This is a genomic window from Burkholderia sp. AU27893 (assembly GCF_002223205.1).
In the GTDB taxonomy this organism is placed as follows: domain Bacteria; phylum Pseudomonadota; class Gammaproteobacteria; order Burkholderiales; family Burkholderiaceae; genus Burkholderia.
Genome location: NZ_NKFD01000001.1, coordinates 57,672 through 112,622 on the forward strand (window position 1 = coordinate 57,672; position 54,951 = coordinate 112,622).

The window sequence follows — 54,951 nt, forward strand, 5'->3', positions numbered from 1 at the left end:
CGGACCAGAGCTGCAGCAGCTCGTCCTGCATCAGCGTGCGCGTCTGCATGTCGAGCGCGGAGAACGGCTCGTCCATCAGCAGGATTTCCGGCTGGTTGATGAAGGTCTGCGCGAGCGCGACGCGCTTCCTCATCCCGCCGGACAGCTGGTGCGGGTAGTGCTTCGTGAACTTGTCGAGGCCGACCTTGCGGATCCATTCCTCGGCCTGCGTGTACGCGACGTCCTTCGAGCGGCCGCGAAACAGCGGGCCCGCCGCGACGTTGTCGATCACGTTGCGCCACGGGAATACGGCGTCGGCCTGGAACACGAAGCCGATGCGCGGGTCGATCCCGTCGACCGGACGGCCCATCACGCGCACTTCGCCCGTTGCGGGCTTGAGCAGCCCGGTGATCAGGTTCAGCGTGGTCGACTTGCCGCAGCCGGTCGGGCCGACGATCGCGATGAACTCGCCGCGCGCGACGCTCATGCTGAAGTCGCGCAGCGCGACGGTGGCCTTGCCTTCCGGCGAAATGAAGCGGCACGACACGTTGCGAAACTCGATCGCCGGTGTGCTTGGGGAAACTGCCTGGTTCATCGCATTGATCCTGCGGGTGAGGAGGGCGTCGCATCGTGGCGACGCCGGGCCGGTCAACCGGGCCGGAACGGGGCACGCACGGCGGCGGGATCGCCGCCGCCGGCGCCGCTGCCGGGTTCGCTTACTTCGCGTTCACGAAATCGTTCGTGTAGGTGCGCGCCAGGTCGATGTGCTTGCCTTTCACCGACGGGTTGAACGCCGACAGTACCTTCAGCACGGTCGCCGGGCCGTCGGCCGGCATCTTGCCGTCGGCCGTGTACATCGGCAGCGACGCCTTCAGCGCGCTCACGTACAGCGCCTTGTCCTTCTGGTAGTCGGCCGGCATCTTCGCGGCGATCTCCTCGGCGCTGTGCGTGTGGATGAACTGCATCGTCTTCGCGAACGCATGCGCGAGCTTGGTCGCCTGATCCTTGTGCGCATCGGCCCAGGCCGACTGCACGTACAGGCTCGCGGCCGGATAGGTGCCGCCGAGCGCGGCGCGCGTGCCTTCCAGCGTGCGCAGGTCGACCAGCACCTTCGCGTCGCCCATCTTCTCGAGCGCGGACACCGTCGGCTCGGTCGTCATCCCGGCATCGATGCGGCCCTGCTTGATCGCGGCGATGAAGCTCGCGTCGGCGCCGACCGGCAGCATCGTGTACTGGGTCGACTGCACGCCATGCTGCAGCGCGAGGTATTGCGTGAGGAAGCTCGTCGACGAGCCGAGGCCCGTCACGCCGAGCGTCTTGCCCTTCGAGTCGGCCATCGACTTGAAGGTCGGCGCGGCCTTGGTCGACACCATCTCGACTTCGCCCGGCACCTGGCAGAGCACGGCGATCGCCTTCACGTCCTTGCCCTTGCTCTGCAGGTCGACCGTGTGGTCGTAGAAGCCGACCACGCCCTGCACGGCGCCTGCCAGCAGTTCGTTCTCGGCGTCGACGCCGGCCGGCTGCGACAGCAGCTCGACGTCGAGCCCTTCGGCCTTGAAGTTGCCGAGTTCCTGCGTGAGCCGTGCGGGCAGGTAGATGAGCTTCGCGATCCCGCCGACCATGATCGTGATCTTGCCGCCGTCGTCGGCGAAAGCGGGTTGAGCGGCAAGCGCGCAGCTCAGGCTGGCTGCAACGGCGAGGGTGCGCAGGATGGGTCGCATCGGGTCGTCTCCGTTCGTTGTATTCATGTGGCGCGATGCTTGCTGCATCGTCACGACGAGTATAGGGAGGCGAAACCTTCTGCAACCTTTCGCGGGTTGGCGGTTCCTTTAGGGGTTTTCCAGCAACGCAGGGCCGGAACAGGCGGGAATCGGGGGCGGCAGGCGCTCAGCGCCACCCGGTCAGCACGCGGCCCATCGCGTCGAGCCCCATGTCGAACAGGTGCGCCACGAACGGCACGAGGTTCGGGATCATCAGTTGCACGAGCAACAGCCCGACGAGCATCGTCACGGGAAAGCCGACCTGGAACACGCCGATCTGCGGCGCCGCGCGGTTCAGGATGCCGAGCGCGAGGTTCGCGATCAGGAGCGCCGCGATCACCGGCAGCGCGAGCAGCAGCCCCATCTCGAACACCGTCGTGCCGAACCCGGCGAGCGTGCGCCAGCCGGGCGCGTGCAGCAGGTCGGCCGACACCGGCAGCGACTGGAACGACGCGGCGAGCGCGGCGAACACCTGCAGGTGGCCGTCCACCGCGAGGAACGCGAGCATCGCGACCGCGTTCAGGAAGCGGCCCATCGCGGGCGTCGCGCCGCTCGTGTGCGGATCGAAGAAGGTGGCGAAGCCGAGCCCCATCGACAGCCCGATGAAGTCGCCGGCCGCCTGGACGGCCGCGAACACGATCTGCATCGTGAAGCCCATCGCGACGCCGATCAGGAACTGCATGACGACGATCCAGATGCCCTGCGCGGAGAACACGGTGACGTCCGGCATCGCGCCGAGCGTAGGCGCCACGACGAGCGCCATGAACGCGGCGAGGCCGATCTTCACGCGGATGGGCACCGACGCATGGCCGACGACGGGCGCGGTCGCGACGAGCGCGAGCATCCGCACGAACGGCCACAGGAACGCCGTGAGCCAGCCGTTGAGCTGCGCGTAGGTAACCGAGAACATCGCCGCCGGGTGGTGCGCGCGGCTCAGCCGACGCCGAGCGTCGCGACGTGCAGCAGCGTCTGCCGCAGGTAGTCGAGCATCGTCGTCATCATCCACGGGCCGGCGATCACGAGCGTCGCGGCGACCGCGAGCAGCTTCGGGATGAACGACAGCGTCGCCTCGTTAATCTGCGTCGCGGCCTGGAACAGGCTCACGACCAGGCCGACCGCGAGCGCGACCAGCAGCAGCGGGGCCGCGAGCAGCAGGCCGACCATCATCGCGTGGTGCGCGAGCGTCATCACTTGTTCGGGCGTCATCGTGCGTGTTCCTCCGCGGCTTACGTAAAGCTCTGCGCGAGCGAGCCGATCAGCAGCTGCCAGCCGTCGACCAGCACGAACAGCATCAGCTTGAACGGCAGCGACACGGTGGACGGCGACACCATCATCATCCCCATCGACATCAGCACGCTCGCGACGACCATGTCGATGATCAGGAACGGGATGAACACCGTGAAGCCGATCTGGAAGCCGGTCTTCAGCTCGCTCGTGACGAACGCCGGCACCAGCAGCGACAGCGGCACGTCCTCGGGCCCCTGCATCGGCGCGGCCTTCGAGATCTTCGCGAACAGCGCGAGATCGGTCTCGCGGGTCTGCTTCAGCATGAAGGTCTTGAACGGCGCGACGCCGCGCTGCACGGCCTGCTCCATCGGCATCGAGCCGTCGGAGAACGGCTTGTAGCCGTCGTTGTACGCCCGGTCGAGCACCGGCGACATCACGAAGAAGGTGAGGAACATCGCGAGGCCGACGAGCACCTGGTTCGGCGGCGTCGTCGCGGTGCCGAGCGCCTGGCGCAGCAGCGACAGCACGATGATGATGCGCGTGAAGCTCGTCATCATCAGCAGCATCGCCGGCAGGAACGACAGCATCGTGAGCAGCAGCATCGTCTGCACGCTCAGCGAATACGTGGTGCCGCCATGCGGGCCCGGGCTCGCGTTGAACGCGGGCAGGCCGTTCGCCTGCGCATACGCGAGCGCGGGGGCGAGGCAGAGGATCAGCACGGGCGCGAGGCGCGCCGCGCGATGCAGGAAGGCGTGTTTCATTGGAATGCGGGGTCGGAAAGAGGGCGCGGCGCCATGTCAGCGGTCCTTGCCGCGACCGAGGCGCTTCGCGGCTTCGCCCGCGAGCGCGTCGCGAAACCGCGAGCCGAACGTGCCGGGCAGGCCGCCTTCGGACGGTGCAGCGCCGGCGGGCGCGTCGGCGGAAACCGGGGCCGCCGCCGCACCGGCCGGCAGCGTATGCAGCAATCGCACGTTGCCCGGCGCGACGCCGAGCACGAGCCAGGTATCGCCGATCTCGACGATCGTCGCGCTTTCCTTCGCGCCGACCGCGACGCTCGACACGACCTTCAGCGGGCCGCCGCGGCGTGCATGCTGGAAGCCGAAGCGGCGCGCGAGCCACGCGCACGCGAACACGAGACCGATCACGACCGCGAGCCCGACCAGCGTCTGCAGCACCGCGCCGACGCCGAGCGACGGTGCGGCCGAGCCGACCATCACGCTCGATGCGATCGACCCGGGGTGGTTCACCGCGTTCATGTCGGCGGCGCCGGCCGGTGCGGTGGCGAGCGCCGCCGCAATGGCCGCGGCAGCCGCTGCCACGCTTGCGACGCGCACGCGGCGGCCGGGCTTTGCTACGTTCATCGATTCAGCTTCCGGATGCGTTCGGCCGGCGTGATGATGTCGGTCAGGCGGATACCGAACTTGTCGTTGACCACCACGACCTCGCCCTGCGCGATCAGGCAACCGTTCACGAGCACGTCCATCGGCTCGCCGGCCATGCCGTCCAGCTCGACGACCGACCCCTGCGCGAGCTGCAGCAGGTTGCGGATCGCGATCTTCGTGCGGCCGAGCTCCACGGTCATCTTGACCGGGATGTCGAGGATCATCTCGATGTCGTTGTGCGTCGTGTTTGCCGCGGCTTTCGACAGCGGCTGGAACACGCCGGCGCCCGTCGCACCGGCCGGCACCGGCTGCTCGTTTTGCTCGGCGAGCGCGGCCGCCCAGTCGTCCATGCCCGGATCTTCTTCCGCCGCGGCCGGTGCCGCCGGCGCGGCGGCGGCCGAGGCCGCGAGGGCCGCGTCGGCCATCGCTTGTGCGTCGTCCTCGGGCGTCTGGTTCAGCTCACTCATATCCACCTTCCTTCATCGAATCGCCCGCGCTGATCATCTTCTGCACGCGCAACGCATATTGACCATTGAAAATTCCGTAGCCGCATTCCATCACCGGCACGCCGTCGACCTTCGCGGTGATCGTGTCCTCGATTTCCAGCGGCAGCACGTCGCCCGCGCGCAGGTTCAGGATCTTCTCGAAGTTCGACGAGATCTCGGCGAGGTTCGCGGTCAGCTCGACTTCGGCGGCCTGCACCTGCTGCGACAGCACGCGCACCCAGCGGCGGTCGACTTCGAGCGCCTCGCCCTGGATCGGCGACGCGAGCACGTCGCGGATCGGCTCGACCATCGAGTACGGCATGCAGATGTGCAGCGTGCCGCCTGTCGGCCCGAACTCGATCGAGAACTGCGTGACGATGACGATCTCGTTCGGCGTCGCGACGTTCGCGAACTGCGTGTGCATTTCCGAGCGCACGAACTCGAACTGCAGCGGCCGCACGCTCTTCCACGCGGTCGTGTAGTGCTCGAACACGAGGTTCAGCAGCTTGCCGATGATCCGCTGCTCGGTGGCCGTGAAGTCGCGGCCCTCGACGCGCGTGTGAAAGCGCCCGTCGCCGCCGAACAGGTTGTCGACGACGAAGAACACGAGGTTCGGGTCGAACACGAACAGCGACGTGCCGCGCAGCGGCTTCACATGCACCAGGTTCAGGTTCGTCGGGATCGGCAGGTTGCGGGTGAACTCGCTGTACTTCTGCACCTTCACCTGGCTGACGGAGATTTCCGCCGTGCGCCGCATGAAGTTGAAGATGCCGATCCGCAGCAGGCGCGCGAAGCGGTCGTTGATGATCTCGAGGCCGGGCATCCGGCCGCGGACGATCCGCTCCTGCGTCGCAATGTTGTAGGGGCGGACGCCCGATGTGTCGCGCTGTTCGTCGACTGAATCGGCTTCGCCCGTGACGCCCTTGAGGAGGGCATCGACCTCCTCCTGGGACATGAACTCCTGGTGACCCATACGCGCTCCTTTCGCGGCCGCGTTACTGGACGACGAACTCGGTGAACAACACGTCGTCGACCTTCGCGCGCTGGTTGCCCGGCTGCGTCGGCTGCTCGATCAGCTCCCGCAGTTCCTTCGCGAGCGAACGTTTGCCGTCCGGGGTCGCGAGCTCCTCGGGATGCTTGTTCGACAGCGCGAGCAGGATCCGGCTGCGGATCTCCGGCATCCGCGCGGTCAGTTGCTCCTGGGCCTTCGAGTCGGTGAGCTTCAGCGACAGGCCGACGCGCAGGTAGTGCTGCGCGCCGTCGTCGGACTGCAGGTTCACGGTCAGCGGGTCGAGCGGGAAGAACACCGGCGCGGCCAGCGGCGCCGGCTCGGCGGGCTTGCTCGCATGGCCGACGCCTTCCTTGCTCAGGAACACGTACATGCCGCCGGCTGCGGCGGCTGCCGCGCCCAGCGCGATGACGGCGATCAGCGCGATGCGCTTGAACTTGCCGGAGGAAGCCGGCTTGTCGGCGGTCGGGTTTGCGGTCGTGGAGGCCATGTGAATGCGTGCGTGATGTCTCGTAGCATGCATTGTTCGGCATCCGGGCCGTGGCCGATGGGCGGAAAAGAGGGGGGATTTGCGGCTATCTCAGCCGATTGTCGGCCGGGTGTCGGCTCGATGCAGGGTAAATGGGGGCGGAAAGGGCCGCCGGGGGCCGGCGATTGAGGCGCGTGGGGTGGGGCTTGAGCGCCGTACCCCCTCGCGGAGCCTGCCGCGCCGATGGCGGCAGGCACGATCGCGCCAGGCCGGGCCGGCGTTTGGCGGGCGGCCGCGCCGCCCGGTCAGATCGGCAGCAGCGTCAGGAGCGGTGCGATCAGCACCATCGCGACGCCCGCGATCATCATCGTCAGGCTCGACACGACGCCTTCCTCGCTGCCGATCTCGCGCGCCTTCGCGGTGCCCACGCCGTGGGCGGCCGCGCCGAACAGCGCGCCGCGCGCGAGCCGCGTGCGCATCGGCACCAGCGCGAGCACCAGCTCGCCGAGCAGCATCCCGCAGATGCCGGTCGCGATCACGAACAGCGCGGTGAGATCCTTCGGCGCGTGGATCTTGTCCGACACGGCGAGCGCGAACGGCGTCGACACCGAGCGCGTCATCAGCGAGCGCTGCAGCTCGGGCGACAGGTGCAGCAGCTTCGCGAGCAGCAGCGACCCGCACACGCCCGCACAGATCCCGACCGCGACGCCGACCGACAGCGACAGCCAGTGGCGGCGGATCAGGTCGCGATAGTCGTAGATCGGCACCGCGAACGCGATCGTCGCCGGGCCGAGCAGCCACATCAGCCAGCGCGTGTCGTGGAAGTAGACCGAATACGGGATGCCGGTCAGCAGGACGAGCAGCACCAGCACGCCCGGCACGAACACGAGCGGCGAGAACAGCAGCGTCTTCTTGTATGCGTAGAGCCGCTTCGACGCGAAATACAGCACGACCGTCAGCACGAAGCAGCCGAACGAGATCGCGGTGTTCGCCTGGTCGGCGGACAGGTTCGACAATGCGGCAAGCATGGCAGGCTCCGGCTCAGTGGGCGGACGCGGCGGTGAGACGCGTGCGGCGGCGTTCGGCGAACACGCGCTGCGCGGCGAGCCGGCGCTCGAGCTTCGCGGCGAGGTCGACCGCGACGGCCACCGCGACCATCACGAACGCGGTGCCGGCGAGCATCACCAGCGCGATGCGCCAGCCGTCCTCGCGAAACAGCCCGCCGTACTGCACGGCCGCGACGGCGGCCGGCACGAAGAACAGCAGCATGTCGGACAGCAGCCAGTTCGCGCCGTCCTTCACCCAGGCGGGCGCGACGCGGCCCGAGAACAGCAGCACGAGGAGCACCGCGAGGCCGATCACGCCGGACGGAATCGGCAGCCCGATCTTGCGCACGGCCCAGTCGACCGCCATCCACAGCACGCCGAGCGCGGCGGCCTGCAGCGCGATCCGGCCCGTGCGGGCCAGGCTGCCCGAAGCGGCGGGGCGGGCGACGAGTGCGGCGGTCGGCTTGGTCATGGCAGGCTCCCTACAGATATTCCGTTGATGGTGGGAGTATAGGGTTTCCCCTAACCATAAATAAAATGACTTGTCTCTATCCTTATCATTCCAATTCGGAATTCGTTTTTGATCGCCGCACCACTTTGGGGAGTCATCGATGGAATTGCGCGCGTTGCGGTACTTCGTCGAGGTGGTTCGCCAGCAGAGCTTCACGGCGGCCGCCGACAAGCTGTTCGTGACCCAGCCGACCATCAGCAAGATGGTGAAGGCGCTGGAAGACGAGATCGGTTCGCCGCTGCTGCTGCGCGACGGCCGGCAGATGGTGCTGACCGACGCGGGGCGGATCGTGTTCCAGCGCGGCCAGGACGTGCTCGCCGCGCAGGCGCAGCTGCAGTCGGAGCTGAACGATCTCGGCACGCTCGGGCGCGGCGAGCTGACGATCGGCATCCCGCCGCTCGGCGGCTCGCTGTTCACGCCGATCATCGCCGCGTACAAGCAGCGCTATCCGAACATCGAGCTGAAGCTGTTCGAGCAGGGCGCGCGGATGATCGAGGCCGCGCTGACGTCGGGCGAGCTGGAGCTCGGCGGGCTGCTGGAGCCGGTCGATCCCGGCACCTTCGAGCGGCTACCGATGGTGCGCGCGCCGCTGTGGCTCGTCGCGCCGCGCGAGTCGCGCTGGGAGGATCACGCAGCCGTGCCGCTCGCGGATCTCGCGCGCGAGTCGTTCGTGTTCTACGCGGAAAGCCTCGCGCTGCACGATGCGGTGCTGGATGCGTGCCGGCAGGCCGGCTTCACACCGTCGATCGTGAGCCGCAGCGGCCACTGGGATTTCATGGCCGCGCTCGTGCATGCGGGAGTCGGCATCGCGCTGCTGCCCGAGCCGTATTGCCGGCGGCTCGACGCGGGCCAGTTCACGTGCCGGCCGATCGTCGAGCCGGAGATCACGTGGGCGATCGCACTCGGCTGGCTGAAGAAGGGGTATCTGTCGCACGCGGCGCGTGCGTGGCTCGACGTGGCGCGGGCGACGCTGCCGATCGCGCCGGGTGACGATCTGGCGTTCGGCGGGTTGCGGGCGAGGGAGTGAAGTCGGCAGGCCCGGCGATCAGCGGTTGCCCTCGAACAGCGTCCGAATGACATCGCGGCCCATCGAATCGAAGTCGGCTGGGACGTGGATTTGTCCTTTCATGAATCCGATCCGACTTTGAGGAGCAGGCTCCGGCATGTCGATCGGCACGACCCTGACAAGCGGTTTGCCGGCGTCCGCGATCACGAACGGTTCACGGGCATCGATGGCTTCATCGATCAACCGGGACACGTTCACCTTCGCGTCACGCATGTCGTCAATCCGCATTGCACCTCCCCGATCAACCGAACTCAAACATCCAGCCGCCCCAGTTTAATCGGAAGAGGCGAGCCAACGGCCAACCTTTCCTGCGGCCACACCTGCTTCAATGCCCCATCGCCGGCCCCGCGCCCTTCCTCGGCTTCGTGACCCACACGAGCGCCGCGAGCGCGCCGAACATGAACGCCGACAGCAGGAAGAAGTCGTTGGTCGCCATCATGAAGCCCTGCTGCGTGACGAGCTGGTTGAGCTGCGCATTGGCCGTCTGGCCGACGATGCCGAGCTGCGACAGCGCGCCCTGGTAGTCGGTCGTGCTCTGCGCATACACGCTCACCGATTCCGACAGCCGCGCGTGGTGGTAGATCGCGTCGTTCTCCCAGAACGTCGAGCTGGCCGCCGTGCCGATCGCGCCGGACAGCGTGCGCAGGAAGTTCGACAGCCCCGACGCGCTCGCGAGCCGGTCGTCGGAGATGCTCGACAGCGTGATCGTCGTCATCGGCACGAAGAAGCACGCGACGCCGATCCCCTGCACGAGCCGCGGCAGGATCACGTGGTTGAACGGCACGTCGAGGGTAAACGTCGAATTCCAGATCGACACGCCGGCGAACACGATGAACGCGAAGCTCGCGACCATCCGCAGGTCGAGCCGGTGCATGTTGCGGCCGATCAGCGGCGACAGCACGAGCGCGAGCAGCCCGACCGGCGCGGTCGCGAGGCCGGCCTTGCCGGCCGTGTAGCCCATCACCGTCTGCAGCCACAGCGGGAAGATCACGACCGAGCCGAAGAACGCCATGAAGCCGAACGAGATGATCATCGCGCCGAGCGCGAAGTTGCGGTCCTTGAACAGCGACAGGTCGACCACCGGCTCCTTCTCGGTCGCCTCCCACACGAGCATGAACGCGAGCGACACGACCGCGATCAGCGCGAGCGCGACGATGAACATCGAGTTGAACCAGTCGCGATCCTTGCCGAGGTCGAGCATCATCTGCAGGCACGACACGCCGATCACGAGCAGCGCGAGGCCGATCGCGTCGATCCGCTGCTTCGACGTCTTCGTCTCGCGCCCGCGCAGCAGGAAATACGCGCAGGTCGCCGAGAAGATGCCGATCGGCAGGTTGATGTAGAAGATCCACGGCCACGTGTAGTTGTCGCTGATCCAGCCGCCCAGCAACGGGCCGAAGATCGGTGCGACGATCACCGTCATCGCCCATAGCCCGAGCGCGAGCCCGCGCTTCGCGGGCGGGTAGCTGCGCATCAGGATCGTCTGCGACAGCGGCACCATCGGCCCCGACACGAGGCCCTGCAGCAGCCGGAACGCGATCAGCGTCTCGAAGTTGGTCGCGAGGCCGCACAGCGCCGATGCGATCGTGAACGCGAGCACCGACAGCGTGAACAGCCGCACCTCGCCGACCCGCCGCGCGAGCCAGCCGGTGAGCGGCACCGCGATCGCGGACGCCACCGAGTACGACGAGATCACCCAGGTGCCTTCGCTCGTCGCGACGCCGAGGCTGCCGGAAATGGTCGGCACCGCGACGTTCGCGATCGACGTGTCGAGCACTTCCATGAAGGTGCCGAGCGCAAGCCCGACGGTGAGCAGCGCGAGCGCACCGCCGGACAACGGCGCGGGTTCGGCGGCGGGGGCGGCGGATGCCGTGGTGGCGGACATCGGAATCTCCTAGACGCGGCGCGCGCGACGCGCCGGCACAACGCACGGGCGTGCGCCGCAGCGCAACCCGGCCGGGTGGAACGGATAAAGGGAAAAGGGGAGCGCGTGCCCTGTCATCTTCTGCCCAGACAGAGAAATAAGCGAGTGCTTAACCTAGACATGGGGCCTCCGCGCACATCAGCCGTCCGCTTCTTCGTCGGGTTTCGGGCAACCGGTCGAACCGGGCCCGTTGGCGATGAAGCGTTGCAACAGGCCGGTGAGCGTCACGAGCTCGTCGGCCGAGAAACCGTCGAGTTGCGCGTTGAGCGCATTAGCGATCAGCGACGGCAGCGCACGCGCGGCTTCGGCGCCGCGTTCGGTCAGCGTCAGCTCGATCATCCGGCGGTCCTGCTCGCTGCGCGAGCGGGCAACCAGCCCCTTGCGTTCGAGGCGGTCGAGCATCCGCGTCATCGACCCGCTGTCGTACGACATCTTGCGGGACAGCTCGAACGGCGTGCGCGCATAGCCGCGCGACAGCAGCAGGATCACGCCGATCTGCTGCGCGGTGAGGTCGTGCGGCTCGAGCGCACGGTCCATCCGCTCGACGAGCGCCTGCTTCGCCTTCGACAGGTAGTAGCCGAGGCTCGTTTCCAGCGCGATGTTCTCGGGATCGTAGAGGCCGCCGGTCATGCGATTGCGCGCGCAGCAATAGTGCGTTTCAGATTTGGACGCGCCCAGTATCTTGAAAATTGATTGCATAGTCAATATTATTTGAGGCAACCAGTTACGACGTGCATGTTGCACTGCCGGAGACTATGTTCTGACCGATGCGCCCGCGCTGCGGGCACCCGAGGATGTTCGCGATGCTGTTCCTGAAAAATGCCGCCGGCGCGCTGCGCCGCAACCTGACCGATACCGCTCATCATGCGTTTTCCGGGCCGCACCGCGGCTGGAAGATCGCGCTGTACGTGACGATGCTGGTGGTCCCAGGCGGCTCGCTCGCGGCGCTCGGGTTCGCCTGGTTCGATCATCGCCGGCAGCGCAACGCGAAAGACGGCGCTCGCCGCGCGGGCCAGCCGGCCGCGACGGAGCCGTCGACATGGCGGTCCGCCGCCGAACCGCTGCCCGCGCGCTGCCACTGACCGCTGACCGCGCGCGTCTCCCGCCTTCCTGGCTGCTCCGACTGAGCGCCGGCCGCGCCCCGCACGGCCGGCGTCGCATCCCCGTCGTCCCGTCAGCTGGCCGTAATGGCCGGTAAACCGGCCGCTCGCGCCGGTAACACATTCCTGTCGCCGCGCGCCGTACCCTTGGGGCTGCGCAGCTTTCCCGCCGTCAGTTACCATTTGTCCGCCAGCGGCACGACGACCGCATCGCGCGACGCCGCTCGCCGGACGTCGCGCCCAGACAGGAAAACCACCATGCCGTACGCCTCCCTCCCGCGCGCCCTTCGCCCGCTGAGCGCCGCCGTCGCCGTCGCGACGGCCGTGCTGCTCGCCGGCTGCGCCGTCGGGCCCGACTATCACCGGCCCGACACGTCGATCCCCGCCGCCTACAAGGAAGCGCCGGCCGGCTGGAAGGTCGCGCAGCCCGCCGACCGCACCGACCGCGGCGCGTGGTGGACGGTCTACAACGATCCGCAGCTCGATGCGCTGATCGGCAGGCTCAACGCGTCGAACCAGACCATCGCGCAATCGGCGGCCGCGTACCGGCAGGCGCGCGCGCTCGTCACCGAGGCGCGTGCCGCGTATTTCCCGACTGTCGGGCTGACCGCGTCGGGCTCGCGCGCCCGCACGCCGCGCACGTCGGTGTCGTCGGGTTCGTCGAGCTTCGGCAGCGGTTCGTCCGGTTCGATCAACAACAGCTACAGCGTCGGCCTCGACGCGAGCTGGGAACCGGACCTGTGGGGCAAGGTGAGTCGCACCGTCAGCGCGCAGCGCGCCGGCGAAGCGGCCGCCGCGGCCGATCTCGCGAACGCGCGGCTGTCGCAGCAGGCGCTGCTCGCGCAAACCTATTTCCAGCTGCGCACGTCCGATGCGCTGCAGAAGCTGCTCGACGACACCGTGAAGTCGTACGAACAGTCGCTGAAACTCACGCAGAACCAGTACGCGCAAGGCGTCGCCGCGCGCGCGGACGTGATCCAGGCGCAAACCCAGCTGCAGAGCGCGCAGGCCGCGTCGATCGACAACGGCGTGGCCCGCGCGCAGTACGAGCATGCGATCGCGACGCTGATCGGCGAACCGGCGTCCACCTTCTCGCTGCCGCCGAATCCGCTCACGGCCGAGCCGCCGGTCACGCCGGTCGACGTGCCGTCCGCGATCCTCGAGCGCCGGCCCGACGTCGCCGCGGCCGAGCGCCGTGCGGCGGCGGCGAACGAGCAGATCGGCGTCGCGATCGCCGCGTTCTTCCCGACGCTCACGCTGTCGGCCACCGGCGGCTTCCAGAGCTCGGTGTGGTCGCAACTGTTCACGCTGCCGGCGCGCTTCTGGACGGTCGGCCCGCAGCTTGCGGCCACGCTGTTCGACGCCGGGCTGCGCGCCGCGCAGACCGACGCCGCGCGCGCGACCTACGACCAGGACGTCGCCGCGTACCGCCTCGCGGTGCTCACCGCGTTCCAGGACGTCGAGGACAACCTCGCGTCGCAGCGCATCCTCGCGCAGGAAATCGACGTGCAGCGGCAGGCGGTCGACAGCGCCCAGCATTCGCTCGCGATCGTCACGAACCAGTACAAGGCCGGCACGGTCGCCTACCTGAACGTGCTGACCGCGCAGACCACCGCGTTCACCGCGCAGCAGAAGCTCGCGACGATCGCCGGGCAGCGGATGACGTCGTCGGTCGGGCTCGTGAAGGCGCTCGGCGGCGGCTGGAACGTGGCTGAGATGACGCGCGAGAACGGCGACATGGCGGCGCCGGCGCCTTTGCCGGCGTCCGCGAGCAACGCGGTGGCTACGCCGGTCGCACAGAAGTGAAAATCGTGCTCGGTCGAACGACTAGCAAATCGTTTAGCGAAAAAATGGCCGAAATGCCATCTCTCGTTCCAGTCCTAAAAACTGTTAATGAAATTCGACAAATAATGGATAAAACTTGATTTTTGTCTATCACCAATTATCTCAAAATAAAATCGTTGAACTTATTAAGGGCGCAGCTTACGAATTCACTGCATCAACACCATGATGCGAATTCACCCTTAATAAGGAAATGACTAAAATGATTGCAAATATCGGAGAAAAATGCCCGCAGGGCGGCACGTGGCATCCTGTTGGAAATCCGAATGACACACGCTCCATCGGTATCGGTAATATCATGCCGCCCACGCCCAACGGCGAACGGCACTGGGTTCTGAAAACGCCGACGGGCGACAAGTAAGTTGCGTGGGCCGGCTTTGCCGGCCCTTCGTTTCATTATCCGGCGCCTTATTCGAATCGATATCAGCGCCGGCGTATTGCAATCCCACAGACGGCAATTTCAGTAAAGATCATTCCAGCCGATCGCACATTCGTGGGCGTTTGAACGCCCTGCGCGCAATCAGCGCTGCGCGTCGCCGAAGATCAGCGACACCTCGTTGTTCCCGATCGGGTGGCCGAGCAGGTTCAGCAGCCCCGCGAGGTTCGCCTGCTGCTCGGGCGCCGAGTGCGCGGTGCCACGGAACGAGCCCTGGCCCGGGCCGAAGGTGCCGTGGCCATCGAGGAACAGCGGGCCCTGCGTCGTCGACAGGTCGAGATCGGCGCCGGCCCCCTTCGCCTGCAGCACCGCGCGGTACGAACCGAGCGGCTTCACGCGCGAGACGCGCGAGCTCATCGAGTCGATCGTCACCGTCAGTTGCCCGAACGCGTTGTTGCCGATCAGGCGCCAGTCACTCCAGCCGAGCCGCACGTCGCCCTGCAGGTCGAGCGTGTTGAACGGCGTGCCGAGCCCGGCGAGCAGCGACGCCGGCACGGCCATCGTCCCCGCCGACAGCACCGCGCCGCGCCACGTCGCATCGAGCGTGACCGCGTCGGGCATCGCCTCGGTCTGCCGCATGCGCATCTGCACGCGCCCGGTCAGCAGCGGCCAGAAGCGCGTGGTCCATTCGACCCGGCCGGGCAGCAGCGTCGCCGCGCTCTGGTCGGCCCCCGGCGCGAGCATCAGCGTGCCCGAGCCGTGCCACAGCGACCCGTCGGGATCGACGAGATTCACGTGCCCGCCGGTCGCGCGCGCGAACTGCGGCGCGATCCACGCGGCCGGCGCAAGTGCGACGAGCGTCAACGCCGTCGCCAGGCCGCCCGCCAGTACCCACGGCAATGCGGTGGCGAGCCGCCTCAATCCCGGCCTCATCGGCCGACCGCCACTTGCGTCGTCCAACTGCGTCATTTCTGCGTAGACGGTTGCATCACGGCCGTCAGGTCGACCTGGCCATCGTCCTTCAGCGCAGTGGCATGCGCCTCGCCGACCTGCACCTTGAACTGCCGGCGCGCATCGTCGAGCCACTGCGTCCACGCCGGGAACGACACGTTCTTCATCTGGATCTGCACGCCGTTGCCGACGATCTGCACCTGCGCGCCCTGCAGCCCGTGATCGGACAGCGACGCGGTCAGCGCGTCCTTCAGCGCGAGGCCGGTCGGTGCCACGCCCTGCGCGGCGGCCGTCAGTGACTTCGCCTCGTTCGCCTGCGCGGTCATCTGCGCCAGCTCGCGGCGCATCGTCGGCAGCTCGCGCTGGATCCGCGCGCGGCCTTCCTGCGCGGGCGACCACAGCACCGAATACGCGATCGCGACCGCCAGCACGGTGCCGCCCCAGCCGAGCAGCATCTTTTCGCGCTGGGAGCGCTCGCCCCAGAACTGGGCCAGCGTCTGGTTCAGTTGTTCCGTCTTCATGAGCGGCTCCGGATCGTCCATTTGCCCGTATTGCTGTCGACTTCGCCGGACAGTCCGTTACGCGCGAGGCGCTGCGTGAAATCGGGATCGACCTTGACCTCGGGCTTGAAGCCGACGTCGAGCCGCCGGTCGTGATAGTCGAGCGACGCGATGCCGTTCAGCGGCAGCGCGCCCATCGAGCGCGACAGCCCGCTCGCCAGCGCGAGGAAATCGTTCGGCGACAGCTCGCCGGCCGCGAGACGCAACTGGTCGAGCTGGCGCTGCATCTGCGCGGGCGGGTCGAGCACCGTCGTCGTCTTCGGGAATGCGGACAACAGCGTCTCGGTGATCTGAGCGGACAACGCATCGCGCTCGCGCGACAGCTTCCACCAGTGCAGGTTCATCCCGATCACCGCCACGCCGAGCGTCGCCGCGACGAGCGCGAGCGGCACGCGCAGGCGTTTCACCGTTGCGCGGTCGAAGCGCCACGGCTGCGATTCGAATTCGAACTGGCACAGGTCGAACTTCTCGGTCAGCGCGCGCCGTGCGAACGCGTCGAACGACAGCGGCGCGGCGCCCGGCAGCAGCGTGCCGCCGTCGGTGCGGCCGACCGAGGCCAGGCGAGGCTCCGCGCCCGGTTCGCCAAGTTCGTACAGTTCGACGTCGCCGCCGCCCGCCAGCGCGGCCAGCGTGCCCGCCGCACGCGACGCGGGCGCCGCGAAGCCTTCGCCGAGCGCACCACGCGCGACCGCGAGTTCGAGGCGCGGTGCACCGGCCGCAGCCGGCAGCGCGCCGGCTTCGACGAGTACCGGTTCGACCGATGCCGCAAGCCCGAGCACCGCAGCCACCGTCGCCGGACGGGCGGGCGGCGCCTCGACGGCGTCTGCAACCACCGCGGCGGCATCGATTTCGCTGTCGGCCGGCGCGGCGGTGACGTGCGGCGCCGGCAGGCAGCGGGTCGCGGGCACCGCGCTCAGGTGCCGATGGCCGGCCGCCGTGAACGCATCGCAGATGGTGCGGAACCACGCGCGATCGACGACCGCCAGCACGCGGCGCCCGTCGGGCAGCGGGTCCGGATCGAGCGCGATATGGCAGCCGAGCGGATCCTGGATCAGCTGATCCTCGACGATGTTGGGCAGGGCCTGGCGCAGCTTCGGTCCCTTCAGCGGCGGCACGGTCGCGGCCAGCAGCAGCACGTCGCGCGCGGCGACGATCAGCACGGTCGCATTCGCGCGCGGCAGCAGCGCGAGCGCGGCGCGGCCGGCGCGCTGCACGTGGCCGGCCTTGTCGACGAGCGTGAACGGCAGCTCGGGCCACTGCCATTCCTGCAACGGCACGGCAGGCTCGCGCGGCGGCAAAGAAACAATCAACGTGCTCACAAGAGCTCCTCTCCCGATTGGCGTCGTTATAGCTGGTCGCGAATGCGCACGACCCGTGTCGAGTGCGTGGTCGGATCACGATACACGAGCGAGGTGCGATTGACCTCCGCGCGTTCGTGCTGGATCCGGCCATGCACGATGAAATAGCTCGAATTGACGTCGATGACGCTCGAGTCGAGCGTCACGTTCGGCGCACCGGCGCCGCGCAGCGCGAGCTGCACGTCGCTGACGTTGCGGAAAAACACGGTCTCGCGGCGCGACACGAGCGCCTGCGCGGACGACACGCTCATCCCCGGCATCAGCGCCGCGATCACCTCGGCCGGCGCCGTGTTCATGTTCACGGGCGTCGTGGTCGGCAACACGGTGACGAACGGGCGCAGCCGCGCGACCATCTCGGGCGTCACGCCGTCGACGTCGAGCAGACTGTCGACGCCCGTCATCATCAGCGGCGCGGGCCCGCGATCGCCGCCCGTCATGCCGGGGTCGTCGGTGAAGCCGCCGCCTTGCTGATCGGTCGTCACCGGCGCGGTGACCGGCGGCGCCGTGCCGCCGCCCGGCAGCGTCGGCATCTGGAAACGCGTCGCCGAATTCAGCAGGCTCGCGCGCACCTGCAGCGCGATGCGCTTCGCGAACGCGCCGTCGTAGCCGAGCGTCGTCAGCAGGCGCTGGAACGCCTGGACCTGCGTGACGTTCAACTGCAGCACGCCGGGCGCCGGCGACGCCACGAGGTTGCGCAGGTTGAACTTCGCCTGCGCGTCCTCGATCGAGCCGGACAGATAGGTGTCTTCGCCGCCGGTCTCGTTGGGCGCACCGATCCGGCCGAGGAAGTCCGACAGTTTCGTCTTCGCGATCGGCACGCCCCAGATGCCGCCGAGATACGTGATGCCGGGCGCCGTATCGCCTTCGGAACGCAGGATCATCCGCGTCCAGTCGAGCGCGCCGCGCGCGACCCACTGCGCCTGCGCGATCACGCGCTGGTTCTCGATCCGGCGGATCTGCACCTGCTGGCGCCACAGCATCCCCGAGACGAGGATCGCCGACAGCGCGACGACCAGCAGCGCGGTGATGATCGCCGCGCCGCGCTGGCGGCCGGGTGCCCGTGCGCGACCGGCGGCGCGGGCAACCAATAATGAGCGGTGAGGGCGCGCGCGCATCGTCATTCCCCGACGAGGAAGATGCGCGTGACCGGCACGCGCAGCGACGTCGCGCCGATGCTGACCTGCAGCCCCGTCACCGCGCGCGCAGGCGGCGCGTTGCCGATCTGCGGCACCTTGAGCGCATCGTTGTTCTGCGCGAGCGCGTCGTTGGCCGTCTGCAGGTTGGTGGTCCAGCCCACGCGCGGCACGTACAGCTTCGCGTCGATCGCGCCGACGCCGCCCATCAGCGCGACCCAGCTCCAGCCTTCGACGCTGCTGTCCTTCAGCATGTTGCGCAGCCGGTTCGCGTCGTCGATCGGCGGCGATGCGTAGCGCACGACGCGCCCGCCGGCGATCCGGTAGCGCACCACCTGCAGCCGCGGCGCGACGCCCGGCACCTCGAGTTCGCGGACGATCTGCAGCGTATTGCCGGCCACGCCGATCGCCGGCTGGCCGGCCTCGTCGTCGGTCGCGGCGAGCCGCGCGTCGATGCGCATCTGGTCGAACATCTGCGCGAACACGCGTTCGTCTTCCATTGCGGCCGCGACCTTGTCGCGGCCGCGCATGATCTGGTCGAGCCCGCGCCATGCGAGGATCGCGACCACCGCGAGGATCGCGATCGCGATCATCAGCTCGATCAGCGTGAAGCCGCGGGCGGGGCGCGCGAGCGGGCGTCGCATCGGCGCGTCAGAGCGGACGGCTGGTTTCATTCGCGACCACCGTCACCATTTGCGCGAGCACGCCGGTTTGCCCGGGCATGCTCACCGAAATCCGCACGCGCCGGAACACCGGGTTGGGCGTGGTGCTCACGCGCTGCGTGCAGACGAGCTGCACGTTGCCTTGCGAGCAGTCGAAGCTCTGTTCGCCGATCTCCGGCCACGCGTGCGTGAGCCGCATCTGCGCGAGCGCGTTGTCGGCGCTCCAGCCGGCGAGCAGGCGGCGATGAAGGTCGGAGGCATTGTTCGCCATCGTGCCGACCGCGCGGATCGACGCGGCGAGCGCGACCGCGATGATCGCGAGCGCGACCAGCACCTCGATCATCGTGAAACCGCGCGATGAAGAAACGGAAGAGGGCAAGCGACAACGCATCGTCATTGCACCTCGTAGCGGCCGTTGCCGGTGCCGACGATCGTCGCGCTGCCGACCGCCGAATGCAGCGTCACGCGCACGGGCGTGTCGATGCTCTCGGTGCCGAACACGACGCGATTCGCATGCGTGTCGGACCCCGGATAGTCGATGTCGGCGCCCGTGACGCCACCGTCCCAGTCGCGCGGGCGCAGCAGGTCGTCGCGCAGCGTGCGCCAGCCGTCGGGCGAGCTCACGTCGAAACGGAAGCCGTGCGCGGTCGGCTGCCACGCGATCGGCCGGGCACGCACCTGCGCTTCGTCGCCGGCCGTCTCGAACAGCAGCGCGATGCGCTGCGCTTCCTCGCGCAGGTCGGTGCGCGGATTGCGCGTGAGCGACAGCGACGCGAGCGACACGAGCAGCCCCGCGATCACGAGCACGACCAGCATTTCGAGCAGCGTGAAGCCGCGCGCGCGATGACGCCGCGCCTCATGCAACGCCTGCCCGCCGTCGGCACGCACCGGTGCGGACGAAGCCGCGCCGCGACGCACACGGCAATCGCGGCCGCAGCGGAAGGTCGTGCGAGTGGCGAGCATGAAGAAGGGGACGAAGCGTCGGGCCGGTCAGTGAGCGCCTATTGCCACGAACCGATGTCGGTGTCGTTGCCTTCGCCGCCTTCCTTGCCGTCGGCGCCGTAGCTGAACACGTCGATCTCGCCGTGCACGCCCGGGTTCAGGTACTTGTAGCCGTTACCCCACGGATCGTTCGGCAGGCGCTCGAGATAGCCGCCGTCCTTCCAGTTGTTCGGGATCGGATCGGTGGACGGCTTCTGGATCAGCGCGTTCAGGCCCTGATCCTGGGTCGGGTAGCGGCCGTTGTCGAGACGGTACAGCTTGAGCGCCTGCATGATCGTGCCGATGTCCTGCTTCGCGGCGATGCGGCGTGCCTCGTCCGGGCGGCTCATGATCTTCGGCACGATGAGCGCCGCCAGGATCCCGAGGATCGCGACCACCACCATGATCTCGATCAGCGTGAAACCGCGCTGACGACGCACGGCCGCGTTGCGGCGAGTGATCCACGTTTGCATGACTGACTACCTCTTTCCAAAAAATGTCGTTGGTCGGGTGACGCACCCGGCGCATCGGACGATTGCCTGACGGCAACCTTCCGAACCCGCGGGCGCGGAGCACGCATTGTAAGGCGCGCATTGCCGAGGGCTTTCACCCAACGCAAATTTCATATACATCCGTACAATAGCGCGCATGAACGCGCTCTCGATCCGGATCCTCTCCCTAGCCCTCTTCGCGGGTTTGTGCGCGACGGCCACCTACTGGGTCGTCACGCTGTCCGCCCGCGAAGCGCCGCTGCCCGCCGCCGCCGCGCGGCTGCCGATCCGCACCGAGGACGCCGCGGCGCTCTTCGGTGGTCAGCTCGACAAGAATGCCGTGCAGGACATCCACCTGTTCGGCATCCTCGCGCTCGACCACGGCGGCGCCGCGATCATCGGTGTCGGTGGCGAACCGCCGCGTGCCGTGTCGCTCGGCGCGGACGTCACGTCCGGCGCGAAGCTCGCCGAAGTCCGCCCCCGCTCGATCATCGTCGAGCGCAACGGCGCCCGCACCGAAGTCCAGCTGCCCGCCAACACGCCGTCCCCGGCGATCTACGTGCGCTGAAGCCGAAGGCGACGGCCCGACCCGCGGTCAGGCCGTCACTGCACCATGTTGTTCAGCTCGATGATCGGCAGCATCACGGCCAGCACGATCACGAGCACGATGCCGCCCATCGCCAGGATCAGCAGCGGCTCGAGCAGGCTCGTCAGGAACATCGTGCGACGCTCGAGCTCGCGCGCTTCGCCTTCGGCCGCACGATCCAGCATCGTCGTCACGTCACCCGTCGCTTCACCGGAACGGATCAGGTGCACGAGCACCGGCGGAAACGTCTTCACGTTGTTCAGCGCGCGCGACAGCGCGGAGCCTTCGCGCACGCGCACGATCGCGTCGTCGATGTTCGCGCGCATCGCACGGTTCGACAGCGTCTCGCCGGCCGCCTGCAACGCGCGCAGGATCGGCACGCCCGCCGCGGTGAGGATGCCGAGCGTGCTCGCGAAGCGCACCGTGTTGTAGCCGCGCACGAGCTTGCCCGCGAGCGGTGCGGTGAGCACCCAGCGGTCGAACGCGAGGCGCGGCCCGTCGCGCGACAGCGTCGCCTTCACGAACCACACGACGAGCACGACGGCGATCAGGATCGCCCACCACCAGTGCCGCACGAAATCCGACAGCGCCATCATCACGATCGTCAGCACGGGCAGCTGCTGCTTCGTGCTCGCGAACACGTTGACGACCTGCGGCACGACGTAGCTCAGCAGGAACGTGACGATGCCGAAGGCGATCAGCGTGACGATCCCCGGATACGTGAACGCGAGCAGGATCTTCTGCTTCAGCGCGTTGCTCTGCTCGATGTAGTCGGCCAGGCGCGACAGCACGATGCCGAGCTTGCCGGTGTGCTCGCCCGCGGCGACGAGTGCACGATAGATTTCCGGGAAGTCGCGCGGATGCTGGCCCAGCGCATTCGCGAGCGAATGGCCGCCGAGCACCTCGGCGCGGATCGCGGCCATCAGTTCGCGGATGTAGTCGCGCTCGGCCTGCTCGGTCAGCACGCCGAGCGCCTCGTCGAGCGGCAGCCCGGCGATCAAGAGGCTCGCGAGCTGGCGCGTGAGGATCGCCTGTTCGCGCTGCGACAGCTTGCGGCCGAACGCGAGCCGCTGCGATCGCGCCCCGCGCGTCGCGCTGGCGGCCGGCTCGACGACGAGCGGCGTGAGCCCCTGCGTACGCAGCTGGCCGCGCGCGGCACGTGCGCTGTCGGCATCGATGACGCCTTTCTGCGCGCGTCCCGCCGAATCGATTGCTTCGAAACGGAATGCCGGCATCGCGCTATGCGCCTCCCGTCACGCGCAGCACTTCCTCGAGCGACGTCGCGCCCGACGCGAGCCAGCGCTCGGCGTCGTCGCGCAGCGTGCGCATCCCTTCCGCCCGGCCGGCGGCGAGAATCTCCGCATCGGCCGCGTTGCGGTGGATCAGCGAGCGGATCGACTCGTCGACCAGCAGCAGTTCGTATACGCCGCGCCGGCCCGAATACCCCGAATGCCCGCACTTGTCGCAGCCGACCGGATGCCAGACGGTGCGGCCTTCTTCCTGGCGTTCTTCCTTGCAGACGGGGCAGAGCTGCCGCACCAGCCGCTGCGCGAGCACGCCGAGCAGCGACGACGCGAGCAGATAGGGCTCGACGCCCATGTCGGTCAGGCGCGTGACGGCCGAGGCGGCATCGTTCGTATGCAGCGTCGCGAGCACGAGGTGGCCCGTCAGCGACGCCTGCACCGCGATCTGCGCGGTTTCGAGGTCGCGGATTTCGCCGATCATGATCACGTCCGGATCCTGGCGCAGGATCGAGCGCAGCGCACGGGCAAAGGTCATCCCGATCCGCTCGTTCACCTGCGTCTGGCCGATGCCGCCGAGGTCGTATTCGATCGGGTCCTCGACGGTCATGATGTTCGTCGTCGCGGTTTCGAGCCGCGACATCGACGCATACAGCGTGGTCGTCTTGCCCGAACCCGTCGGGCCCGTGACGAGCACGATGCCGTGCGGGCGCGCGATCAGCTTGTCGAACTGCACGAGCGTGTCGCGGCCCATCCCGAGCGCCTCGAGGTTCAGGCGCTGCGCATCCTTTTCCAGCAGACGCAGCACCGCGCGCTCGCCGTGCCCGGTCGGCAGCGTCGACACCCGCACGTCGACCGGCCGGCCGCCGACGCGCAGCGTGATGCGGCCGTCCTGCGGCAGGCGCTTCTCGGCGATGTCGAGCTGCGCCATGATCTTGATCCGCGAGATCAGCGCGCCGTGCAGGGCCTTCTTCGGCCGCACGACGTCGCGCAGCGTGCCGTCGACGCGAAAGCGCACGACCGACGCATTCTCGAACGGCTCGATGTGGATGTCCGACGCCTGTTCGCGTGCCGCTTGCGTGAGCAGCGCGTTGATCATCCGGATGATCGGCGCGTCGTCTTCCGATTCGAGCAGATCCTCGACTTCGGGGATGTCCTGCATCAGCCGCGACAGGTCGACTTCGCCCTCGACTTCGCCGACCACCTGCGCGGCGCTGCCGTCCTGGCGTGCGTACGCATGGTTGATCGCCTGCGCGAGCTCGTCGGCCGGCACGCGATGCACGGCGATCGAGCCGAAGTTGCGCGCGATTTCCGCGAGCGCGGCGTCGCTCGTGCGTTCGCTGATCCACACCTCGAGCGTGTCGTCGAGCTGATGCGCGATCAGCACCTGGCCGCTCTTCGCGAAGCCGTACGGCAACAGTCGCGCGGCGAGCGGCGACGGCGGCTGCCGTTCGCCCGGCGCGCCGTCGTGGGTGGAAGAGGCGTGCACGTCGCTCACTGCGACGCTCCCGGCGTGGCCGTCAGCGGCTGTTGCGGCACGGCTTGCTGCGGCACGCTCTGCGGCTGCGCGGGCGTCGCTTCCGGCAACGGCTGGGCCGGCACCGGCGCGACCTGGCGCTGCAGCTGCTGGCGACGCATCTTGTCGAGATCGAACAGGTTGCCCGCGGCCGTGCCGCCCTGGCTCGGGCCGATCGGCATCGGCGGGACGACCGGATCGTCCTTGTCGCGGATCACGTTGTTGTCCGACTTGTACGCGCCCGTCACACCCTGGATGTAGTCATAGCGGTTGGACGTGACCTCCTGCGCGGTACTGCGATCGGAGATGATCACCGGGCGCAGGAACACCATCAGGTTGGTTTTCTGGCGCACCTTCGATTCGGAACGGAACAGCTGGCCGATCCACGGGATGTCGCCGAGCAGCGGCACCTTGCTGTTCGACACCTGGTAGTTGTCCTGCATCAAGCCGCCGAGCACGATGATTTCGCCGTTGTCGGCCAGGATCGTCGACTGGATCGAGCGCTTCGTGAAGGTCGGGCCGGTCTGCGCATTCGTCGTGCCGCTGACGACCGCGGAATCTTCCGTGTAGAGCTGCAGCTTGAGGATCCCGCCTTCGGTGATCTGCGGCTTCACGTGCAGCGTCAGGCCGACGTCGCGACGGTCGTAGGTATTGAACGCATTGCTCGTCGTGCCGCTCGTCAGGTTCGAATACGAGCCGGTCGCGATCGGCACGTTCTGGCCGACGACGATCTTCGCTTCCTCGTTGTCGAGCGTGACCAGGTTCGGCGTCGACAGCACGTTCGCGTCGCTCACGCCCGCGAAATACTGCAGCAGCGCACCGAGCCCCTGCACGCCGAACATGTTGTGCAGCCAGCCGATGTTGAGCCCTTGGGACAACTGCCCGAGGTTGGCAGCCAACCCGCCTCCGGTGATGCCGCCGGCGGCGTTGGTCAGGCCGCCTGCCGTCAGGTTGACGATGCTGTTGCCGAGGCCCAGCCCGGGGTTCAGGTTCGTGCCGCCGAGGAACTGGCCGCTCGCCACCTGCCATTGGATGCCGAGGTTGCCCTGCGTCGTCGAGTTCAGCTCGACGATCAGCGCCTCGATATAGACCTGCGCACGCCGCGCGTCGAGCTGGTCGATCACCGAGCGCAGGTTCCGGTAAACCGGATCCGACGCGGTGATGATCAGCGAGTTGGTCGCCGCGTCGGCCTGGATCATCCCGCCGGGCTGGTTGTCGTCGCCCTTGTCCTTGTCGCCGCCGAGCAGGCCGCCGTTGCCGAGCCCGCCGCTGCCGGACGAGCCGCCGTACGACGACGAGGACGACGAGCCGCCGAGGCCGCCCGACGGCAGCGGCGGCGTGCCGGAGGTACCGGTCGAGAAGTTGCCGCTCGACGACGAGCCGCCGTTCTGGTTGAAGCTGTTCGCATCGTTGGACGACGCCGACGAGCCGCTGTCGCTGCCGCTGCCCTTGCCGAGCATCCCGCGCAGCGTCTTCGCGAGCTTCACCGCATCGGCGTTGCGCAGCGGCACGACGTGCATGTTGCCGGGCACCGCGCTCGGCGCGTCGAGCTGCTGCACGAGGCGCTTGGCGGCCGCGAGGCGCGACGCGCTCGACGCGCGCAGCATCAGCGAGTTGGTGCGCGGATCGGCCGTGACCGACACCTTCAGCGTCGCGTCGCTGTTGCCGATCGCACCGGGGTCGAGCATTTTCTGCAACTGCTGGGCGAGGTCGATCGCGTTCGCGTTGCGCAGCGCAACGACCTGCACCTGCGCGCCCGCGGCGCTGTCCACGCCGGCGATGATCTGCGCGATGCGCCGCACGTTGTCCGCGTAGTCGGTCACGACGATCGTGTTGTTCGCCGGGTAGGCGGTGACCGTGTTGTTCGGCGAGATCAGCGGCCGCAGCACGGGCAGCAGGTTGTTCGCCGATTCGTTGTGCAGCTCGAACACCTGCGTGATCACCTGGTCGCCGCGCGCCTGCGGCGCATTGCCGACGTAGGTCGGCACGCCCTGCAGTTTCGCGTCGGCCTCGGGCACGACCTTCAGCACGCCGTGATCCTGCACGAGTGCGAAGCCCTGCATGCGCAGCGCCGACTGCAGCGTCTTCAGCGCCTGGTCTTCCGGCACCGGCCGTTCGGCCACGAGGTTGAGCTGCCCCTTCACACGAGGGTCGACGATGATGGTCTTGCCGGTTGCGGCGCCGATCGCCTTGGCGACCTGGTCGATATCCGCATTCACGAAATTGAGCGTGACCTGAGCGTAGGCGGCCTGGGAGACGATGATGCCGGCGACGAGCAGAGTCGTGGCGACACGCCGCATAACGAAGCGATTTCTTGTCATGGATGAATGGGTCGATGCCGGCTCAGGCCACTTCCGGCGGTAGTGCTGGGATCCAAGTCCGAAAGAGGCGACATTAGCAGTTTTTCATGTCCGAAATATCACATTGATCCGAGGACTGTCTCACATACGACATGTGTCCGGCGAACCGTATGCAATCTGTAAGATTCGGCATTATTTTCGGCGTGCGGCCATCGCCCCCGTTTCAAGATGAACCGACACGGAAGTGCGGTATAACCGGGCGGCCGTATTCCTGACTGTCGCAAGTTGACGGACTGTCGGTATGATACGGGCGGCACGATTCTCGTCGCACGAATAACAGGCACGGGTTTTCCCGACCCTCACGCAATTTCTTGTCGATTTCGCACCATGAACAGACGGTTCGTTTCGATCGTGTTGATCGCCGCCGGCGGGTATTTCGCCAGCGCGAACGCTCGCGCGGACTGTTTCGACGAGGCCGCTAAATATCAGCAGGTCAACCCGCTGATCCTGCGCGCGATCGCGTGGCAGGAATCGCGCAACCGGCCCGGCGCGCTGAACAAGAACACGAACGGCTCGGTCGACTACGGCCTGATGCAGATCAATTCGATCCACCTGCCGACGCTGTCGCGCTATGGAATCGGCCGCGACACGCTGATGGAGCCGTGCAAGAACGTCTATATCGCCGCGTGGCATCTCAAGCAGAAGATGAACCGTTACGGCAACACGTGGCAGGCGGTCGGCGCCTATCATTCGGAAACCCCGTCGCTGCGCGACAAGTATGCACGGCAGATCGCCGGCATCCTGACGCAGTGGAAGCTGCTGCCGCCCGTGCAGTGACGCCGCGGCGCAGCGCGGCCGGATGCCGTACCGGCCGGCCGGCGCGCGTTTGATGCACAATGCGGATCTCACGCCGCAATTTCGCCCGTCCGCGGGACGATCGCGCCCCGGAAGGGCATCGCGGCCGCTTTTTCAATTTTTCCGTTGGTGCATATCGCTATGAATCCGGCAATGAACCAGCCGTTGCCCGTCACCGTGCTGTCCGGCTTCCTCGGCGCCGGCAAGACCACGCTGCTCAATCACATCCTCGCGAACCGCGCGGGGCTGAAAGTCGCCGTGATCGTCAACGATCTCGCGGCGGTCAACATCGATGCGTCGCTCGTGCGCGACGCGCAGGCGCTGTCGCACGTCGAGGAACGCCTCGTCGAGATGTCGAACGGCTGCATCTGCTGCACGCTGCGCGACGACCTGCTCGTCGAGATCCGCACGCTCGCGTCCGAAGGCCGCTTCGACGCGATCATGATCGAATCGACCGGCATCGCCGAGCCGATGCCGATCGCCGAAACCTTCACGTTCGTCGACGATGACGGCACGTCGCTGTCGACCATCGCGCGGCTCGACACGCTCGTCACCGTGGTCGACGCGTACAACTTCCTGCGCGACTACGGCTCGGACGATGCGCTCGCGACGCGCGGCATCGCCGCGTCGGAAGAGGACGACCGCACGCTCGTCGAGCTGCTGATCGAGCAGATCGAATTCTGCGACGTGCTGGTGATCAACAAGGCCGACCTCGTCGCCGCGGACGACCTTGCCCGCCTGCAGCACATCCTCGCGCGACTCAACCCGCGCGCGCACCAGGTCGTGTCGACGTTCGGCAACGTGCCGCTCGACGAAGTGCTGAACACGGGCCGCTTCGATTTCGACGAGGCCGCGAACGCACCGGGCTGGCTCGCGTCGCTCGATCACGATCGCACGCATTGCGACGACCCCGACTGCCATGACGAACATCATGCGCACGTGCACGGCGAAGCCGACGAATTCGGGATCGGCAATTTTGTTTACCGCGCGCGCCGGCCGTTTCATCCGGCGCGACTCTGGGCGCTGCTGCATCAGGAGTGGCCGGGCGTGCTGCGCAGCAAGGGTTTCTTCTGGCTCGCGACGCGCAACGACATCGCGGGTTCGCTGTCGCAGGCGGGCGGCGTATGCCGGCATGGCCCGGCGGGGCTGTGGTGGGCGGCGCAGGATCGTGCCGAATGGCCGGACGACGACGAGCTGCTCGGTGAAATCCGCGCCGAATGGCACGGCGACATCGATGATCGCGCAGTAGGCGACCGCCGGCAGGAACTCGTGCTGATCGGCATCGCGCTCGACGCGGAGGCCTGGCGCGCGAAGCTCGATGCGTGCCTGCTGACCGACGCGGAATTCGCGCTCGGCGCGGCCGGATGGCACGCGTTCGACGATCCGTTCCCGGCATGGGATATCGATTCGCACGACGACGACGATCACGGCGACACGCAGATCGTGCACGCGTAACGCGTTGTAAAAAGAACCGTTAAATCTTGCAAGAGGGGCGCGGACTGTGGCGAAAATGCTGCGCGCGCCCAACAAAAAACCCGCCGAAAGGCGGGTTTTTCTTGGAACAGGCGCTGGTTTAACGCTTGTTGACGGCGTCCTTGAACGCCTTGCCAGCCGTGAACTTGACCGTCTTGGCTGCCGGGATCTTGATAGTTTCGCCGGTCTTCGGGTTGCGGCCCGTACGTGCTGCGCGCTTGCCCGAACCGAAGCTGCCGAAGCCGATCAGCTGAACCGCATCACCCTTCGACACGGCCTTCTTGATGACTTCGAGCAGCGTGTCCAGCGTTTCGCCGGTTTGAGCCTTGCTGGCGCCCGTTTGGGCGGCGACGGCGTCGATCAGTTCCTGTTTGTTCATTAAGGTTCCTTTATCAGGTTAGGTTGACACGAACAGCGCGAACGCGCCGATTATACGTGCGCGAACCGTGCCGTCGAGAGTCAGACTCCGACGACACAGCGCCGAATCCTGGCCCGCGCGACGCGCCCTCCGGTGAGCCGGTGGCCACCCCGCGGTACGGCGTTGCTATGATAGCGCAGCGCAAACCCAATAACGACAAGGGTTTCAAAGATTTTCATCGGTATTTCGCCGAATGAATCATCGACTGCCCGTTTTTTGACCAGCGCCAACCGGACAGGATACGCAGCGCGGTCCGCCCGTGCGCCGCGCCGTTGGCTTTTTCCAACGACCGGTCGGACGGCCCGGCGCAATCCCTTGCCAGGCTTGGCTGCCACGTTTTTTGTTTCGCATGACCGACCGACTTGTTCCCGCCACGCTCGCGCTTCGCGACGACGGCACGCTCGTCTCGCCCGAGTTCGGCGATCTCCATCGCGGCGCATCCGGCGCACTCGCGCATCGCGTGTTCGTCGCGGGCAACGGGCTGCCGGCGCGCTGGCAGGGCCGCCGCACGTTCACGATCGTGGCGACCGGATTCGGCGCGGGCGGCAGCTTTCTCGCGGCCTGGGCCGCCTGGCGCGACGATCCCGCGCGCTGCGAGCGGCTGCATTTCGTCGCAGTCGAACCGCATCCGTTTTCACGCGACGACCTGCGCCGCGCAGCGTCCCACATAGTTGCGGACACAACCATATCGGCGGATGTCGATGCACTAGCAGACGCGTGGCCGATGCGCGTACCGGGCCTTCATCGGCTCGAATTCGATGAAGGGCGCGTGGTGCTCACGCTTGCGTTCGGCGATGCGATCGACATGCTGGGGAAGATCGTCGCGCGCGCCGATGCGTTTTGTCTCGACCGCTTCGCGGCATCGAACGACGCGGATCTCCGATCGGCCGACGTGGTCCGCACGCTCTCGAAAATCGCCGGCGAATACGCCACCTTTGCAGCGCATGCGCGTTCGGACGCGTTGAAACACGCGCTCGACACATCGGGTTTCACGTATCGCGAGGTCGACGATCTGCTCGTCGGCGAATATGCGCCGCGCTGGCGCGCGCGCCGGCACGAGCCGCCGCTCCCACTGCCCGTTACGACGCGCCGTGCGATCGTGATCGGCGCGGGGCTGGCGGGCTGCGCGGTCGTCGAACGTCTGGCCGCGCGCGGCTGGGACGTCACGCTGATCGAGCGGCACGAGCGGATCGCGAGCGACGCGTCGGGCAATCCGGCCGGCGTATTCCATCCGCTGATGACACGCGACGACAACGTCGCGAGCCGGCTCACGCGCGGCGGCTTCCTGCACGCGATCGCACGCTGGCAGGCACTCGAACGCGCAGGCCACGCATTCGCGCGCAGCACGCACGGGATGATCCATCTCGCCGAATCGGCCGGCGACTTCGAGCGGATGCGCGACGCATTCGATGCGTTCGGTGCGCCGTCCGACTACGTCTCGCTGCTCGACGTCGAGGCCGCGCGCGCGCATCTGAAGCTGCCGCTCGCGCAGGGCGGCCTGCTGTTTCCGCACGGCGGCGCCGTCTGGCCGGCCGGGCTGTGCGCGGCCCAATATGCGGCGGCCGGCGAGCGCGTACGCCTGCTCGCGTCCACCCGCGTTGCGAAACTCGAACGGCGGGGCGACGCGTGGCATGCACTCGACGATGCGGGCGGCACGCTGGCCGAAGCGCCCGTCGTGGTGCTCGCGAATGCCGGCGACGCCGCGCGTCTTGCCGGGCTGCAACATGTCGCGCTGCAACCGGTGCGCGGCCAGCTCACGTTGCTGCCGGCCGGCAGCACCGCACCGCTGCCGTGCCCGACGATCGGCGACGGTTACGCGGTGCCGCTCGACGACGGCACGCTGCTGATCGGCGCGACGTTCGAACCCGACGACGGCGATCCCGCGATGCGTGAAGCCGGCCACCTCGAAAACATCGAGCGCGTCCGGCATCTGCTACCGGGCCTGATCGGCGACCTGCCGGACGCCGCCACACTGCGCGGCCGCGTTGCGTTCCGCTGGGTCGTCGGCGACCGCCTGCCGCTGCTCGGCCCGCTCGCGGACGAAGCAGGCGCCGTCGCCCATGCCCGCGCGTTGAGCGGTGCGCAGGCGCGCGACCTGCCGCGCATGCCCGGGCTCTACGGCGCATTCGGCTTCGGCTCGCGCGGCCTCGTATGGGCGGCGCTCGGCGCGGAACTGATCGCGTCGCAACTCGAAGGCGAGCCTTGGCCGCTCGAACGCGAACTTGCCGATGCCGTCGACCCCGCACGCTTCCTGATCCGCGCGTTGCGCGCGCGCCGCGTCGGCCAGGCCGGCTGACCGCTCACCCGAGTCGCTCACAGTTTCCCGACTTTTTCGCGCAAGGTTATCCACTCGACGCTGTGGATAACCGCGCGAAATCCGCACGCACTTCGTGTGCAATCACAGTGGACGTAAACTGGGTAACTCGACACAGCTGTGAGGCGGCCCAAAAGTTGCTCAACTCAAACCTCTGTGCACGAACAGTCTGTGCAACGGGTTATGGGTTCTGCAACGCCTTGATCTGCCGACGTAAACCGAAGTTATCCACAGAACTGTGCGTCCTTTGTTAACTTCTACTATGTATATATACAAGTAAACCTTTGAAACCAAAGACCTGTGGTGCCGCACAGCGCCGCGAGTCGATTCAATGGGTTCCAGACCGAAAAAGCTGTGGCACAATCGGTTTCCTTCGCGTTCATCCGGCCAGGCGCCGGACATGCTTCAATGGAACGGTCGGCACGATTTCGAATCTGAATCTTCGAGACTGCGCAGTCCGTTCACACACCAGGCCGACAATCCAGATCGGCAACCTGAACGACTTTCCGCCCTGTGGTGGAAAAGGCGGATCCCATGTCCCGCCGTCGTCGACACAACAATCACATTCGGGGCGATACCCAGCCGGCGCGCATTCCATTTCTGACGCTTGACCCCGCGTCGCTGGCGGTCGCTTCCAAAGGAGAAGTCACCACGATGAAGTCGGCGTTCTCATTCCTGCCCAACTGGCCGCTCACGCCGGATGCCGTGTTCTGGGCCGGGCTCGCGTTGTTCGCGGCCGGCCTGTGCGGCGAGCTTTGCTATCGCGCATGGCGTCTGCCTCGCATCACCGGCTATGCGGTGATCGGTCTCATCGCCGGGTCGTTCGGCTTCGGCGTGATCGATGCCAGCACCGACGAAACATCCCGGTTACTGATCGACGTCGCACTCGGCCTCTTGCTGTTCGAGCTCGGCAGCCGTCTCGACCTGCGCTGGATCCGGCGCAATCCTTGGCTCATCGCGTCGAGCCTCGCCGAAGCCACGCTGACGTTCGTGCTGGTGCTGTTCGTGATGCTTGCGCTCGGGGTGTCGGGGATGGTCGCGTTGGTGCTGTCGGCGATCGCGATCGCGACGTCGCCATCGATGGTGATCCAGCTGAAGACCGAACTGCGCGCGGAAGGGCAGGTGTCGCAACGCCTCATCACGCTCACCGCGCTCAACAGCGTCTATGCGATCGTGCTGACCAAGCTCGTGACGAGCTGGCTCCACCAGGAAGCGTACGGCAACGTTTTCGCGACGATCCTGCAGCCGCTCTACCTGCTCGCGGGGTCGTTCATCGTCGCGTATGTCGTCGCGCGTTCGTGCAACTACCTGTTCCGCCACATGACCGCGACGATGCGCGACGAGCATTCGTTCGTCGCGTTGTTCGGGCTCGTGATGCTCGCGATCGCCGTCGCCCAGGCGCTGAAGCTGTCGACGCTGCTCACGCTGCTGCTCGCCGGCATCATCGTGAAGAACCTCGAGGCGCGCCCGCAACTGTGGCCCGAGCACTTCGGCACGGCCGGCTGGCTGCTGACGGTGACGCTGTTCGTGCTCACGCTCACGTCGTTCACGTGGGGTGACATCGCGCTCGGCGGGCTGCTCGCGATCGTGCTGATCGTCACGCGGCTCGTCGCGAAGCTGGCCGGCGTCGTCGCGTTCGCGAAGCCGAGCGGCATCGGCATGAAGCAGGGCGTCGCGCTCGGCATCGCGCTCACGCCGATGTCCGCGCTGTCGTACCTGCTCGTCGACGACACGTACCAGCTCTATCCGAATTTCGACCCGCACCTGCGCGCGATCGTGATGTGCACGATCGTGATCCTGCAGCTCGTCAGCCCGTTCATCGTGTACCGCTGCCTGTCGGCGGTCGGTGAACGCAGCGACGGCAACTGATTCCGGAACCTGCCATGGCACTCGAAACCTTCGTCAATTCCGAGCCGTTTACGTTCGGCGTGGAACTGGAGATCCAGGTCGTCAACACGCACAACTACGACCTGACCAAAGCGGCCTCCGACCTGATGCGCCTGATCCAGGGCGAGACCTTCCCGGGCAACATCACGCCGGAAATCACCGAGAGCATGATCGAGCTGTCGACCGGCATCTGTCATTCGCACGAGCAGGCGGTGAGCGAGCTGCATGCGATCCGCGACGTGCTGGTGAAGGCGGCCGACCAGCTCAATGTCGGGCTGGCCGGCGGCGGCACGCATGCGTTCCAGCAATGGAGCGACCGGCAGATCTACGATGCGCCGCGCTTCCAGTACATCTCCGAACTGTACGGCTATCTCGCCAAGCAGTTCACCGTGTTCGGCCAGCACGTGCACATCGGCTGCCCCGATCCCGACAGCGCGCTGTTCTTGCTGCACTCGATGTCGCGCTTCATTCCGCACTTCATCGCGCTGTCCGCGTCGTCGCCGTTCGTGCAGAACGTCGACACCGGCTTCCATTCGGCACGCCTGAATTCGGTGTTCGCGTTCCCGCTGTCGGGCCGCGCGCCGTTCGTGCTGACCTGGGACAGCTTCGAGGAGTACTTCACGAAGATGGTGAACACCGGCGTCGTCAACTCGATGAAGGACTTCTACTGGGACATCCGGCCGAAGCCCGGCTACGGGACGATCGAGGTGCGCGTGATGGACACGCCGCTGTCGGTCGACCGCGCGGCGGCGATCGCCTGCTACATCCAGACGCTCGCGCGCTACCTGCTGACCGACCGGCCGCTGAAGCTGTCCGAGGACGACTACCTCGTGTACACGTTCAACCGTTTCGAGGCGTGCCGCTTCGGGCTCGAGGGGACCTGCGTGAATCCTCAGACAGGTGAGCGCCGCACGATCGCCGAAGACATCCTCGACACGCTCGACCGGATCGCGCCGCATGCGGCCGCCCTCGGTTCGCGCGCGGCGCTCGACGAGATCGGCGCGCTCGCGAAGGCGCGTGTGAACGACGCATCGTGGTTGAGAACCGTTTTCAAACAGGAAAAATCGCTCAATGAGACGGTCCGCCAGCAGTGCTTACGTTGGCGCGAGTGAAAAAATGTTTTGCAGATTACGGGGTCGACCGAGTCGCGATTCACTGAACGGCCGGCGGCCCCGATTGCCGCCGAAATCGTTGCCGGTTGTCCTGAAAATCTGTGGATAACCTGATATTCCGCTGCAAAGTCAACGATCTGTGCACGGGATAACCCGGTGGATCATTGCGGTTGACCCGATGGCCGATCCGAACAGGAAAATGCCCCGGCGCACCGCTTGGCGGTCGTTCGACATTGCTGGCACAACGAAAAATTCTGGTTATCCAGTGATTTTCCACAGAATGAAGGGGATAACTTAGCTGTGCGATTTTCCGCTCTCGCTTAGAATGTCGGCTTTGCGGACACCGGAACGTCGAGTGTCTTACCGGTCGCCGCGAACGCGACCGCCGCGTGTGCCCTCGCGACGGCCGTGCTGACATACTCGCAAGAGCATGTCTGTTTTGAGATAGACATTCGATCTCCACACTACGGCCGCTCGGCAAACCGGGCGGCGGCAAAGCGAAAAGACTATGAGCGAAGGCGTTTACGGGAATCAGGCTTCGGGACGTGTGACCCACAGCCTGCTGCGGTTGAGTACGGCCATGCGGAGCCAGGCATGGGATTGGGCGGAAGGCGCAGGCCTCACGCCGACGCAGGGCGAGATTCTCGTGCTGCTGCTGCAGCGCAAGGGCCCGATGCGGCTCGGCGAGATCGCGCGCGAGACGCAGCTGACCGCGGCGACCACGAGCGATGCGGTGAGCACGCTCGAAACGAAGGGTCTCGTCGAGAAGCGCCGTGCGCTGGACGACGGCCGCGCACTGGCCGTGCGCCTGTCGGCTCGTGGCCGGACGGCCGCGAAGAAGGCGCTGCAATGGCCTGAATTCCTGACGAAAGCGGTCGGCAAGCTCGGCGCGGACGAGCAGGGCGCACTGTATCGCGCGCTGCTGAAGACGCTGCGTGAACTGCAGGTGGCCGGTGCGACGCCGCCGCAGCGCATGTGCCTGACGTGCGCTCACTTCCAGCCGGGCAAGCTGTCGAAGAAGACCGTGCATCACTGCGCGGCGCTCGACATCTCGATGTCCGACAGCGATCTGCGTCTCGACTGCTCGGTGCAGGAAGAGGCCGACGCGGCAACGCAGAAGAAGACCTGGAAGATTTTCGCCGGCTGACGTCCGTCGATCGACCGGGAGGCCGATGATGAACGCTGAAGTCGTGGCGATCCGCCACGTGCATTTCGAGGATCTCGGGAGCTTCGAGCAGGTGCTCGGCGAACGGGGTCGGCGGGTGCGCTACGTCGACGTCGGGTCGTCGCGGGTCGAGGTGCTCGACGTGCTCGAGCCGTCGCTGCTCGTCGTGCTCGGCGGGCCGCTCAGCGTGTACGACGATGCGCAGTATCCGACGATCGCGCCGCTCGCGGCGCTCGTGCGCAAGCGCATCGACGCCGGGTTGCCGATCCTCGGGATCTGTCTCGGTTCGCAGTTCATCGCCCGGGCGCTCGGTGCGCGCGTCTATCCGGCTGCCCAGCACGAACTCGGCTGGACGCCGCTGACGCTCACCGATGCCGGCCGCGCGTCGCCGCTGCGCCATCTCGATGGTGCGGCGACGTCGATGCTGCACTGGCATGGCGACACGTTCGACCTGCCGGGCGGGGCGATTCATCTTGCGTCGACCCCGGCCTGCCGTCATCAGGCATTCGCCTGGGGCCGGCACGTGCTGGCGCTGCAATGCCATCCGGAAATCCGCACCGACCGTTTCGAACCGTGGCTGATCGCGAACGCCGGCGAAATCGCGGCGACGCCCGGCATCGACGCGCGCCAGTTGCGCGCCGATACCGTGCAGCACGGCCCCGCGCTCGAGGCGGCCGCGCGACGCATGTTCGCGGAGTGGCTCGACAGCGTCGGGCTCTGACGCCGTCAGCGGCGCCGCCGCTCGCCGCGAACGGGATGCCCGGCCCGCATTCGTTGCAGGCCGGCGCCTCGCCGTATGCGCTGCCTTTTCTCCATTGCCGGCAACCTGCCGCGCGCCGTACCTGACCATCCGCTTACTGCCGAACGCGCCGTCTGCACGCTTGCCGCCTGCGTGCTACGCTCGTTCGCTCTTTCCCTTCCAGGCGAGCGGCTTCCATGACTGCGCTGTTTTCCCCGTTCACGCTGCGCGGCGTGACCCTTCCGAACCGGATCGTGATCTCCCCGATGTGCCAGTATTCGGCCGAACGCGGTGAAGCGACCGACTGGCACATGATTCACCTCGGCCATCTCGCGCTGTCGGGCGCGGGGCTGCTCTGCATCGAGGCAACCGCGGTGGAACCCGACGGGCGCATCACGCATGGCGACCTCGGCCTCTGGGACGACGCGACCGAAGCCGCGTTGAAGCCCGTGCTGGCCGCGATCCGCAAGCATTCGCCGGTCCGCATCGCGATGCAGTTGTCGCATGCGGGGCGCAAGGCGTCGAGCGACGTGCCGTGGCAGGGCGGCCAGCTCGTGTCCGTCGCCGACGGCGGCTGGTTGCCGCATGCGCCGTCGGCCGTGCCGCACAAGGAGGGCGAAACGCCGCCGCTCGCACTGGATGCCGCGGGCCTGAACCGGATCCGCGAAGCGTTCGCGGCGTCGGCGAAGCGGGCCTCACGGCTCGGCATCGACGCGATCGAGGTGCACGCGGCCCACGGCTACCTGCTGCACCAGTTCCTGTCGCCGCTCGCGAACCAGCGCACCGACGAGTACGGCGGCTCGCTCGAAAACCGCATGCGCTTTCCGCTCGAGATCTTCGAGATCGTGCGCGCGGCGTTTCCGGAAGACCGGCCGGTCGGGGTGCGCGTGTCCGCGACCGACTGGGTCGAAGGCGGCTGGGAGCTCGACGATACGATCGCGTTCGCGCACGAACTGAAGCGTCGCGGCTGCGACTGGATCGACGTGTCGTCCGGCGGCGTGTCGCCGCTGCAGAAGATTCCGCTGTCGCCGGGCTACCAGGTGCCGTTCGCGCAGGCCGTGAAGCGTGCGGTCGGCATGCCGACGATCGCCGTCGGCCTGATCAACGAGCCCGCGCATGCGAACCGGCTCATCGAGGCCGGCGATGCCGATTTCGTCGCGATGGCGCGTGCGATGCTGTACGACCCGCGCTGGCCGTGGCATGCGGCGGCCGAGCTCGGCGCGCAGGTGACGGCGCCGCCGCAATACTGGCGCTCGCAGCCGCGCGAGCACAAGGCGTTGTTCGGCGACATCGCATTCGGCCAGCGTTGAGCACCGCACGCGCAATATTGCGCGTGATGTTGAACGAAGCAATCGTGAACGTGTAGGATGCGGGTGATTCGCCGCATGCCCCGACGCGGCACCCACCGGTGCCGCGTTTTTCGTTTTGCGCGGCGCCGGGCCGTGACCACGGCCGTCTTCCATTCAAGTCGTCTTCACAAGGATTCGTTCGATGAGTTCACGCAGGATCGCGGTGCGCCGCTCGGGAGTACACGGCAAGGGCGTGTTCGCCGTGGCGCCGATCAAGGCCGGTGAGCGCGTAGTGGAATACAAGGGCGAACGAATTTCGTGGAAGGAAGCGCTGCGCCGCCACCCGCACGACCCGAGCGAACCGAACCATACGTTCTACTTCGCACTGGACGAGGGCGGGGTGATCGACGGCAAGATCGACGGCAACAGCGCGCGCTGGATCAACCACTCGTGCGCGCCGAACTGCGAAGCCGAGGAAGTCAAAGGCCGCGTGTACATCCACGCGCTGCGCGACATCGGGCCGGAAGAGGAATTGTTCTACGACTACGGCCTCGTGATCGACGCGAAGCTGACGAAGAAGCTCAAGCGCGAGTACGCGTGCCATTGCGGCGCGGCGTCGTGCCGCGGCACGCTGCTCGCGACGTCCGACGAGGGCGGCAAGAAGAAAAAGAAGAAGGACAAGAAGGACGGCAAGTCCGAGTCCCGGTCGAAGGACAAGAAAAGCAAGAAGTAATGCAGGCGGCAGCGCATCGTGCGCTGCCGTTGTCGTTTCAGCGGATGACTGCACGCGTCGCGCGGCCGTGTTTTCTGCTTCCCTCATCCGGCGCGCGGCCTGCTCAGCGGCCGCCCGCCGCGAGTCCCTCGGTCCCTCAGTGCGTCGACGCCGCGGCCGGTGTTTCGCTGGCCGGCTGCTCGATGTGCGCAACCAGCGGCACCCTCACCACGAAGCGCGAGCCGCCTTCCGATGCATCCTCGTACGAGACGGTGCCGCCGTGCATCGCGATGATGTCGTGCACGATCGCGAGGCCGAGCCCGGCGCCCGTCTCGACGCCGTTGCCGCTTTGCGCGTCGCCGCGGAAGAAGCGCTTGAACAGGTCGGCCTGCTGGTTGGCGGGCACGCCGGGGCCGTTGTCCTCGACGACGATCTCGGCGGCCGGCTGGCCGTCCTCGAGTGCGCCGCGCGCAACGTTCACCGTGATCCGTGCACCGTCCGGCCGCGCGAGCGGCACGTACTTCAGCGCATTGTCGAGCAGGTTCGCGATCACCTCGCGCAACAGCACCGGGTTGCCGCGCACGATCAGCTTCTCGTCGTCACCCGGATCGTCGGTGCGCTGGAAGCCGAGGTCGACGTGCGTCGCAAGCGCGCGCGGCACCCACTCGGCACCCGTTTCGAACGCCATCGCCGCGAGGTCGACGTCGACGAATCGCGCGGCCTGCTCGCCGGGCTCCGCACGGGCCAGCGACAGCAACTGGTTGGACAGCCGCACCGCACGGTCGGCGGCCGCGCGCAGCTCGCGCACCGCGGCGAAGGTCTGGTGCGGGTCGCGCGCGACGGCTGCCTGCTCCGCGTGCAGCTTCACGGCCGTGAGCGGCGTGCGCAACTGGTGCGCGGCATCGGCGATGAACTTGCGTTGCGCGTCGAGCGCGGTCTTCAGGCGGCCGAGCAGCGCGTTCATCGCGCTCGTCAGCGGCCGGATTTCCAGCGGCACCTCGGTTTCGTCGACCGGTTCCAGCGACGTGTGGGTCTGCCGGTTCAGCGAATCGGCCAGGTGCGTGAGCGGGCCGAGCTGCTGGTTCACGACGCGCCATACGATGCCCCAGCCCGCGAGCAGCAGCAGCAGCAGCGGCATCATGATGGCGACGAGGAATTCAGCCGCGATCCGGTAGCGGTGCCGCACCGGCTGCGCGACCTCGACGACCATCGGCTTGCCGCCTTCGACGTCGTCGACGCGCACCTGCGCCACCCGCACCGCGCGGTTGTCGTATTCGGCCTCGAACACGTACGCGTGATGCATGCGGCGCACGTTGATGCCCTGCAGCGGCAGCTTCGGATCGCCGGCGAGTTCCTGTTCGCCGTCGCTGATCCGGTAGATCAGCGCTTCGGCGGGATCGGAGAACATCGCCTGCGCGAGCGGCGGCACCGTAAACGGTGCGTCGGGGCCGGCGATCTGGATCTGTTTGGAGATGGCGGTCGCGAGATCGGCGAGCGAGCGGTCGATCACGTGCTGCGTGTATTGCCACGCGAGCCAGTAGGCGATCAGGCCGCTCATCAGCGCGAGCATCGACAGCGGGGCGGCGAGGCGCCGTAGCAGCGAGCGGCGCAGGCTGGTGGTCACAGCCGGATCAGGAGACATTTCGACGGGCAAATGGATAAGCGCCGCTCACGGGGAGCGGCGCGGTCGTGCGCCGGGCGGCGACGCGGGCAGGGCGGCACGCCGGCGCACGAGGCCGGCCGGCGCGCGGGCACTGCCGCTCAGACGCTCGCCGTCTGGCGGATTTCCTGCAGCAGGTAGCCGAAGCCGCGCACCGTGACGATTTCGACACGGCACTGCTCGAGTTTCTTGCGCACGCGGTGGACGTAGACTTCGATCGCGGTGTCGCCGAGATCGCCGCCGAAGTGCGTGAGGTGATCCTGCAGCTGGGCCTTGCTGACCACGCGGCCGTGACGCAGCAGCAGCATCTCGAGCACCGCGAATTCACGCGGCGACAGTTCGAGCGGCTTGTCGTCGTTGAAGATGCGGCGGTCGACGCCCGACAGGCGGACGCCACCGAGCGACACTTCCGGACGCGGCATGTCGCTGTGCGGACCGCTGCGGCGCATCACCGCGCGGATGCGCGCTTCGAGCTCGGCCGGCTCGAACGGCTTGAGCATGTAGTCGTCGGCGCCGGAGTTCAGGCCCTGGATCCGGTCGTTCAGCTCGTCGCGTGCGGTCAGCACGATGACGGGCGTGTGGCGGTTGGTCTGGCGGAAGCGCGTGAGCAGCGTCATCCCGTCGATGCCCGGCAGGCCGAGGTCGAGGATCACGAGTTCGTGGCGGTTCTGTGCCAGCGCCTGTTCGGCAAAGATGCCGTCATGCACCATGTCGACGGTGAAGCCAGCCTGCTCGAGGCTGCTCTGGATACCGCGTGCGATGGGGCGGTCGTCTTCGATCAGAAGGAGTCGCATGAAGTTCGCTCAAGTACAATGGGTTGGCGGTTCAGGCACGCGGACAGCACGACGCCGTTTCCACAGGGGCGCCGCAACACCTGACATCAAGCATGGCGGCCAGCGAACGTTTAAATCCAAACATGTCCGATATTTCGATCAACGACCTAGAAGCCGCGATCAATTTCTGGCGCGCCCGCTCGCCGTCGAGCGGCGACGAACTCAAACTCTGCGAAGAGGCCAGCGCGCTTTCCAAGCCGTATGCGCTGCTGATTGTACAGCGCCAAAGCGCGCTACAACTGGAAGGATTGGACCCCAAGGCACGGAATGCGTACGAGACTTACGTGCGCCTTAAGGATGGCTTGGAAAGCTGAAGGCTTTCGCTCACTACATCCTAGAAAACGTTCATCGAAATGAAAAGTTGACGCGCCGCGCATCGAAAGACGCGCGGCGGTAGAGGAAGGCCTCAGGCGGCCGGTTGCGCGTGCGCGCCGGCACGGTCGATGAACAGCGCCAGTTCGATGTCGCGTTCGGTCAGGCCGTCGGCATCGTGGGTCGACAGCGTGATGTCGACGCGGTTGTACACGTTGAACCATTCCGGATGGTGGTTCATTTCCTGCGCCTTGATCGCGACGCGCGTCATGAAGCCGAACGCTTCGTTGAAATCGGCGAAGCGCAGGCTGCGCTGGATCGCATCGCGGCCCGGGACGGCCGTCCAGAGCGGCAGGCCTTCGAGCCGGGTCTTGCGTTCTTCTGATGTGAGCTTGTGGATCATCTTGCACCTCTCGGTCGGTAACGGCGCCCGCGCGCGGCTGCGCCGCGCGGCGAAGCCGGCATCGGTCATTGTTTCATAGTTGTGGGACGGCCATCCGGCGACGGGCATCCGGGGACGGCCGTCGGGAGACCGCCGGCGGCGCGTCCCGGCGCCCTCGAGCGTCACGCGTCCGCGTCGTCGGGCCAGCCGTCGCCCGTGCCGCGATGCAGCACGCGATCGGTATCGAGCACCGCGCCGGCCGCGAACTCCGGCAACGCCGCCAGCCGGTCGGCCAGCGCACGGCCGTCGACGTCGGCGAGCGCGAACAGCTGCGCGAAATCGTCGATCACGAAGTAGGTCTTCTGGAACGTGTCGATCCGGTACTTCGTGCGCATCACGCGCTCGAGGTCGAAGCCGAGCCGGTTCGGCGCCGCGCTTTCGAGGCTGTACAGGCTTTCGCCCTTGCTCGACACGATCCCGGCGCCATAGATCGACAGCCCGTTCGTGCCGCGCGCATCGCGAATCAGCCCGAATTCCACCGTATACCAGTAGAGCCGCGCGAGGCGCGCCAGCGCCGCTTCATCGTCGGCGACCGCGAGCGCGGTGCGGCCGTATGCCTGCATGTAGTCGGCGAACACCGGGTCGATCAGCAGCGGCACGTGGCCGAACAGGTCATGGAAGCAGTCGGGTTCCTGCAGGTAGTCGAGCTGGTCGGGGCGGCGCATCCACCAGGTGACGGGGAAGCGCCGGTTCGCGAGATGCTCGAAGAACACACGATCGGGCACGAGGCCCGGCACCGCGACGATCTCCCAGGCCGTCGCCGGTTTCAACTGACGGTTCACGTCGGCGAACGACGGCACGCGATCGGCCGGCAGGTCGATCTTCCCGAGCCCCGTGACGAACGCGTCGCAGGCGCGACCGCGCAGCAGCGCCGACTGGCGTGCATAGAGCTGCTTCCACACCGCGTGGTCGACCTGGCCGTAACGCGCGAGCGGCTGGTCGATGGTGAAATCGGCGCGGGTTTCGAGGCCCGCATCGAACTGCTCCTGCAGTTTCGCGGTGACGACGGTGGACATGATCTGGCTCTGCACGTGGCGGTTGGGAACCATGCAAGTGTAGAGCGGGCGGCGCGCGGAATGGGCGCATAGTTGGCGTTGATTCGCTCGATGATGCGATAATCTCGCATCAAATCACGAATCAATGCGGAGAATGCTCATGCTGGAACTCGATCACTTCGATCTCGCGCTGCTGGACGTGTTGCAGCGCTTCGGCCGCGCGACGCATCAGCAGCTCGGCGAGGAGGTGCCGCTGTCGCCGTCGCAGATCGGCCGGCGGCTGCAGCGGCTCGAGGCGGCCGGCGTGATCGAAGGCTACCGCGTGATGTTGCGCCCCGAAAAGCTCGGGCTCGGCGTCACCGCGTTCACGAGCCTCAAGCTCAAGCACCACGGCGACTCGATCATCGAGCAGTTCCAGCAGCAGATCGACGTGCTGCCCGAGGTGCTCGAATGCCATGCGGTGGTGGGCGATGCCGACTACCTGCTGCGGATCGTCGCGCCCGACCTGAACGCGTTGTCGCAGTTCGTGATGAAGAAGCTGATGCGCGTGCCGGGTGTCGACAGCGTGCGCTCGAACATCGTGCTGACGACCTTCAAGCGCAACGGCGCGCTGCCGCTCGCGCACCTGGCGCCCGGCGCCGCCTGACGCGGCCACCGCGCGGCGGCAGGGGGAAGGCGGCGCGGGGTGCGCCGCCTCGGGGCAGGGCCGGATCAGGCCGCTTCGTGCGGCGTGTCGGCGTTCAGCAGGTCGACGTACGCGACGGCGACGAGGTCGTCCTGCGCCACGCCGAGCTTCGCGAACACGTCGTGCGCTTCGGCTTCGCCACCGGCTTCGTCGTCATCGGGGCCGAGCACGACTTCCAGTTCGATGAAATCGCCGAGGCCGTCGACGCGGTCGAGGTGGATGCGCGTGCGGCCCGCGAGGTACACGTGCCGTTCCTTCGTCACGATGCCGCGCGTGGTCAGCGCGGTGGCGAGCAGCGCGTGCATCGCGTCGGGGTTCGTCACCGGGCTGCGCGTGTAGTACGACGCCTTCGGGCCGTCGCGGTCGTCGCGCTGGTAGAAGATCAGTTCGGCCGGCGTGCCATCCTCGAAGCGGCGCAGCTTCAGCCGGCCGCGCGGCACGTCATAGAAGAAATCCTGCTGGCGATAGAACAGCGGCGCTTCGGTCGCGAGCCTGGCCGCCTGTTCGCGCAGCTGGTCGAATTCGCGGGCGCGGGCTTTGATCTCGATGTTGCGGGCCATGCGGGTCTCCTTCAATCGGGGTCTCGCGGTGTGCGAACGCACAATCTAGCAAAAAGCCCGCGAAGGTGGCGTGACGACCGGCGCGACGCGGCGACACGCCGCGGCCGGGAGGTTCGGCTTCCGTGATTTCCCCATTCCCGCACGCGTGAGGGCCCGCACGGTCGCCGGCTGCCGACCGGCGACGTGTCGGGCGTTGGCGCCCGGTGCGCGGCCGGCCCCCCGCGCTATCAGCAGCCCTCATATCGCCCACTGCGCTTCGATCAGCCGCAGCGCCGCAGCGATCGCCGGTTCGTCGCGCCGCTCGGCGAGCGTCACGAACGTCAGCTCGGTGGGCACCGTCACCGGCTCGACGATCGTCAGCGCATGCGCATGCGCTTCGGCCAGCGCGGTCGAGTCGCGCGCGAGCGTCAACCCGATCCCCGATTTGACGAGGTCGAGCATCGACTGCTCCTGGTCGACCTCGGCCACCTTGAGCGGCTGCGCGCCGGCCTCCGTGAAGCGTCGCGACAGCAACCGGTGGTGGGCGGACGCCGGCGGCGTCCAGATCCACGGTAGCGCGGCAAGCGCGCGCCAGTCGTGGGCGCGCTGCACGCGCTCCTTCCAGCCGGCCGGCGCGAGCACGCGGTACTGGAAATGCGTGAGCGTGACGGTGTGGAACAGCGCGCCGTCGAGCGGATCGTCTTCGCCCGGCCGGCCGATGTAGTAGCCGACGTCGAGCGCCCGCGTGCGCACCTGTTCGATCACCCAGCCCGACATCCCGTGCCGCAGCGCCGTCTCGATCTGCGGATGGGTTTCGACGAGCGCGCGCAGGAAGCCGCCGAGCCGCAGGAAGCCCGGGTCGAGGATCGTGCCGATCCGCAGCCGGCCGCGTACCTCGTGCCGCAGCGCAGCAGCCGCGCGCTGCACGTCGGCGGCCGCGGCGAGCGCACGTTCCGCATGCGGCAGCAGCGTCTGACCGTCGCGCGTGAGCGCGAGGCCGCGCGACGTGCGCGTGAACAACGTGACGCCGAACGTTTCCTGCAGATGCTTGATCTGCAGGCTGACCGCCGGCTGCGTCAGGTGCAGCTGCACGGCGGCGCGCGTGAGGTTGCCTTCGCGCGCGACCGTCGCGAACGCGCGGAGCAGGGTGAGATCCATCGTCGTGATATGAGCGCAGCTTATAACGCAGTTCAGCATAACTCATTGGATCGGCGGCCGGCGGCCGGAGTACGCTTCATCGGTCGTGGCGCGGGGCCGCAAGCGCGGCTCGCGACGCACTATGCTGAAAATGACGCGCGGCGTTGCGCCGCGTGACAGGAGACAAACCGTGACCACCCAACGCACGCTAGAAGGCGAATTCGATTACGTGATCGTCGGCGCGGGCACCGCGGGCTGCGTGCTCGCGAACCGCCTGACCGAGGATCCCGACATCCACGTGCTGCTGCTCGAAGCGGGCGGCAAGGACGACTATCACTGGATCCACATCCCGGTCGGCTATCTGTATTGCATCGGCAACCCGCGCACCGACTGGCTGTACAAGACGCAACCCGAAGCGGCGCTCAACGGCCGTGCGCTGTCGTATCCGCGCGGCCGGGTGCTCGGCGGCTGCTCGTCGATCAACGGGATGATCTACATGCGCGGCCAGCGCGAGGATTACGACAGCTGGGCGCAGGAAACCGGCGACGCCGGCTGGTCGTGGGACAGCGTGCTGCCGATCTTCAAGCGCAGCGAGGATCACCATGCGGGCGCGAGCGATGCGCACGGCGCGGGCGGCTACTGGCGTGTCGAGAAGCAGCGGCTGCGCTGGGAGATTCTCGAATCGTTCGCGCAGGCCGCGCAGCAGACCGGCATCCCGGCAACCGACGATTTCAACCGCGGCGACAATGCCGGGGTCGGCTATTTCGAGGTGAACCAGAAGCGCGGCGTGCGCTGGAATACGTCGAAGGCGTTCCTGCGGCCCGCGATGGCGCGCCCGAACCTGACCGTGATCACCGGCGCGCAGGCGCAGCGCGTGATCTTCGACGGGCGGCGCGCGGTCGGCGTCGAATACCGCGGCGGCGGCACCGATTACGTCGCGCGGGCGCGTTCGGAGGTGCTGCTGACGTCCGGCGCGGTGAATTCGCCGCAGCTGCTCGAACTGTCGGGTATCGGCGACGGCCGGCGGCTGCAGGCGCTCGGTATCGACGTCGTGCAGGATCTGCCGGGCGTCGGCGAAAACCTTCAGGACCACCTGCAATTGCGGATGGCGTTTCGCGTCGAAGGCGTGCGCACGCTCAACACGCTGTCCGCGCACTGGTGGGGCAAGCTGATGATCGGCGCCGAATATGCGTTGCTGCAGCGCGGGCCGATGTCGATGGCGCCGTCGCAGCTCGGCGCATTCGCAAAATCCGATCCCGACGATCCCGCGCTCACGCGCCCCGATCTCGAATACCACGTGCAGCCGTTGTCGCTCGAGCGCTTCGGCGAGCCGCTGCACAGTTTCAACGCGTTTACGGCGTCTGTATGCCATCTGCGGCCGACGTCGCGCGGCAGCGTGCATATCGCGAGCGCCGATCCGGGCGCGGCACCCGCGATTGCGCCGAACTATCTGTCGACCGACCACGATCGCCACGTCGCCGCGAACGCGCTGCGGCTCACGCGCCGGATCGCGTCGGCGCCGGCGCTCGCGCGTTATCGCCCCGAGGAGATCCTGCCGGGCCTGCAGTATCGAAGCGAAGCCGAGCTGATCGAGGCGGCCGGCGCCGTCGGCACGACGATCTTCCATCCGGTCGGCACCTGCCGGATGGGGCGTGCCGACGATGAGCGCGCGGTGGTCGACAGCCGGCTGCGCGTACGCGGCATCGCCGGGCTGCGAATCGTCGATGCATCGGTGATGCCGTTCATTACGTCGGGCAACACCAATTCGCCGACGCTGATGATCGCCGAGCGCGCGAGCGACATGATTCGTGCCGATCGCCGTGCGGCGCGCGAAGCGACACCGGTGCGCACGGAGCCGGCGGTGACAGCCGCGTGACGGAACGCTGACACGTGCGACAGCGGGCCGTCATGAGGACGCCCGCTGATTCGATCTGCGAAACAAACTGCCGTTGCAGCAGCGGTGCCGAGGGGGCCGATAGAAGCGACTAACGCCGGTTCGTCCCGCAAGATCCATGCAAGCCGTGCAGCCGCACGGCTTTTTTGTTGCGTGCGTGCCGGACCGTGCGGAGGAGGTCAACGCACGATGATGCACGTGTCAAAAAAACGGCGTGTAAAACCGTGCATAGCCGCGTGCGACAGGGCGGCCCGCCCTATAAGTGCAAATCCCGATGATTGCACTGCACCAACGGCGAGACAATGTGGCGCAGTGTGCATACGCGTCGGCGCGGGAGACCACCCTCGAGGCGTAACACGGCGCCCGGGGCGGCCCGCTCATCCGCTGACCTGTTTCGCGGACGCTTCTCGCGAATTTTCCCGGTGCTTCGCCTGACTTCGTACGGAAGGGAACATGATTCTCGGCGACACGATTCTGGAAACACGCGGACTGACCAAGGAATTCAGGGGTTTCACGGCCGTCAACGGCGTGAACCTGCGTGTGCGTCGCGGTGCGATCCATGCGCTGATCGGGCCGAACGGCGCGGGCAAGACCACCTGCTTCAACCTCCTCACCAAATTCCTGACGCCGACGGCCGGCCAGATCGTCTTCAACGGCATCGACATCACCGACGAGCGGCCCGCGCAGGTCGCGCGGCGCGGCATCATCCGATCGTTCCAGATCTCGGCCGTCTTTCCGCACCTGACCGCGCTGCAGAACGTGCGCATCGGACTGCAGCGCGCGCTCGGCACCGAATTCCATTTCTGGCGCAGCGAACGCACGCTGAAGCGGCTCGACGACCGCGCGATGGACCTGCTCACGCAGGTCGGCCTCACCGATTTCGCGCAGGTGCCGACCGTCGAGCTCGCATACGGCCGCAAGCGCGCGCTGGAGATCGCGACCACGCTCGCGATGGAGCCCGAACTGATGCTGCTCGACGAGCCCACGCAGGGGATGGGCCACGAGGACGTCGATCGCGTGACCGCGCTGATCAAGAAGGTCGCGAGCGGCCGGACGATCCTGATGGTCGAGCACAACATGAACGTGATCGCGGGCATCTCCGACACGATCACCGTCCTGCAACGCGGCGAGGTGCTGGCCGAAGGCTCGTATGCGGAAGTGTCGAAGAATCCGCTCGTCATCGAGGCCTACATGGGCAGCGCCGACGCGGCGCTCGCGGGGGCGCACGCATGAAGCACAGCGAACGGGAGGAACGCGAATTGAGCGGCGTCGAAAGCGGTACGCCCGCGCTGGAGATCACGGGCCTGGAGGCCTGGTACGGGGAATCCCACATATTGCACGGTGTCGACCTGACGGTGCATCGCGGTGAAGTCGTCACGCTGCTCGGCCGCAACGGCGCGGGCCGCACGACGACGCTGCGCGCGATCATGGGCCTGACGGGCCGCCGCAGCGGGTCGATCAAGGTCGCGGGCAACGAGACGATCGGCCTCGCGACGCATCGCATCGCGCATTACGGCATCGGCTACTGCCCGGAGGAGCGCGGGATCTTCTCGAGCCTGTCGTGCGAGGAGAACCTCATGTTGCCGCCGTTGATCGGGCCGCGCGAGCACGCGATGCCGATCGACGAGATCTACGCGATGTTCCCGAACCTCGCGTCGCGCCGGCAGAGCCAGGGCACGCGTCTGTCCGGCGGCGAGCAGCAGATGCTCGCGGTCGCGCGGATCCTGCGCACCGGCGCGAACCTGCTGCTGCTCGACGAGATTTCCGAAGGCCTCGCCCCGGTGATCGTGCAGGCGCTCGCGCGGATGATCGTCGCGCTGAAGGCGCGCGGCTACACGATCGTGATGGTCGAACAGAATTTCCGCTTCGCCGCGCCGCTCGCCGACCGCTTCTACGTGATGGAGCACGGCAGCATCGTCGAGCATTTCCAGGCGGCCGAACTGGAAAGCAAGATGCCGACCCTGCACGACCTGCTTGGGGTGTGACGCCGCCCCGTTTCCCTTGCCGCTAGCCGTGGCGGCCCTCGAACAACCACAACGCATCAGAACAACAGGAGACGTCAATGAAAATGAAGACCCTCGCACAGGCCTGTCTCGCGCTCGCGACTGCCGCGTTCACCGCCGGCGCCGCACACGCGGCGGATACCGTGAAGATCGGCTTCATCACCGACATGTCGGGGCTTTACGCGGATATCGACGGGCAGGGCGGCCTCGAGGCGATCCGCATGGCAGTGGCCGACTTCGGCGGCAAGGTGCTCGGCAAGCCGATCGAGGTCGTCTATGCCGATCACCAGAACAAGGCCGACATCGCCGCGTCGAAGGCGCGTGAATGGATGGACCGCGGCGGGCTCGACCTGCTGGTCGGCGGCACGAACTCCGCCACCGCGCTGTCGATGAACCAGGTCGCGGCCGAGAAGAAGAAGGTCTACATCAACATCGGCGCGGGCGCCGACACGCTGACCAATGAGCAGTGCACGCCGTACACGGTCCACTACGCGTACGACACGATGGCGCTCGCGAAGGGCACCGGTTCGGCGGTGGTGAAGCAGGGCGGCAAGTCGTGGTTCTTCCTGACGGCCGACTATGCGTTCGGCAAGGCGCTCGAGAAGAACACGTCGGACGTCGTGAAGGCGAACGGCGGTCAGGTGCTCGGCGCGGTGCGCCACCCGCTGTCCGCGTCGGACTTCTCGTCGTTCCTGCTGCAGGCGCAATCGTCGAAGGCGCAGATCCTCGGCCTCGCGAACGCGGGCGGTGACACGATCAACTCGATCAAGGCCGCGAAGGAGTTCGGCATCACGAAGACGATGAAGCTCGCCGCGCTGCTGATGTTCATCGACGACGTGCACAGCCTCGGCCTCGAGACGACCCAGGGCCTGGTGCTGACCGACAGCTGGTACTGGAACCGCGATGCGGCGTCGCGCCAGTGGGCGCAGCGCTACTTCGGCAAGATGAAGAAGATGCCGTCGAGCCTGCAGGCGGCCGACTACTCGTCGGTGACGACCTACCTGAAGGCCGTCCAGGCCGCCGGCACGACCGATTCCGACAAGGTGATGGCCGAGCTGAAGAAGATCAAGATCAACGACTTCTATGCAAAGGGCTACATCCGCACGGACGGCAGCATGATCCACGACATGTACCTGATGGAAGTGAAGAAGCCGGCGGAATCGAAGGAGCCGTGGGATTACTACAAGGTGCTCGCGACGATTCCGGGCGAGCAGGCGTTCGGGACCAAGCAGGAAACGCGCTGCGCGTTGTGGAAGTAGGCAGGGCGTAGCGGCGCGCGCGGGCGCGCCGCTCGGTGGCGGCTGCAGCGATGTGCCCGCTGCGCCGCCCGCGCGTGCGACGCATGAAGGTTGCGTGCGCAACGAAACTCATTCTGACGGCTAAGTCGATGGAAATCTTTGGCATTCCGTTGCCGGCGATGCTGAGCCAGTTGCTGCTCGGGCTCGTCAACGGCTCGTTCTACGCGATCCTGAGCCTCGGGCTCGCGGTGATCTTCGGGCTGCTCAACGTGATCAACTTCGCGCACGGCGCGCTGTTCATGCTGGGCGCGATGCTCGCGTGGATGGGCCTGTCGTATTTCGGGCTGCCGTACTGGGCGATGCTCGTGATCGCGCCGCTGGTCGTCGGCGCGTTCGGGATCCTGATCGAACGCTCGATGCTGCGCTGGCTGTACAAGCTCGATCACCTGTACGGGCTGCTGCTCACGTTCGGGCTCACGCTGGTCGTCGAAGGCGTGTTCCGGTCGATCTACGGCTCGTCCGGCCAGCCGTACGACGTGCCGTCGCAGCTGTCCGGCGCCACCAACCTCGGCTTCATGTTCCTGCCGAACTACCGCGCGTGGGTGGTGGTCGCGTCGCTCGCGGTGTGTCTCGCGACGTGGTTCGTGATCGAGAAGACGCGCCTGGGCGCCTACCTGCGGGCGGGCACCGAGAACCCGAAGCTCGTCGAGGCGTTCGGTGTGAACGTGCCGATGATGATCACGCTCACCTATGGCTTCGGCGTCGCGCTCGCCGCGTTCGCGGGCGTGCTGGCCGCGCCGGTGATCCAGGTGTCGCCGCTGATGGGCCAGCCGATGATCATCACCGTGTTCGCGGTGGTCGTGATCGGCGGGATGGGCTCGATCCTCGGCTCGATCGTCACGGGCCTGCTGCTCGGCGTGATCGAGGGCTTCACGCGCGTGTTCTACCCCGAAGCGTCGGCCACGGTCGTGTTCGTGATCATGGCGATCGTGCTGCTGTTCCGCCCGGCGGGCCTCTTCGGCAAGGAAAAATGATGCAGAGAAAAGTGCTCTACGGCGTGCTGCTCGCCGCACTGCTCGCCGCGCCGTTCATCGGCGCGTATCCGGTGTTCGTGATGAAGGTGCTCACGTTCGCTTTGTTCGCGGCCGCGTTCAACCTGCTGATCGGCTATACGGGGCTGCTGTCGTTCGGCCATGCGATGTTCCTCGCGACCGCCGGCTATGCGACCGGTTATTCGATGCAGACGCTCGGTTTCACGCCGGAGCTCGGCGTGCTGGTCGGCACCGTTGCCGCGACGCTGCTCGGGCTCGTCGTCGGGCTGTTCGCGATCCGGCGGCAGGGCATCTACTTCGCGATGATCACGCTCGCGTTCGCGCAGATGGTCTACTTCATCTACCTGCAGGCGCCGTTCACGCACGGCGAGGACGGGCTGCAGGGCGTGCCGCGCGGCCATCTGTTCGGGCTGCTCGACCTGTCGAACGACGTCGCGCTGTACTACGTCGTGCTGGCCGTGGTGGTCGCCGCGTGCGCGTTCATCGTGCGGGTCGTGCATTCGCCGTTCGGCCAGGTGCTCGTCGCGATCAAGGAGAACGAAGCGCGCGCGATCTCGCTCGGTTACGACACCGACCGCTTCAAGCTGCTCGCGTTCATCCTGTCGGCGGGCATCGCGGGGCTGGCCGGCTCGCTGAAGGTGCTCGTGCTCGGCTTCGAGACGCTGTCGGACGCCTACTGGACGATGTCGGGCCTCGTCGTGCTGATGACGCTCGTCGGCGGAATGGGCACGCTGTTCGGGCCGCTGCTGGGCGCGGCGCTGATCGTCGCGCTGGAAGACCGGCTCGGCGACATCGGCGAATGGCTCGCGTCGACGACGGGCGTCGCGTGGTTTCATTCGCTCGGCGAATCGGCGACGATCGTCACCGGGCTGATCTTCATCGCATGCGTGCTCGCATTCCGGCGCGGCATCGTCGGCGAGATGGTTGCGCGGATCAAGCCGCTCAGGGCGTCCTGAATGCGGACGGCGTGCGTCACCGGGCGTTGATGCGAAGCACCATCCGGCATGCTCGGGAAGGGCGCAGGAGCGGGTTCGGGCCGACGCCGCGCGGCAGGCTGGTGCCCCATTTTCGTGCGGCAATGCACCATAGGGGTAAATGCTAAGTTGCCGTGGTGCTTAAGCCTCTTTAAGATTCACTCTAGTTCTGATGCACCGCGAAACGAATTTGCAGGTGGAGAACGAGGAGACAATCGAGGCACAAAGTGCCCGGACCCCAAAGCGCTGTTGGACGGAATCCAACAGCGCTTTTTCATTTGCGTGCACGGATTTCCGCTGTTGGTGCATCGGCCTGCGCGGCGGCCGTATTCCGCGCCTGCGTTCGCCCCGCGTTTCTTCCGCGCTTCGCCGCGTCCCCCGTTTTCCCGTTTTCCGCTTTCCCTCGATTCGTTCGCAGACGATGCTCAGCCGTGCCCCGGCCGTTCGGGCTAACCCGGTTGGCGTGCGCAAAACGCGTCCGTTACACTCAGCTTTCGCCGACCGCGCGGTCGGGAAAATCGGTCGGCAGTTCTCCTACAAGCAGAATGCAGAAGAGGGAGTACGGTTGGATGAGCAGCGCAGCACGATGGATCGGGGCAGGAAGGGCGGCAGGTGCCGTTCGTTCGTCGTGGGGTTGGGCTGCTGTCGCCGCGGCCTTCCCGAGCCGTTCTGCGGCCGGTAGACGCGTTCCGGCGCCATTGCCGGTCGTTGCGTGCGCATCCGTATCGATATTCGCAACCGTATTCGCATGAGCGGCCGGCTTTCCGATCATGTGCCGCGCGTGGGTCTGGCCGCATCAGGCCGGATCGACGTGCCTTTCCTTGATCGTTGCGCATGCATCGATTGCGCACACGATTCCGCCTTTCTCCGCTTTCTTCATCCAGACGACACCGCCGCTGCGCATCGTGACGGTCGAACGACCGTTTCGACTGCCGGCCGGTGCGTCCGTGCGTGGTTCCGTCCGGGTGCCGTTGAAGATGGGGTGTTTCACGGGAAAACGAGCGTAGACGCGGTATGGCGAGATAGTTAATTTATTAACTTGTTTGAGGACCGGGAGCCGCCCGAGCGACCCGCGGATTTTTCGAGCAGCGTTTGGAGACAACGTAAATGAAGATGAATCGATGGATGGAGGCCGTGCTCGCCGCGGGCCTCGTGTGCGCGGCGGCAACGGCGTCGGCGCAGGTGAAGATCGGCGTGACGCTGTCGGCCACCGGGCCGGCCGCGTCGCTCGGGATCCCGGAGAAGAACACGATCGCGCTGCTGCCGAAGGAAATTGCCGGCAAGAGCGTGCAGTACATCGTGCTCGACGACGCCTCCGACACGAGCCGCGCGGTGCAGAACGTGCGCAAGCTGATCGATGAAGATCACGTCGACGCGATCATCGGCTCGTCCGTCACGCCGAACTCGCTCGCGATGCTCGACCCCGTGTCGCAGGGCAAGACGCCGACGATCTCGCTCGCGGCGAGCGCCCAGATCATCTCGCCGATGGACGCGAAACGCGCATGGATGTTCAAGGTGCCGCAGAACGACCAGCTGATGGCCGACGCGATCGCCGGCTACATGGCGAAGCACGGCGTGAAGACGGTCGGCTTCATCGGTTTCGCCGATGCGTACGGCGACAGCTGGTACAAGACGTTCGATGCGGCGGCCGCGAAGAACGGGCTGAAGCTGGTATCGAACGAGCGCTACAACCGCACCGACGCGTCGGTGATGGGGCAGGTGCTGAAGCTGATGGGCTCGAATCCGGATGCGGTGCTGATCGCCGGCTCCGGCACGCCGGCGGCGCTGCCGGCGAAGACGCTGAAGGAGCGCGGCTACAAGGGCAAGGTGTACCAGACGCACGGCGTCGCGAACAACGACTTCCTGCGCGTGTGCGGCAAGGATTGCGAAGGCGAGATCCTGCCCGCCGGCCCGGTGCTCGTGACCGACCAGCTGCCCGATTCGAACCCGGTGAAGAAGCCGGCGCTCGGCTACAAGGCCGCGTACGAGAAGGCGTACGGCGCGGGCTCGCTGGCGACGTTCGGCGGCCATGCGTGGGATGCCGGGCTGCTGCTGCAGCGTGCGATTCCGGACGCGCTGAAGAAGGGCCAGCCGGGCACCGAGGCGTTCCGCGAGGCGCTGCGCGCGTCGATCGAGAACGTGAAGGACCTGCCCGTGTCGCACGGCGTGATCAACATGACGCCGACCGACCACAACGGCTTCGACACGCGTGCGCGCGTGATGGTGCAGATCGTCGACGGCAAGTGGAAGCTGCAGGCCGAGTAAGCATCACGTGAAACCGGCGTGCGCGGCGCGACAGGCGTCGTGCATGCCGTCGGCAGGGCGCCGGGCCCGACGGGCCGCGACCATGCCCATGTCGTGTGGAACCGCAGGGGCTCGCTGCGTGGCGCCCGACGCGCCGATCTTGCGGCCCGTGCGCCCCGGCCGTTCCTGTCTTTCGTTTCTCCGCAGCCTTCTCGATACACGAAACGTATGGATCTCTCGATTGCAGCGATCCTCGCGCAAGACGGCATCACGACCGGCGCCATATATGCATTGCTGTCGCTGGCGCTCGTGCTGGTGTTTTCCGTCACGCGGGTGATCTTCATTCCCCAGGGCGAATTCGTCGCCTACGGTGCGCTGACGCTTGCCGCGTTGCAGGCGCAGAAATTTCCCGCCACCTGCTGGCTGCTGTTCGTGATGGGCATCGCGTGCTTCCTGCTCGAAGTCGGCGGCCTGATCCGGCATCGCGAACGGCGCCATCAGCTCGGCCGCACGCTCGCGACGCTCGGCAGCCGCTACGTCCTGCTGCCGCTCGCGGTGTTCGCGATCACGCGCAGCTTCGCGATGCAGCCGCTGCCGATGCTCGCGCAGATCGCGCTGACGCTCGCGATCGTCGTGCCGATGGGGCCGTTCGTCTACCGGCTCGTCTACCAGCCGATCGCCGAAGGCACGACGCTGCTGCTGCTGATCGTGTCGGTCGCCGTCCACTTCGCGATGGTCGGGTTGGGGCTCGTGATGTTCGGCGCCGAAGGCTCGCGCACCAATGGCTTCTCGGATGCGTCGCTGTCGATCGGCAGCATGACCGTGTCGGTGCAGAGCATCCTGGTCGTCGTGACGGCGCTCGTGCTGATCGGCGCGCTCTACGTGTACTTCGGCCGCACGATCGCCGGCAAGGCGCTGCGCGCGACGTCGGTGAACCGGCTCGGCGCGCGGCTCGTCGGCATCGGCACGACCGAGGCCGGGCGGCTCGCGTTCACGTTCGCGGCGGGGCTCGGCGTGCTGTCCG

The 54,951-nt window shown here is 67.1% G+C and carries 57 protein-coding genes (2 of these 57 running past the window's edge); 24 read left to right on the top strand and 33 right to left on the bottom strand.

Going from position 1 to position 54,951, the window contains the following annotated elements; translation table 11 throughout:
* The 11 genes from CFB47_RS00220 to CFB47_RS00270 all read right to left on the bottom strand — a co-directional run.
* Positions 1-574: the 5' portion of an ABC transporter ATP-binding protein gene (locus CFB47_RS00220; RefSeq protein ID WP_039351969.1), read on the bottom strand. 224 nt of this gene lie to the left of the window's left edge; only the first 574 of its 798 coding nucleotides appear in the window; it begins with the start codon at positions 572-574; the stop codon falls past the left edge of the window.
* A gap of 121 nt (positions 575-695) precedes the next feature.
* The gene (locus tag CFB47_RS00225) at positions 696-1,700 is read right to left on the bottom strand and encodes an ABC transporter substrate-binding protein (protein WP_089455435.1); all 1,005 of its coding nucleotides are present in this window, start codon (positions 1,698-1,700) and stop codon (positions 696-698) included.
* Between the two features lie 166 nt (positions 1,701-1,866).
* A complete protein-coding gene (fliR, locus tag CFB47_RS00230; protein ID WP_089460226.1) occupies positions 1,867-2,649 on the bottom strand; it encodes a flagellar biosynthetic protein FliR in 783 nt (260 codons plus the stop codon).
* A gap of 23 nt (positions 2,650-2,672) precedes the next feature.
* Positions 2,673-2,945 carry a flagellar biosynthesis protein FliQ gene (gene fliQ, locus CFB47_RS00235; protein WP_039351961.1) on the bottom strand — a complete coding sequence of 91 codons (273 nt, stop codon included), beginning with the start codon at positions 2,943-2,945 and terminating at the stop codon, positions 2,673-2,675.
* 20 nt (positions 2,946-2,965) lie between these two features.
* Positions 2,966-3,727 (bottom strand): flagellar type III secretion system pore protein FliP, encoded by a 762-nt coding sequence (gene fliP / locus CFB47_RS00240; RefSeq protein ID WP_089455315.1) that lies wholly within the window; start codon positions 3,725-3,727, stop codon positions 2,966-2,968.
* Positions 3,728-3,763: 36 nt separating this feature from the next.
* Entirely contained in the window at positions 3,764-4,327 is a 564-nt protein-coding gene (fliO, locus tag CFB47_RS00245; RefSeq protein WP_089460227.1) for a flagellar biosynthetic protein FliO, read from the bottom strand.
* Positions 4,324-4,815 carry a flagellar motor switch protein FliN gene (gene fliN, locus CFB47_RS00250; protein WP_089460228.1) on the bottom strand — a complete coding sequence of 164 codons (492 nt, stop codon included), beginning with the start codon at positions 4,813-4,815 and terminating at the stop codon, positions 4,324-4,326. Before fliN ends, fliO begins: the two co-directional genes overlap by 4 nt.
* A complete protein-coding gene (gene fliM, locus CFB47_RS00255; protein WP_089438883.1) occupies positions 4,808-5,806 on the bottom strand; it encodes a flagellar motor switch protein FliM in 999 nt (332 codons plus the stop codon). Before fliM ends, fliN begins: the two co-directional genes overlap by 8 nt.
* Positions 5,807-5,828: 22 nt before the next feature.
* Positions 5,829-6,365, bottom strand: coding sequence for a flagellar basal body-associated protein FliL (gene fliL, locus CFB47_RS00260; protein WP_089424119.1), 537 nt, complete (start codon positions 6,363-6,365; stop codon positions 5,829-5,831).
* Between the two features lie 251 nt (positions 6,366-6,616).
* Positions 6,617-7,339, bottom strand: a complete 723-nt coding sequence (locus tag CFB47_RS00265; protein ID WP_039351943.1) for an LrgB family protein — start codon at positions 7,337-7,339, stop codon at positions 6,617-6,619.
* Between the two features lie 13 nt (positions 7,340-7,352).
* Entirely contained in the window at positions 7,353-7,829 is a 477-nt protein-coding gene (locus CFB47_RS00270) for a CidA/LrgA family protein (RefSeq protein ID WP_089438884.1), read from the bottom strand.
* 139 nt (positions 7,830-7,968) lie between these two features.
* Here CFB47_RS00270 and CFB47_RS00275 point away from each other — a divergent pair, with 139 nt between their 5' ends.
* Positions 7,969-8,895 (top strand): LysR family transcriptional regulator, encoded by a 927-nt coding sequence (locus CFB47_RS00275; RefSeq protein WP_085041246.1) that lies wholly within the window; start codon positions 7,969-7,971, stop codon positions 8,893-8,895.
* An 18-nt stretch (positions 8,896-8,913) separates the two neighbouring features.
* On the opposite strand, the gene CFB47_RS00280 is transcribed toward CFB47_RS00275, so the two are convergent.
* From CFB47_RS00280 to CFB47_RS00290, 3 genes are all read right to left on the bottom strand, one after another.
* Positions 8,914-9,162: a type II toxin-antitoxin system Phd/YefM family antitoxin gene (locus tag CFB47_RS00280; RefSeq protein WP_089460229.1), complete on the bottom strand. Its 249-nt coding sequence runs from the start codon at positions 9,160-9,162 to the stop codon at positions 8,914-8,916.
* Between the two features lie 97 nt (positions 9,163-9,259).
* The gene (locus CFB47_RS00285; RefSeq protein WP_089460230.1) at positions 9,260-10,819 is read right to left on the bottom strand and encodes a DHA2 family efflux MFS transporter permease subunit; all 1,560 of its coding nucleotides are present in this window, start codon (positions 10,817-10,819) and stop codon (positions 9,260-9,262) included.
* A 177-nt stretch (positions 10,820-10,996) separates the two neighbouring features.
* Positions 10,997-11,488: a MarR family winged helix-turn-helix transcriptional regulator gene (locus tag CFB47_RS00290; RefSeq protein ID WP_089438887.1), complete on the bottom strand. Its 492-nt coding sequence runs from the start codon at positions 11,486-11,488 to the stop codon at positions 10,997-10,999.
* 173 nt (positions 11,489-11,661) lie between these two features.
* Here CFB47_RS00290 and CFB47_RS00295 point away from each other — a divergent pair, with 173 nt between their 5' ends.
* From CFB47_RS00295 to CFB47_RS41050, 3 genes are all read left to right on the top strand, one after another.
* Positions 11,662-11,940 carry a multidrug ABC transporter ATPase gene (locus tag CFB47_RS00295; RefSeq protein WP_089461320.1) on the top strand — a complete coding sequence of 93 codons (279 nt, stop codon included), beginning with the start codon at positions 11,662-11,664 and terminating at the stop codon, positions 11,938-11,940.
* Positions 11,941-12,216: 276 nt separating this feature from the next.
* Positions 12,217-13,764 (top strand): efflux transporter outer membrane subunit, encoded by a 1,548-nt coding sequence (locus tag CFB47_RS00300; protein WP_089460231.1) that lies wholly within the window; start codon positions 12,217-12,219, stop codon positions 13,762-13,764.
* 238 nt (positions 13,765-14,002) lie between these two features.
* Positions 14,003-14,161 carry a hypothetical protein gene (locus CFB47_RS41050; RefSeq protein ID WP_166741970.1) on the top strand — a complete coding sequence of 53 codons (159 nt, stop codon included), beginning with the start codon at positions 14,003-14,005 and terminating at the stop codon, positions 14,159-14,161.
* A 159-nt stretch (positions 14,162-14,320) separates the two neighbouring features.
* Here the strand turns inward: CFB47_RS41050 and CFB47_RS00305 are convergent, their stop codons facing one another.
* The 8 genes from CFB47_RS00305 to gspG are packed head-to-tail and all read right to left on the bottom strand — an operon-like array spanning position 14,321 to position 20,294.
* On the bottom strand, positions 14,321-15,109 hold the full coding sequence (locus CFB47_RS00305) for a type II secretion system protein N (RefSeq protein WP_089438889.1): 789 nt from the start codon (positions 15,107-15,109) through the stop codon (positions 14,321-14,323).
* A gap of 32 nt (positions 15,110-15,141) precedes the next feature.
* Positions 15,142-15,648 carry a type II secretion system protein GspM gene (gene gspM, locus CFB47_RS00310; protein WP_089461321.1) on the bottom strand — a complete coding sequence of 169 codons (507 nt, stop codon included), beginning with the start codon at positions 15,646-15,648 and terminating at the stop codon, positions 15,142-15,144.
* A complete protein-coding gene (gene gspL, locus CFB47_RS00315; RefSeq protein WP_089460232.1) occupies positions 15,645-17,006 on the bottom strand; it encodes a type II secretion system protein GspL in 1,362 nt (453 codons plus the stop codon). The genes gspM and gspL overlap by 4 nt, the downstream gene beginning before the upstream one ends.
* A gap of 26 nt (positions 17,007-17,032) precedes the next feature.
* Positions 17,033-18,160: a type II secretion system minor pseudopilin GspK gene (gene gspK / locus CFB47_RS00320; protein ID WP_089461322.1), complete on the bottom strand. Its 1,128-nt coding sequence runs from the start codon at positions 18,158-18,160 to the stop codon at positions 17,033-17,035.
* 2 nt (positions 18,161-18,162) lie between these two features.
* Entirely contained in the window at positions 18,163-18,822 is a 660-nt protein-coding gene (locus tag CFB47_RS00325) for a type II secretion system protein J (RefSeq protein ID WP_039351910.1), read from the bottom strand.
* A gap of 7 nt (positions 18,823-18,829) precedes the next feature.
* The gene (gspI, locus tag CFB47_RS00330) at positions 18,830-19,237 is read right to left on the bottom strand and encodes a type II secretion system minor pseudopilin GspI (RefSeq protein WP_373453127.1); all 408 of its coding nucleotides are present in this window, start codon (positions 19,235-19,237) and stop codon (positions 18,830-18,832) included.
* Positions 19,234-19,803 (bottom strand): GspH/FimT family pseudopilin, encoded by a 570-nt coding sequence (locus CFB47_RS00335; RefSeq protein ID WP_089424127.1) that lies wholly within the window; start codon positions 19,801-19,803, stop codon positions 19,234-19,236. The genes gspI and CFB47_RS00335 overlap by 4 nt, the downstream gene beginning before the upstream one ends.
* Before the next feature lie 38 nt (positions 19,804-19,841).
* On the bottom strand, positions 19,842-20,294 hold the full coding sequence (gene gspG, locus CFB47_RS00340; protein ID WP_011350483.1) for a type II secretion system major pseudopilin GspG: 453 nt from the start codon (positions 20,292-20,294) through the stop codon (positions 19,842-19,844).
* Between the two features lie 175 nt (positions 20,295-20,469).
* Here gspG and CFB47_RS00345 point away from each other — a divergent pair, with 175 nt between their 5' ends.
* On the top strand, positions 20,470-20,880 hold the full coding sequence (locus tag CFB47_RS00345; protein ID WP_039351532.1) for a type II secretion system protein N: 411 nt from the start codon (positions 20,470-20,472) through the stop codon (positions 20,878-20,880).
* Positions 20,881-20,915: 35 nt separating this feature from the next.
* On the opposite strand, the gene gspF is transcribed toward CFB47_RS00345, so the two are convergent.
* The 3 genes from gspF to gspD are packed head-to-tail and all read right to left on the bottom strand — an operon-like array spanning position 20,916 to position 25,976.
* Positions 20,916-22,133, bottom strand: a complete 1,218-nt coding sequence (gene gspF / locus CFB47_RS00350) for a type II secretion system inner membrane protein GspF (RefSeq protein ID WP_069246748.1) — start codon at positions 22,131-22,133, stop codon at positions 20,916-20,918.
* 4 nt (positions 22,134-22,137) lie between these two features.
* A complete protein-coding gene (gene gspE, locus CFB47_RS00355; protein ID WP_089438895.1) occupies positions 22,138-23,637 on the bottom strand; it encodes a type II secretion system ATPase GspE in 1,500 nt (499 codons plus the stop codon).
* Entirely contained in the window at positions 23,634-25,976 is a 2,343-nt protein-coding gene (gene gspD / locus CFB47_RS00360) for a type II secretion system secretin GspD (RefSeq protein WP_089460233.1), read from the bottom strand. Before gspD ends, gspE begins: the two co-directional genes overlap by 4 nt.
* A 366-nt stretch (positions 25,977-26,342) precedes the next feature.
* Here gspD and CFB47_RS00365 point away from each other — a divergent pair, with 366 nt between their 5' ends.
* Entirely contained in the window at positions 26,343-26,792 is a 450-nt protein-coding gene (locus CFB47_RS00365; protein ID WP_069246751.1) for a lytic transglycosylase domain-containing protein, read from the top strand.
* 159 nt (positions 26,793-26,951) lie between these two features.
* Positions 26,952-28,265: a GTP-binding protein gene (locus CFB47_RS00370; RefSeq protein WP_089455324.1), complete on the top strand. Its 1,314-nt coding sequence runs from the start codon at positions 26,952-26,954 to the stop codon at positions 28,263-28,265.
* A 118-nt stretch (positions 28,266-28,383) separates the two neighbouring features.
* Here the strand turns inward: CFB47_RS00370 and CFB47_RS00375 are convergent, their stop codons facing one another.
* On the bottom strand, positions 28,384-28,662 hold the full coding sequence (locus CFB47_RS00375) for an HU family DNA-binding protein (protein ID WP_006401505.1): 279 nt from the start codon (positions 28,660-28,662) through the stop codon (positions 28,384-28,386).
* Between the two features lie 388 nt (positions 28,663-29,050).
* Here CFB47_RS00375 and mnmC point away from each other — a divergent pair, with 388 nt between their 5' ends.
* The 7 genes from mnmC to CFB47_RS00420 all read left to right on the top strand — a co-directional run bounded on the left by mnmC (position 29,051) and on the right by CFB47_RS00420 (position 37,940).
* A complete protein-coding gene (gene mnmC, locus CFB47_RS00380; RefSeq protein ID WP_089460234.1) occupies positions 29,051-30,997 on the top strand; it encodes a bifunctional tRNA (5-methylaminomethyl-2-thiouridine)(34)-methyltransferase MnmD/FAD-dependent 5-carboxymethylaminomethyl-2-thiouridine(34) oxidoreductase MnmC in 1,947 nt (648 codons plus the stop codon).
* 672 nt (positions 30,998-31,669) lie between these two features.
* Positions 31,670-32,884, top strand: a complete 1,215-nt coding sequence (locus tag CFB47_RS00395) for a cation:proton antiporter (protein WP_089438900.1) — start codon at positions 31,670-31,672, stop codon at positions 32,882-32,884.
* 14 nt (positions 32,885-32,898) lie between these two features.
* Complete coding sequence (locus tag CFB47_RS00400) at positions 32,899-34,014, top strand: YbdK family carboxylate-amine ligase (RefSeq protein WP_006490006.1); 1,116 nt, start codon at positions 32,899-32,901, stop codon at positions 34,012-34,014.
* 508 nt (positions 34,015-34,522) lie between these two features.
* Complete coding sequence (locus CFB47_RS00405; RefSeq protein WP_027788730.1) at positions 34,523-35,161, top strand: MarR family winged helix-turn-helix transcriptional regulator; 639 nt, start codon at positions 34,523-34,525, stop codon at positions 35,159-35,161.
* A 28-nt stretch (positions 35,162-35,189) separates the two neighbouring features.
* Positions 35,190-35,900 (top strand): glutamine amidotransferase, encoded by a 711-nt coding sequence (locus tag CFB47_RS00410; RefSeq protein ID WP_089455439.1) that lies wholly within the window; start codon positions 35,190-35,192, stop codon positions 35,898-35,900.
* A gap of 215 nt (positions 35,901-36,115) precedes the next feature.
* The gene (locus CFB47_RS00415; RefSeq protein ID WP_089460236.1) at positions 36,116-37,228 is read left to right on the top strand and encodes an NADH:flavin oxidoreductase/NADH oxidase; all 1,113 of its coding nucleotides are present in this window, start codon (positions 36,116-36,118) and stop codon (positions 37,226-37,228) included.
* Positions 37,229-37,409: 181 nt separating this feature from the next.
* The gene (locus tag CFB47_RS00420; protein WP_089438902.1) at positions 37,410-37,940 is read left to right on the top strand and encodes an SET domain-containing protein; all 531 of its coding nucleotides are present in this window, start codon (positions 37,410-37,412) and stop codon (positions 37,938-37,940) included.
* 136 nt (positions 37,941-38,076) lie between these two features.
* Here CFB47_RS00420 and CFB47_RS00425 read toward each other — a convergent pair whose 3' ends face one another.
* Together CFB47_RS00425 and CFB47_RS00430 are read right to left on the bottom strand one after the other, a co-directional pair.
* Complete coding sequence (locus CFB47_RS00425) at positions 38,077-39,561, bottom strand: sensor histidine kinase (RefSeq protein WP_089460237.1); 1,485 nt, start codon at positions 39,559-39,561, stop codon at positions 38,077-38,079.
* 119 nt (positions 39,562-39,680) lie between these two features.
* Positions 39,681-40,373, bottom strand: coding sequence for a response regulator transcription factor (locus tag CFB47_RS00430; protein WP_006401494.1), 693 nt, complete (start codon positions 40,371-40,373; stop codon positions 39,681-39,683).
* Between the two features lie 122 nt (positions 40,374-40,495).
* Between CFB47_RS00430 and CFB47_RS00435 the strand changes: the two genes are divergently transcribed.
* The gene (locus tag CFB47_RS00435; protein WP_089438903.1) at positions 40,496-40,726 is read left to right on the top strand and encodes a DUF3717 domain-containing protein; all 231 of its coding nucleotides are present in this window, start codon (positions 40,496-40,498) and stop codon (positions 40,724-40,726) included.
* Between the two features lie 92 nt (positions 40,727-40,818).
* On the opposite strand, the gene CFB47_RS00440 is transcribed toward CFB47_RS00435, so the two are convergent.
* Entirely contained in the window at positions 40,819-41,127 is a 309-nt protein-coding gene (locus CFB47_RS00440; protein WP_011350499.1) for a 4a-hydroxytetrahydrobiopterin dehydratase, read from the bottom strand.
* A 161-nt stretch (positions 41,128-41,288) separates the two neighbouring features.
* Positions 41,289-42,182: a phenylalanine 4-monooxygenase gene (gene phhA, locus CFB47_RS00445; RefSeq protein WP_089461324.1), complete on the bottom strand. Its 894-nt coding sequence runs from the start codon at positions 42,180-42,182 to the stop codon at positions 41,289-41,291.
* A 139-nt stretch (positions 42,183-42,321) separates the two neighbouring features.
* On the opposite strand from phhA, the gene CFB47_RS00450 reads away from it, so the two are divergent.
* Entirely contained in the window at positions 42,322-42,807 is a 486-nt protein-coding gene (locus CFB47_RS00450; RefSeq protein WP_006408082.1) for an Lrp/AsnC family transcriptional regulator, read from the top strand.
* Positions 42,808-42,872: 65 nt separating this feature from the next.
* Here CFB47_RS00450 and CFB47_RS00455 read toward each other — a convergent pair whose 3' ends face one another.
* Both CFB47_RS00455 and CFB47_RS00460 read right to left on the bottom strand, forming a co-directional pair.
* Positions 42,873-43,406 (bottom strand): class IV adenylate cyclase, encoded by a 534-nt coding sequence (locus CFB47_RS00455; protein WP_089460238.1) that lies wholly within the window; start codon positions 43,404-43,406, stop codon positions 42,873-42,875.
* A gap of 237 nt (positions 43,407-43,643) precedes the next feature.
* Positions 43,644-44,543, bottom strand: a complete 900-nt coding sequence (locus CFB47_RS00460) for a LysR family transcriptional regulator (protein WP_089460239.1) — start codon at positions 44,541-44,543, stop codon at positions 43,644-43,646.
* Positions 44,544-44,712: 169 nt separating this feature from the next.
* Here CFB47_RS00460 and CFB47_RS00465 point away from each other — a divergent pair, with 169 nt between their 5' ends.
* The 6 genes from CFB47_RS00465 to CFB47_RS00490 all read left to right on the top strand — a co-directional run bounded on the left by CFB47_RS00465 (position 44,713) and on the right by CFB47_RS00490 (position 51,665).
* Positions 44,713-46,398, top strand: a complete 1,686-nt coding sequence (locus tag CFB47_RS00465) for a GMC family oxidoreductase (protein ID WP_089455331.1) — start codon at positions 44,713-44,715, stop codon at positions 46,396-46,398.
* Between the two features lie 471 nt (positions 46,399-46,869).
* Positions 46,870-47,649, top strand: coding sequence for an ABC transporter ATP-binding protein (locus CFB47_RS00470; RefSeq protein WP_021160426.1), 780 nt, complete (start codon positions 46,870-46,872; stop codon positions 47,647-47,649).
* The gene (locus CFB47_RS00475; RefSeq protein ID WP_039351472.1) at positions 47,646-48,401 is read left to right on the top strand and encodes an ABC transporter ATP-binding protein; all 756 of its coding nucleotides are present in this window, start codon (positions 47,646-47,648) and stop codon (positions 48,399-48,401) included. Before CFB47_RS00470 ends, CFB47_RS00475 begins: the two co-directional genes overlap by 4 nt.
* A 77-nt stretch (positions 48,402-48,478) precedes the next feature.
* Positions 48,479-49,678, top strand: coding sequence for an ABC transporter substrate-binding protein (locus tag CFB47_RS00480; protein ID WP_089438907.1), 1,200 nt, complete (start codon positions 48,479-48,481; stop codon positions 49,676-49,678).
* 128 nt (positions 49,679-49,806) lie between these two features.
* Positions 49,807-50,691, top strand: a complete 885-nt coding sequence (locus tag CFB47_RS00485) for a branched-chain amino acid ABC transporter permease (protein WP_011350508.1) — start codon at positions 49,807-49,809, stop codon at positions 50,689-50,691.
* The gene (locus CFB47_RS00490) at positions 50,691-51,665 is read left to right on the top strand and encodes a branched-chain amino acid ABC transporter permease (protein ID WP_039351467.1); all 975 of its coding nucleotides are present in this window, start codon (positions 50,691-50,693) and stop codon (positions 51,663-51,665) included. Before CFB47_RS00485 ends, CFB47_RS00490 begins: the two co-directional genes overlap by 1 nt.
* Before the next feature lie 505 nt (positions 51,666-52,170).
* Here CFB47_RS00490 and CFB47_RS00495 read toward each other — a convergent pair.
* Complete coding sequence (locus CFB47_RS00495; protein WP_089455332.1) at positions 52,171-52,455, bottom strand: hypothetical protein; 285 nt, start codon at positions 52,453-52,455, stop codon at positions 52,171-52,173.
* A gap of 335 nt (positions 52,456-52,790) precedes the next feature.
* Between CFB47_RS00495 and CFB47_RS00500 the strand changes: the two genes are divergently transcribed.
* Positions 52,791-53,948: an ABC transporter substrate-binding protein gene (locus CFB47_RS00500; protein ID WP_089438910.1), complete on the top strand. Its 1,158-nt coding sequence runs from the start codon at positions 52,791-52,793 to the stop codon at positions 53,946-53,948.
* A 207-nt stretch (positions 53,949-54,155) separates the two neighbouring features.
* Positions 54,156-54,951, top strand: the 5' portion of a protein-coding gene (locus CFB47_RS00505) for a branched-chain amino acid ABC transporter permease (protein WP_089460240.1). The gene runs 260 nt beyond the window's last position; only the first 796 of its 1,056 coding nucleotides appear in the window; the start codon lies at positions 54,156-54,158; its stop codon lies off the right edge, out of view.

Bases quoted from the DNA above. Each gene is read 5' to 3' on its own strand.
- CFB47_RS00225 (WP_089455435.1), bottom strand. From the start codon at position 1,700: ATGCGACCCATCCTGCGCACCCTCGCCGTTGCAGCCAGCCTGAGCTGC.
- fliR (WP_089460226.1), bottom strand. From the start codon at position 2,649: ATGTTCTCGGTTACCTACGCGCAGCTCAACGGCTGGCTCACGGCGTTC.
- fliQ (WP_039351961.1), bottom strand. From the start codon at position 2,945: ATGACGCCCGAACAAGTGATGACGCTCGCGCACCACGCGATGATGGTC.
- fliP (WP_089455315.1), bottom strand. From the start codon at position 3,727: ATGAAACACGCCTTCCTGCATCGCGCGGCGCGCCTCGCGCCCGTGCTG.
- fliO (WP_089460227.1), bottom strand. From the start codon at position 4,327: ATGAACGTAGCAAAGCCCGGCCGCCGCGTGCGCGTCGCAAGCGTGGCA.
- fliN (WP_089460228.1), bottom strand. From the start codon at position 4,815: ATGAGTGAGCTGAACCAGACGCCCGAGGACGACGCACAAGCGATGGCC.
- fliM (WP_089438883.1), bottom strand. From the start codon at position 5,806: ATGGGTCACCAGGAGTTCATGTCCCAGGAGGAGGTCGATGCCCTCCTC.
- fliL (WP_089424119.1), bottom strand. From the start codon at position 6,365: ATGCATGCTACGAGACATCACGCACGCATTCACATGGCCTCCACGACC.
- CFB47_RS00265 (WP_039351943.1), bottom strand. From the start codon at position 7,339: ATGCTTGCCGCATTGTCGAACCTGTCCGCCGACCAGGCGAACACCGCG.
- CFB47_RS00270 (WP_089438884.1), bottom strand. From the start codon at position 7,829: ATGACCAAGCCGACCGCCGCACTCGTCGCCCGCCCCGCCGCTTCGGGC.
- CFB47_RS00275 (WP_085041246.1), top strand. From the start codon at position 7,969: ATGGAATTGCGCGCGTTGCGGTACTTCGTCGAGGTGGTTCGCCAGCAG.
- CFB47_RS00280 (WP_089460229.1), bottom strand. From the start codon at position 9,162: ATGCGGATTGACGACATGCGTGACGCGAAGGTGAACGTGTCCCGGTTG.
- CFB47_RS00285 (WP_089460230.1), bottom strand. From the start codon at position 10,819: ATGTCCGCCACCACGGCATCCGCCGCCCCCGCCGCCGAACCCGCGCCG.
- CFB47_RS00290 (WP_089438887.1), bottom strand. From the start codon at position 11,488: ATGACCGGCGGCCTCTACGATCCCGAGAACATCGCGCTGGAAACGAGC.
- CFB47_RS00295 (WP_089461320.1), top strand. From the start codon at position 11,662: ATGCTGTTCCTGAAAAATGCCGCCGGCGCGCTGCGCCGCAACCTGACC.
- CFB47_RS00300 (WP_089460231.1), top strand. From the start codon at position 12,217: ATGCCGTACGCCTCCCTCCCGCGCGCCCTTCGCCCGCTGAGCGCCGCC.
- CFB47_RS41050 (WP_166741970.1), top strand. From the start codon at position 14,003: ATGATTGCAAATATCGGAGAAAAATGCCCGCAGGGCGGCACGTGGCAT.
- CFB47_RS00305 (WP_089438889.1), bottom strand. From the start codon at position 15,109: ATGAGGCCGGGATTGAGGCGGCTCGCCACCGCATTGCCGTGGGTACTG.
- gspM (WP_089461321.1), bottom strand. From the start codon at position 15,648: ATGAAGACGGAACAACTGAACCAGACGCTGGCCCAGTTCTGGGGCGAG.
- gspK (WP_089461322.1), bottom strand. From the start codon at position 18,160: ATGCGCGCGCGCCCTCACCGCTCATTATTGGTTGCCCGCGCCGCCGGT.
- CFB47_RS00325 (WP_039351910.1), bottom strand. From the start codon at position 18,822: ATGCGACGCCCGCTCGCGCGCCCCGCCCGCGGCTTCACGCTGATCGAG.
- gspI (WP_373453127.1), bottom strand. From the start codon at position 19,237: ATGACGATGCGTTGTCGCTTGCCCTCTTCCGTTTCTTCATCGCGCGGT.
- CFB47_RS00335 (WP_089424127.1), bottom strand. From the start codon at position 19,803: ATGCTCGCCACTCGCACGACCTTCCGCTGCGGCCGCGATTGCCGTGTG.
- gspG (WP_011350483.1), bottom strand. From the start codon at position 20,294: ATGCAAACGTGGATCACTCGCCGCAACGCGGCCGTGCGTCGTCAGCGC.
- CFB47_RS00345 (WP_039351532.1), top strand. From the start codon at position 20,470: ATGAACGCGCTCTCGATCCGGATCCTCTCCCTAGCCCTCTTCGCGGGT.
- gspF (WP_069246748.1), bottom strand. From the start codon at position 22,133: ATGCCGGCATTCCGTTTCGAAGCAATCGATTCGGCGGGACGCGCGCAG.
- gspD (WP_089460233.1), bottom strand. From the start codon at position 25,976: ATGACAAGAAATCGCTTCGTTATGCGGCGTGTCGCCACGACTCTGCTC.
- CFB47_RS00365 (WP_069246751.1), top strand. From the start codon at position 26,343: ATGAACAGACGGTTCGTTTCGATCGTGTTGATCGCCGCCGGCGGGTAT.
- CFB47_RS00370 (WP_089455324.1), top strand. From the start codon at position 26,952: ATGAATCCGGCAATGAACCAGCCGTTGCCCGTCACCGTGCTGTCCGGC.
- CFB47_RS00375 (WP_006401505.1), bottom strand. From the start codon at position 28,662: ATGAACAAACAGGAACTGATCGACGCCGTCGCCGCCCAAACGGGCGCC.
- mnmC (WP_089460234.1), top strand. From the start codon at position 29,051: ATGACCGACCGACTTGTTCCCGCCACGCTCGCGCTTCGCGACGACGGC.
- CFB47_RS00395 (WP_089438900.1), top strand. From the start codon at position 31,670: ATGAAGTCGGCGTTCTCATTCCTGCCCAACTGGCCGCTCACGCCGGAT.
- CFB47_RS00400 (WP_006490006.1), top strand. From the start codon at position 32,899: ATGGCACTCGAAACCTTCGTCAATTCCGAGCCGTTTACGTTCGGCGTG.
- CFB47_RS00405 (WP_027788730.1), top strand. From the start codon at position 34,523: ATGAGCGAAGGCGTTTACGGGAATCAGGCTTCGGGACGTGTGACCCAC.
- CFB47_RS00410 (WP_089455439.1), top strand. From the start codon at position 35,190: ATGAACGCTGAAGTCGTGGCGATCCGCCACGTGCATTTCGAGGATCTC.
- CFB47_RS00415 (WP_089460236.1), top strand. From the start codon at position 36,116: ATGACTGCGCTGTTTTCCCCGTTCACGCTGCGCGGCGTGACCCTTCCG.
- CFB47_RS00420 (WP_089438902.1), top strand. From the start codon at position 37,410: ATGAGTTCACGCAGGATCGCGGTGCGCCGCTCGGGAGTACACGGCAAG.
- CFB47_RS00425 (WP_089460237.1), bottom strand. From the start codon at position 39,561: ATGTCTCCTGATCCGGCTGTGACCACCAGCCTGCGCCGCTCGCTGCTA.
- CFB47_RS00430 (WP_006401494.1), bottom strand. From the start codon at position 40,373: ATGCGACTCCTTCTGATCGAAGACGACCGCCCCATCGCACGCGGTATC.
- CFB47_RS00435 (WP_089438903.1), top strand. From the start codon at position 40,496: ATGTCCGATATTTCGATCAACGACCTAGAAGCCGCGATCAATTTCTGG.
- CFB47_RS00440 (WP_011350499.1), bottom strand. From the start codon at position 41,127: ATGATCCACAAGCTCACATCAGAAGAACGCAAGACCCGGCTCGAAGGC.
- phhA (WP_089461324.1), bottom strand. From the start codon at position 42,182: ATGTCCACCGTCGTCACCGCGAAACTGCAGGAGCAGTTCGATGCGGGC.
- CFB47_RS00450 (WP_006408082.1), top strand. From the start codon at position 42,322: ATGCTGGAACTCGATCACTTCGATCTCGCGCTGCTGGACGTGTTGCAG.
- CFB47_RS00455 (WP_089460238.1), bottom strand. From the start codon at position 43,406: ATGGCCCGCAACATCGAGATCAAAGCCCGCGCCCGCGAATTCGACCAG.
- CFB47_RS00460 (WP_089460239.1), bottom strand. From the start codon at position 44,543: ATGGATCTCACCCTGCTCCGCGCGTTCGCGACGGTCGCGCGCGAAGGC.
- CFB47_RS00470 (WP_021160426.1), top strand. From the start codon at position 46,870: ATGATTCTCGGCGACACGATTCTGGAAACACGCGGACTGACCAAGGAA.
- CFB47_RS00475 (WP_039351472.1), top strand. From the start codon at position 47,646: ATGAAGCACAGCGAACGGGAGGAACGCGAATTGAGCGGCGTCGAAAGC.
- CFB47_RS00480 (WP_089438907.1), top strand. From the start codon at position 48,479: ATGAAAATGAAGACCCTCGCACAGGCCTGTCTCGCGCTCGCGACTGCC.
- CFB47_RS00485 (WP_011350508.1), top strand. From the start codon at position 49,807: ATGGAAATCTTTGGCATTCCGTTGCCGGCGATGCTGAGCCAGTTGCTG.
- CFB47_RS00490 (WP_039351467.1), top strand. From the start codon at position 50,691: ATGCAGAGAAAAGTGCTCTACGGCGTGCTGCTCGCCGCACTGCTCGCC.
- CFB47_RS00495 (WP_089455332.1), bottom strand. From the start codon at position 52,455: ATGATCGGAAAGCCGGCCGCTCATGCGAATACGGTTGCGAATATCGAT.
- CFB47_RS00500 (WP_089438910.1), top strand. From the start codon at position 52,791: ATGAAGATGAATCGATGGATGGAGGCCGTGCTCGCCGCGGGCCTCGTG.